Source organism: Klebsiella sp. RHBSTW-00484 (assembly GCF_013705725.1).
GTDB lineage: Bacteria > Pseudomonadota > Gammaproteobacteria > Enterobacterales > Enterobacteriaceae > Klebsiella.
On sequence record NZ_CP055481.1, the window covers coordinates 3,668,893 to 3,726,563 of the forward strand.

Annotated in this window: 55 protein-coding genes and 1 pseudogene (2 of these 56 only partly in view); 17 read left to right on the top strand and 39 right to left on the bottom strand. The window is 50.9% G+C overall.

Annotated features, from left to right (window positions below; translation table 11 throughout):
• The 3 genes in view from lpoB to hinT are tightly spaced (at most 21 nt apart) and all read right to left on the bottom strand, a layout consistent with a single transcriptional unit that may run on beyond the window.
• On the bottom strand, positions 1 to 505 hold the 5' portion of the coding sequence (gene lpoB, locus HV213_RS17500) for a penicillin-binding protein activator LpoB (protein ID WP_167492879.1). 122 nt of this gene lie to the left of the window's left edge; 505 of the gene's 627 nt are visible here — the first part of the coding sequence; it begins with the start codon at positions 503 to 505; its stop codon lies beyond the left edge, outside the window.
• A 21-nt stretch (positions 506 to 526) separates the two neighbouring features.
• Positions 527 to 901 (bottom strand): YcfL family putative periplasmic lipoprotein, encoded by a 375-nt coding sequence (locus tag HV213_RS17505; protein WP_181482679.1) that lies wholly within the window; start codon positions 899 to 901, stop codon positions 527 to 529.
• A gap of 5 nt (positions 902 to 906) precedes the next feature.
• Entirely contained in the window at positions 907 to 1,263 is a 357-nt protein-coding gene (gene hinT, locus HV213_RS17510; RefSeq protein WP_041144975.1) for a purine nucleoside phosphoramidase, read from the bottom strand.
• 353 nt (positions 1,264 to 1,616) lie between these two features.
• Between hinT and fhuE the strand changes: the two genes are divergently transcribed.
• Complete coding sequence (gene fhuE, locus HV213_RS17515) at positions 1,617 to 3,800, top strand: ferric-rhodotorulic acid/ferric-coprogen receptor FhuE (protein ID WP_442788170.1); 2,184 nt, start codon at positions 1,617 to 1,619, stop codon at positions 3,798 to 3,800.
• Positions 3,801 to 3,842: 42 nt separating this feature from the next.
• On the opposite strand, the gene HV213_RS17520 is transcribed toward fhuE, so the two are convergent.
• From HV213_RS17520 to yceD, 15 genes are all read right to left on the bottom strand, one after another.
• Positions 3,843 to 4,568 (bottom strand): hypothetical protein, encoded by a 726-nt coding sequence (locus HV213_RS17520; protein ID WP_181482681.1) that lies wholly within the window; start codon positions 4,566 to 4,568, stop codon positions 3,843 to 3,845.
• 186 nt (positions 4,569 to 4,754) lie between these two features.
• A complete protein-coding gene (gene ptsG, locus HV213_RS17525) occupies positions 4,755 to 6,188 on the bottom strand; it encodes a PTS glucose transporter subunit IIBC (protein ID WP_181482682.1) in 1,434 nt (477 codons plus the stop codon).
• 299 nt (positions 6,189 to 6,487) lie between these two features.
• Complete coding sequence (locus HV213_RS17530) at positions 6,488 to 7,282, bottom strand: metal-dependent hydrolase (protein WP_181482683.1); 795 nt, start codon at positions 7,280 to 7,282, stop codon at positions 6,488 to 6,490.
• A gap of 10 nt (positions 7,283 to 7,292) precedes the next feature.
• The gene (holB, locus tag HV213_RS17535) at positions 7,293 to 8,297 is read right to left on the bottom strand and encodes a DNA polymerase III subunit delta' (protein WP_181482684.1); all 1,005 of its coding nucleotides are present in this window, start codon (positions 8,295 to 8,297) and stop codon (positions 7,293 to 7,295) included.
• Positions 8,294 to 8,935, bottom strand: a complete 642-nt coding sequence (gene tmk / locus HV213_RS17540; RefSeq protein ID WP_181482685.1) for a dTMP kinase — start codon at positions 8,933 to 8,935, stop codon at positions 8,294 to 8,296. The genes holB and tmk overlap by 4 nt, the downstream gene beginning before the upstream one ends.
• Positions 8,925 to 9,947, bottom strand: a complete 1,023-nt coding sequence (yceG, locus tag HV213_RS17545; protein ID WP_181482686.1) for a cell division protein YceG — start codon at positions 9,945 to 9,947, stop codon at positions 8,925 to 8,927. Before yceG ends, tmk begins: the two co-directional genes overlap by 11 nt.
• A 2-nt stretch (positions 9,948 to 9,949) precedes the next feature.
• Positions 9,950 to 10,759, bottom strand: a complete 810-nt coding sequence (pabC, locus tag HV213_RS17550) for an aminodeoxychorismate lyase (protein ID WP_181482687.1) — start codon at positions 10,757 to 10,759, stop codon at positions 9,950 to 9,952.
• 143 nt (positions 10,760 to 10,902) lie between these two features.
• Complete coding sequence (gene fabF / locus HV213_RS17555) at positions 10,903 to 12,144, bottom strand: beta-ketoacyl-ACP synthase II (protein WP_110277122.1); 1,242 nt, start codon at positions 12,142 to 12,144, stop codon at positions 10,903 to 10,905.
• 89 nt (positions 12,145 to 12,233) lie between these two features.
• Entirely contained in the window at positions 12,234 to 12,470 is a 237-nt protein-coding gene (acpP, locus tag HV213_RS17560) for an acyl carrier protein (RefSeq protein WP_000103754.1), read from the bottom strand.
• Positions 12,471 to 12,680: 210 nt separating this feature from the next.
• Positions 12,681 to 13,415 (bottom strand): 3-oxoacyl-ACP reductase FabG, encoded by a 735-nt coding sequence (fabG, locus tag HV213_RS17565; RefSeq protein WP_004131399.1) that lies wholly within the window; start codon positions 13,413 to 13,415, stop codon positions 12,681 to 12,683.
• 12 nt (positions 13,416 to 13,427) lie between these two features.
• Positions 13,428 to 14,357 carry an ACP S-malonyltransferase gene (fabD, locus tag HV213_RS17570; protein ID WP_181482688.1) on the bottom strand — a complete coding sequence of 310 codons (930 nt, stop codon included), beginning with the start codon at positions 14,355 to 14,357 and terminating at the stop codon, positions 13,428 to 13,430.
• A 15-nt stretch (positions 14,358 to 14,372) separates the two neighbouring features.
• On the bottom strand, positions 14,373 to 15,326 hold the full coding sequence (locus HV213_RS17575) for a beta-ketoacyl-ACP synthase III (RefSeq protein ID WP_112216823.1): 954 nt from the start codon (positions 15,324 to 15,326) through the stop codon (positions 14,373 to 14,375).
• Between the two features lie 53 nt (positions 15,327 to 15,379).
• On the bottom strand, positions 15,380 to 16,477 hold the full coding sequence (gene plsX / locus HV213_RS17580; RefSeq protein ID WP_181486445.1) for a phosphate acyltransferase PlsX: 1,098 nt from the start codon (positions 16,475 to 16,477) through the stop codon (positions 15,380 to 15,382).
• Positions 16,478 to 16,679: 202 nt separating this feature from the next.
• Entirely contained in the window at positions 16,680 to 16,853 is a 174-nt protein-coding gene (rpmF, locus tag HV213_RS17585; RefSeq protein WP_000290724.1) for a 50S ribosomal protein L32, read from the bottom strand.
• A gap of 16 nt (positions 16,854 to 16,869) precedes the next feature.
• Positions 16,870 to 17,391, bottom strand: a complete 522-nt coding sequence (gene yceD / locus HV213_RS17590) for a 23S rRNA accumulation protein YceD (protein ID WP_181482689.1) — start codon at positions 17,389 to 17,391, stop codon at positions 16,870 to 16,872.
• Between the two features lie 141 nt (positions 17,392 to 17,532).
• Here yceD and HV213_RS17595 point away from each other — a divergent pair, with 141 nt between their 5' ends.
• Positions 17,533 to 18,117, top strand: coding sequence for a Maf family protein (locus HV213_RS17595; RefSeq protein WP_110277117.1), 585 nt, complete (start codon positions 17,533 to 17,535; stop codon positions 18,115 to 18,117).
• 60 nt (positions 18,118 to 18,177) lie between these two features.
• On the opposite strand, the gene HV213_RS17600 is transcribed toward HV213_RS17595, so the two are convergent.
• From HV213_RS17600 to HV213_RS17625, 6 genes are all read right to left on the bottom strand, one after another.
• Entirely contained in the window at positions 18,178 to 18,963 is a 786-nt protein-coding gene (locus HV213_RS17600) for a sulfite exporter TauE/SafE family protein (RefSeq protein WP_181482690.1), read from the bottom strand.
• A 295-nt stretch (positions 18,964 to 19,258) separates the two neighbouring features.
• Positions 19,259 to 21,739: a (2S)-3-sulfopropanediol dehydratase gene (gene hpfG, locus HV213_RS17605; protein WP_181482691.1), complete on the bottom strand. Its 2,481-nt coding sequence runs from the start codon at positions 21,737 to 21,739 to the stop codon at positions 19,259 to 19,261.
• A gap of 37 nt (positions 21,740 to 21,776) precedes the next feature.
• Positions 21,777 to 22,733, bottom strand: coding sequence for a (2S)-3-sulfopropanediol dehydratase activating enzyme (gene hpfH, locus HV213_RS17610; RefSeq protein WP_181482692.1), 957 nt, complete (start codon positions 22,731 to 22,733; stop codon positions 21,777 to 21,779).
• A 180-nt stretch (positions 22,734 to 22,913) separates the two neighbouring features.
• The gene (locus HV213_RS17615) at positions 22,914 to 24,017 is read right to left on the bottom strand and encodes a response regulator transcription factor (protein WP_181482693.1); all 1,104 of its coding nucleotides are present in this window, start codon (positions 24,015 to 24,017) and stop codon (positions 22,914 to 22,916) included.
• A 196-nt stretch (positions 24,018 to 24,213) separates the two neighbouring features.
• Positions 24,214 to 25,365, bottom strand: coding sequence for an iron-containing alcohol dehydrogenase (locus tag HV213_RS17620; protein WP_228288550.1), 1,152 nt, complete (start codon positions 25,363 to 25,365; stop codon positions 24,214 to 24,216).
• 84 nt (positions 25,366 to 25,449) lie between these two features.
• Positions 25,450 to 26,880: an SLC13 family permease gene (locus tag HV213_RS17625; RefSeq protein ID WP_181482694.1), complete on the bottom strand. Its 1,431-nt coding sequence runs from the start codon at positions 26,878 to 26,880 to the stop codon at positions 25,450 to 25,452.
• Positions 26,881 to 27,542: 662 nt separating this feature from the next.
• Here HV213_RS17625 and HV213_RS33605 point away from each other — a divergent pair.
• Positions 27,543 to 27,677: pseudogene (locus HV213_RS33605) on the top strand (hydrolase); the annotation flags it as partial.
• 36 nt (positions 27,678 to 27,713) lie between these two features.
• Here HV213_RS33605 and rluC read toward each other — a convergent pair.
• A complete protein-coding gene (gene rluC, locus HV213_RS17630; RefSeq protein WP_181482695.1) occupies positions 27,714 to 28,667 on the bottom strand; it encodes a 23S rRNA pseudouridine(955/2504/2580) synthase RluC in 954 nt (317 codons plus the stop codon).
• Between the two features lie 697 nt (positions 28,668 to 29,364).
• Between rluC and rne the strand changes: the two genes are divergently transcribed.
• Positions 29,365 to 32,631 (top strand): ribonuclease E, encoded by a 3,267-nt coding sequence (gene rne, locus HV213_RS17635; RefSeq protein ID WP_181482696.1) that lies wholly within the window; start codon positions 29,365 to 29,367, stop codon positions 32,629 to 32,631.
• Between the two features lie 41 nt (positions 32,632 to 32,672).
• On the opposite strand, the gene HV213_RS17640 is transcribed toward rne, so the two are convergent.
• Positions 32,673 to 33,608 carry a LysR family transcriptional regulator gene (locus tag HV213_RS17640; RefSeq protein WP_228288551.1) on the bottom strand — a complete coding sequence of 312 codons (936 nt, stop codon included), beginning with the start codon at positions 33,606 to 33,608 and terminating at the stop codon, positions 32,673 to 32,675.
• A gap of 109 nt (positions 33,609 to 33,717) precedes the next feature.
• On the opposite strand from HV213_RS17640, the gene HV213_RS17645 reads away from it, so the two are divergent.
• Positions 33,718 to 34,932, top strand: a complete 1,215-nt coding sequence (locus tag HV213_RS17645; protein WP_181482698.1) for an MFS transporter — start codon at positions 33,718 to 33,720, stop codon at positions 34,930 to 34,932.
• Positions 34,933 to 34,985: 53 nt separating this feature from the next.
• Here the strand turns inward: HV213_RS17645 and murJ are convergent, their stop codons facing one another.
• The 4 genes from murJ to rimJ all read right to left on the bottom strand — a co-directional run bounded on the left by murJ (position 34,986) and on the right by rimJ (position 38,801).
• The gene (murJ, locus tag HV213_RS17650; RefSeq protein ID WP_181482699.1) at positions 34,986 to 36,521 is read right to left on the bottom strand and encodes a murein biosynthesis integral membrane protein MurJ; all 1,536 of its coding nucleotides are present in this window, start codon (positions 36,519 to 36,521) and stop codon (positions 34,986 to 34,988) included.
• A 112-nt stretch (positions 36,522 to 36,633) separates the two neighbouring features.
• Positions 36,634 to 37,557 carry a Gfo/Idh/MocA family protein gene (locus HV213_RS17655; protein ID WP_181482700.1) on the bottom strand — a complete coding sequence of 308 codons (924 nt, stop codon included), beginning with the start codon at positions 37,555 to 37,557 and terminating at the stop codon, positions 36,634 to 36,636.
• Between the two features lie 2 nt (positions 37,558 to 37,559).
• Positions 37,560 to 38,207: a YceH family protein gene (locus HV213_RS17660; RefSeq protein ID WP_181482701.1), complete on the bottom strand. Its 648-nt coding sequence runs from the start codon at positions 38,205 to 38,207 to the stop codon at positions 37,560 to 37,562.
• A 9-nt stretch (positions 38,208 to 38,216) separates the two neighbouring features.
• Positions 38,217 to 38,801: a ribosomal protein S5-alanine N-acetyltransferase gene (gene rimJ / locus HV213_RS17665; RefSeq protein WP_181482702.1), complete on the bottom strand. Its 585-nt coding sequence runs from the start codon at positions 38,799 to 38,801 to the stop codon at positions 38,217 to 38,219.
• Between the two features lie 229 nt (positions 38,802 to 39,030).
• Here rimJ and mdtH point away from each other — a divergent pair, with 229 nt between their 5' ends.
• The 8 genes from mdtH to HV213_RS17705 all read left to right on the top strand — a co-directional run bounded on the left by mdtH (position 39,031) and on the right by HV213_RS17705 (position 45,109).
• The gene (gene mdtH, locus HV213_RS17670; protein WP_181482703.1) at positions 39,031 to 40,239 is read left to right on the top strand and encodes a multidrug efflux MFS transporter MdtH; all 1,209 of its coding nucleotides are present in this window, start codon (positions 39,031 to 39,033) and stop codon (positions 40,237 to 40,239) included.
• A 65-nt stretch (positions 40,240 to 40,304) separates the two neighbouring features.
• Complete coding sequence (gene grxB / locus HV213_RS17675) at positions 40,305 to 40,952, top strand: glutaredoxin 2 (protein WP_181482704.1); 648 nt, start codon at positions 40,305 to 40,307, stop codon at positions 40,950 to 40,952.
• Positions 40,953 to 41,088: 136 nt separating this feature from the next.
• Positions 41,089 to 41,649 carry a lipoprotein gene (locus tag HV213_RS17680; protein WP_112217206.1) on the top strand — a complete coding sequence of 187 codons (561 nt, stop codon included), beginning with the start codon at positions 41,089 to 41,091 and terminating at the stop codon, positions 41,647 to 41,649.
• A gap of 122 nt (positions 41,650 to 41,771) precedes the next feature.
• Positions 41,772 to 42,818, top strand: a complete 1,047-nt coding sequence (pyrC, locus tag HV213_RS17685) for a dihydroorotase (protein WP_181482705.1) — start codon at positions 41,772 to 41,774, stop codon at positions 42,816 to 42,818.
• 72 nt (positions 42,819 to 42,890) lie between these two features.
• Complete coding sequence (dinI, locus tag HV213_RS17690; RefSeq protein WP_181482706.1) at positions 42,891 to 43,136, top strand: DNA damage-inducible protein I; 246 nt, start codon at positions 42,891 to 42,893, stop codon at positions 43,134 to 43,136.
• A 285-nt stretch (positions 43,137 to 43,421) separates the two neighbouring features.
• Complete coding sequence (bssS, locus tag HV213_RS17695; RefSeq protein WP_110277097.1) at positions 43,422 to 43,676, top strand: biofilm formation regulator BssS; 255 nt, start codon at positions 43,422 to 43,424, stop codon at positions 43,674 to 43,676.
• A 125-nt stretch (positions 43,677 to 43,801) separates the two neighbouring features.
• The gene (gene solA / locus HV213_RS17700; protein ID WP_181482707.1) at positions 43,802 to 44,920 is read left to right on the top strand and encodes an N-methyl-L-tryptophan oxidase; all 1,119 of its coding nucleotides are present in this window, start codon (positions 43,802 to 43,804) and stop codon (positions 44,918 to 44,920) included.
• Positions 44,921 to 44,995: 75 nt separating this feature from the next.
• Complete coding sequence (locus HV213_RS17705) at positions 44,996 to 45,109, top strand: DUF2770 family protein (RefSeq protein ID WP_181482708.1); 114 nt, start codon at positions 44,996 to 44,998, stop codon at positions 45,107 to 45,109.
• Here HV213_RS17705 and trhO read toward each other — a convergent pair.
• Positions 45,095 to 46,159: an oxygen-dependent tRNA uridine(34) hydroxylase TrhO gene (gene trhO, locus HV213_RS17710; RefSeq protein ID WP_181482709.1), complete on the bottom strand. Its 1,065-nt coding sequence runs from the start codon at positions 46,157 to 46,159 to the stop codon at positions 45,095 to 45,097. The genes HV213_RS17705 and trhO overlap by 15 nt on opposite strands.
• Positions 46,160 to 46,367: 208 nt before the next feature.
• Between trhO and HV213_RS17715 the strand changes: the two genes are divergently transcribed.
• The 3 genes from HV213_RS17715 to HV213_RS17725 all read left to right on the top strand — a co-directional run bounded on the left by HV213_RS17715 (position 46,368) and on the right by HV213_RS17725 (position 49,193).
• On the top strand, positions 46,368 to 47,288 hold the full coding sequence (locus tag HV213_RS17715; protein ID WP_181482710.1) for a Kdo(2)-lipid IV(A) acyltransferase: 921 nt from the start codon (positions 46,368 to 46,370) through the stop codon (positions 47,286 to 47,288).
• A 175-nt stretch (positions 47,289 to 47,463) separates the two neighbouring features.
• Entirely contained in the window at positions 47,464 to 48,714 is a 1,251-nt protein-coding gene (gene mdtG, locus HV213_RS17720) for a multidrug efflux MFS transporter MdtG (RefSeq protein ID WP_110277092.1), read from the top strand.
• A 92-nt stretch (positions 48,715 to 48,806) separates the two neighbouring features.
• Positions 48,807 to 49,193 (top strand): MysB family protein, encoded by a 387-nt coding sequence (locus HV213_RS17725; RefSeq protein ID WP_181482711.1) that lies wholly within the window; start codon positions 48,807 to 48,809, stop codon positions 49,191 to 49,193.
• Here HV213_RS17725 and HV213_RS17730 read toward each other — a convergent pair whose 3' ends face one another.
• The 3 genes from HV213_RS17730 to mdoG form a co-directional block, all read right to left on the bottom strand.
• Entirely contained in the window at positions 49,194 to 49,421 is a 228-nt protein-coding gene (locus HV213_RS17730) for a YceK/YidQ family lipoprotein (protein WP_110277090.1), read from the bottom strand.
• 66 nt (positions 49,422 to 49,487) lie between these two features.
• On the bottom strand, positions 49,488 to 52,016 hold the full coding sequence (mdoH, locus tag HV213_RS17735; RefSeq protein WP_181482712.1) for a glucans biosynthesis glucosyltransferase MdoH: 2,529 nt from the start codon (positions 52,014 to 52,016) through the stop codon (positions 49,488 to 49,490).
• Positions 52,009 to 53,562, bottom strand: a complete 1,554-nt coding sequence (gene mdoG / locus HV213_RS17740; protein ID WP_112217198.1) for a glucans biosynthesis protein MdoG — start codon at positions 53,560 to 53,562, stop codon at positions 52,009 to 52,011. The genes mdoH and mdoG overlap by 8 nt, the downstream gene beginning before the upstream one ends.
• 252 nt (positions 53,563 to 53,814) lie before the next feature.
• On the opposite strand from mdoG, the gene mdoC reads away from it, so the two are divergent.
• On the top strand, positions 53,815 to 54,975 hold the full coding sequence (gene mdoC / locus HV213_RS17745) for a glucans biosynthesis protein MdoC (RefSeq protein WP_181482713.1): 1,161 nt from the start codon (positions 53,815 to 53,817) through the stop codon (positions 54,973 to 54,975).
• 39 nt (positions 54,976 to 55,014) lie between these two features.
• On the opposite strand, the gene HV213_RS17750 is transcribed toward mdoC, so the two are convergent.
• The 5 genes from HV213_RS17750 to HV213_RS17770 all read right to left on the bottom strand — a co-directional run.
• Complete coding sequence (locus HV213_RS17750) at positions 55,015 to 55,605, bottom strand: TetR/AcrR family transcriptional regulator (protein WP_181482714.1); 591 nt, start codon at positions 55,603 to 55,605, stop codon at positions 55,015 to 55,017.
• 82 nt (positions 55,606 to 55,687) lie between these two features.
• Positions 55,688 to 56,212: an O-acetyl-ADP-ribose deacetylase gene (gene ymdB / locus HV213_RS17755; protein ID WP_181482715.1), complete on the bottom strand. Its 525-nt coding sequence runs from the start codon at positions 56,210 to 56,212 to the stop codon at positions 55,688 to 55,690.
• 89 nt (positions 56,213 to 56,301) lie between these two features.
• Positions 56,302 to 56,607, bottom strand: a complete 306-nt coding sequence (locus HV213_RS17760) for a type 1 fimbrial protein (protein WP_181482716.1) — start codon at positions 56,605 to 56,607, stop codon at positions 56,302 to 56,304.
• A gap of 278 nt (positions 56,608 to 56,885) precedes the next feature.
• Complete coding sequence (locus HV213_RS17765) at positions 56,886 to 57,368, bottom strand: DUF1097 domain-containing protein (RefSeq protein ID WP_181482717.1); 483 nt, start codon at positions 57,366 to 57,368, stop codon at positions 56,886 to 56,888.
• Between the two features lie 103 nt (positions 57,369 to 57,471).
• Positions 57,472 to 57,671, bottom strand: partial view of a TorD/DmsD family molecular chaperone gene (locus HV213_RS17770; RefSeq protein ID WP_181482718.1) — the 3' portion only. It continues 355 nt past the right edge of the window; 200 of the gene's 555 nt are visible here — the last part of the coding sequence; its start codon lies beyond the right edge, outside the window; the stop codon is at positions 57,472 to 57,474.

Here is a 57,671-nt window from a genome sequence, read left to right on the forward strand (position 1 = left end):
GTGCGCCAACGGTACGGGCAATGCCCATCGCCTTACTGCGGCTGCCGAGGCTATCCTGTGGCGACAGGCCAAGCTGCTGTTTGGCGACGCCGAGCTGCTGCTGCGATACGAGGGTAAATTTACCGTTACCCGCCAGCGCGTTGTGTAATGCGGTTGTCGCCTCAGCGGCGTTCAACGTGCCGTTGGTGCGGTTGTTTACGCTATCAATCAGCAGAATACTACCTGCTGTCACGCCGCCCGCTTGCAGCATTTGTCCAACCATCGGCTGCACTGCGCTGCTCCAGTCATAATGACGCACGCGCGGGGCCGGCTGCGCTGGCTCCTCGCCATGTTCAATTGGGCCTGGCTGCGTAGGTATCACAGGAATACTTGGCACAGTCGGCTGCGGCTGAACAGGTTGCTGCGGTTTTGGCTGTGCTTCCTCAACGGGAGCCGGCTGCTGACCTGGCCCTACGCACCCGGCAAGGAATATCGCCAGTGCGGTAACAAGTGCATAGCGACACATTTTAATCATTACGATGACCTCTTACAGATAAAGATAAAGTCGGGCCTTGTGCGCCCCCAGAATATTGGCGCTGCCGTAAAGCGTGACCGAGGAGTGCGCGGGAACCGTTATGCTGCGCGCCGGTTCAAGTGGATGCATCTCCAACCCTCTGGCGTCATACCAGAAAAAGCGATAATGCACAGTCACCGGTACCTGGCGCTCGTTAAATAGTCGTGTGGTCGCCGTCGCTTGTATCTCTGAGGCGGTCACCGTCGGTACTTCAGCGCTAATCCCCGCCGCCAGTACGTTAGATTCCATCACCAGACTTTGCTGATCGCTGACCGGTATTTCCGGATGCGAACTGCATCCAGCCAGGAGCGTCGCGGCCAGAAGTGCGCCGAAATGGGCTGCGCGCATGGGTATTAACCTTTGTGGGCCAGCATTGGACCTAATGGACGCCCACCCAGCAGATGCATGTGGATATGGTAGACCTCCTGACCCCCGTGGCGATTGCAATTGACGATCAGGCGGTAGCCATCGTCGGCAAGCCCCTCGTCGCGGGCAATTTTCGCCGCAACGGTCATCATCCGGCCAAGAGCCAGTTCATGCTCCGTAGTCACATCGTTGACGGTTGGAATCAGGATATTAGGAATGATCAGAATATGGGTCGGCGCCTGCGGGGAGATATCGCGAAAAGCGGTGACCAGCTCGTCCTGATAAACAATATCCGACGGGATCTCCCGGCGAATGATTTTGCTGAAAATCGTTTCTTCTGCCATGACTGATTCCTTATTAATTTTTATACCGTGCTCTGGCCTGCCCCTGCAGATAAACGCGGATGCACAGGATTCGCTTAAGAGTATGAGCGAGTTACTCCCACTCTTTCAACCTGAAAGCGTTTTTTCTTACGCGACAAAGGACTTAGCTGCTGACTGATTAATCATTTCGCATGTTCGCCATTTTCACTAGCCCACCCAAAACCATTCACCACACATATTTTACCTCTGTTTACATATTAAATATTAATGCGTATATTTCTCATTTGTATTCACATTGAATGCAACGCGCTTTCGATCGACCGCGGTCACAGAGCCTCGGCGAATAATAATTATCATATGATCAAGGGTTTATGATGTCTCTCTCCACCAACACCCGGGATGGGCATATTGCGCCATCTCTGCTTGCCATGGGCATAGCGCTGGCGCTCTTTCCTGACCTCGGCCAGGCCGCCAGTAAGTCCGAAGAAACTCTCATTGTAGAAGGTTCCACAGATACCGCTTCCAGTGCTCAAGAGCAGGATTACAGCGTCAAAACCACCTCTGCCGGGACCAAGATGGAAATGGCCCAGCGCGATATCCCACAATCGGTCAGCATTATCACCGAGCAACGGATGCAGGATCAGCAGTTGCAAACCCTTGGCGACGTGATGGATCACACGACCGGGATCAGCAGCAGCCAGGCAGACTCCGATCGCACCAGCTACTACTCTCGCGGCTTTCAAATTGACAACTACATGGTCGATGGTATTCCGACCTGGTTTGAATCCCGCTGGAATCTGGGTGACGCCCTTACCGATATGGCGCTGTTCGAACGAGTGGAAGTCGTGCGTGGCGCCAATGGCCTGCTGACAGGTACGGGCAACCCGGCCGCGTCAATCAACATGATTCGTAAACACGCCACCAGCCGCGAGTTTAAAGGCAATGTCTCTGCGGAGTACGGTAGCTGGAACAAGCAGCGCTATGTTGCTGATATGCAGAGCCCGCTGACCGAAGACGGCAACGTGCGTGCGCGTATTATCGCGGGCTATCAAAATAACGACTCGTGGCTCGATCGTTATAACAGCGAAAAAACCTTCTTCTCCGGCATTCTTGATGCTGACCTCGGAACCTCAACCAGTTTATCCGCTGGCTACGAATATCAGCGTATCGACGTGAATAGCCCAACATGGGGTGGCCTGCCGCGCTGGAATACCGATGGCAGCAAAAACCACTACGACCGTTCTCATAGCACCGCCCCTGATTGGGCCTATAACGACAAAGAGATCAACAAAGTTTTCGTCACGCTGAAACAGCGCTTTGCCGATACCTGGCAGGCGACGATGAACGCGACCCACTCCGAGGTCAAGTTCGACAGCAAAATGATGTACGTCGATGCGTACGTCAATAAAGAGACCGGGATGCTGGTGGGGCCTTATGGCAATTACGGTCCGAGCTTTACCTACGTTGGCGGGACCGGCTGGAATAGCGGCAAGCGTAAAGTCGACGCCGTGGATTTGTTTGCAGATGGCGGCTACGACCTGTTTGGTCGCCAGCACAACCTGATGATTGGCGGCAGCTACAGCAAGCAAAATAACCGCTACTTCAGCTCCTGGGCAAACGTATTTCCGGATGAGATCGGTAATTTCTATGACTTTAATAGTGCCAGCTTCCCGGAAACCAACTGGGGACCGCAGAGCCTGGCGCAGGACGATACCACGCGAATGAAATCGGTATATGCGGCGACTCGTATCTCCCTGCTTGATCCGCTGCACCTGATCCTTGGCGTCCGCTATAACAACTGGAGTATCGAGACGCTGACCTACAATATGGAGAAAAACCATACTACGCCATACGCCGGTCTGGTTTACGACATCAACGATAACTGGTCGGCCTACACCAGCTACACCTCCGTTTTCCAGCCGCAGAATAAGCGTGATAGTTCCGGTAAATATCTGACCCCGGTTACCGGTAATAACTATGAAGTCGGCCTGAAGTCCGACTGGATGGACAGCCGCCTGACCACCACCCTCTCCATATTCCGCATCGAACAGGATAACCTCGGCCAGGCAACCGGCGGGCAAATCCCTGGCAGCAACGGCGAAGCGGCCTATAAAACCGTCAATGGTACCGTAAGCAAAGGGGTGGAGTTCGAAATCAACGGCGCACTTACCGATAACTGGCAGATGACCTTCGGCGCGACTCGCTTTGTTGCCGAGGATAATGAAGGCAACGCGGTGAACCCTAACCTGCCGCGTACCAGCGTCAAGCTGTTCACCAGCTATCGCCTGCCGGTGATGCCTGACCTGACCGTCGGCGGCGGCGTTAACTGGCAAAACCGTGTTTATAAAGATACCGCTACCCCTTACGGAACTTTCCGTGCGGAACAAGGCAGCTACGCGCTGGTGGATTTGTTTACCCGTTACCAGGTCAGCAAAAACTTTGCCTTGCAGGGCAACGTCAATAACCTGTTCGACAAAACCTACGATACCAACATCGACGGTTCCATTGTGTACGGCGAGCCGCGCAACTTCAGCATTACGGCCAGCTATCAATTTTAACTAAACTTACCGGGAGCCACATCGCTCCCGGTTAATTGGATACTAATACCCGTCATTCAACTCTTCCGGAATCAGATAGTTACCAGAGTCCTCACTGTACGAAATAAGGTACTTTTTATTTATTTTTGTTTTCTGCCGATAGCCGGATGAATGGATCGTTAGAGCATAAAAACCGGCAGTGCTTTGGCTCTCATCAACGGTTAATTGGTTCTTAATCTCTTCGGTTTCGCCATTCGCAAAGGCACCTTCATTGCTCATCCAGGAAGTCCAGTTAGCAACAGGTATAAATTTCCCCTCGCTAAAAACCTCAAGCAGATCGTGCGATTGCCCATAGCCTTGATTCATACTTGAAATTATTGAATGTACAGCCCACTTGTCTAGTCCAATATTGGCTACTCCATCAAAATGACCGCCAAAATTTTGGCGATCAAATAGCAACTTCAAGCCCTGTGAAGTTTGTTGAAGTACATAGTAGTCCGTAGGCGCAGGTTGATTATCATAAGATATCTGCTCCATATCCGGGCACATTACGACAAGATATAACCCAGCATTCTGATTAACGACTTTGTCATAACACACATAATAGTCAGCAATCCCCTGCTCATCCGCCGTTTTTTTATGCCAGGGGGATGCGGCGTTATTTCCGGGCTGATAATAGTGCCTGATGACATCATCACCGTTGTTATAAAAATCATTGGCAACGCTGGTGCCAGGCAAAAAGAGTGAAACCAATAATGAAGCGCTAAGCACCAGCTTGAAAAAAGACATATGCGTTCCGTTTGTAAAGAAATCCCTTCAGAAGCGGAACATTACTGCTTTTCTCCGATTTATTTAACCCACTATCGGGCATCCATTCTCTGTTTCAGATTTTAACCATGATAGCGACAAGCATTTCCTGCAAACAGACGTAAAAAAGGCAGCCATTTGGCTGCCTTAGTCTCCCCACATCACAACTTAGTTGCTGCGGATGTACTCATCCATTTCAGTTTTCAGGTTATCGGATTTGGTACCGAAGATTGCCTGAACACCTGAACCTGCAACAACCACGCCAGCAGCGCCCAGTTTTTTCAGGCCAGCCTGATCAACTTTCGCTACATCCGCCACGCTAACGCGCAGACGGGTGATACATGCGTCGAGGTTAGTAATGTTTTCTTTACCGCCGAAGGCTGCAATCAGGGCCGGAGCCATTTCGCTGGTCGCGCCAACTTTGCTGTCTTCAGTTGAATCTTCACGACCCGGCGTTTTCAGGTCCAGCGCTTTGATCAACACGCGGAATACCACGTAGTAAACAATCGCGTAGCAAATACCGACTATCGGGAACAGCCACAGTTTGCTGCTGTTACCGGACAGAACGATAAAGTCGATCAGACCGTGAGAGAACGAGGTACCGTCACGCATACCCAGCAGGATACAGATTGGGAATGCCAGGCCTGCCAGAATCGCGTGGATGATGTACAGGATCGGTGCAACGAACATGAAGGAGAACTCGATCGGCTCGGTGATACCGGTCAGGAACGAGGTCAACGCTGCGGAGATCATGATACCGCCCACTTTCGCGCGGTTTTCCGGTTTAGCAGAGTGCCAGATAGCGATGGCTGCAGCTGGCAGACCGTACATTTTGAACAGGAAGCCGCCGGACAGTTTGCCCGCAGTAGGGTCGCCCGCCATGTAACGAGGGATGTCACCGTGGAACACCTGACCTGCCGCATTGGTGTATTCACCAATTTGCATCTGGAAAGGAACGTTCCAGATGTGGTGCAGACCAAACGGCACCAGGCAGCGCTCGATGAAGCCGTAGATACCAAACGCGACAACCGGGTTCTGATAAGCAGCCCACTGAGAGAACGTCTGGATAGCAGTACCGATCGGCGGCCAAATGAAGGAGAGCACGATGCCCATAAAGATCGCGGTCAGACCAGAAATGATCGGCACGAAACGTTTACCGGCGAAGAAGCCCAGATACTCAGGCAGCTTAATACGGTAGAAGCGATTAAACATGTACGCCGCGATTGCGCCCGCAATAATACCGCCCAATACGCCGGTATCTGCAAGGTGTTTAGCCGCAATCTCTTCAGCAGGTAAATGCAGAACCAGAGGCGCTACCACCGCCATGGTTTTCACCATGATGCCGTAAGCGACAACCGATGCCAGCGCAGATACGCCATCGTTATTGGTGAAGCCTAACGCAACACCGATAGCGAAAATCAGCGGCATATTGGCGAAGACCGAACCGCCCGCTTCTGCCATAACATGTGAAACGACTTCTGGCAGCCAGCTGAAGTTTGCGGAACCGACGCCCAGCAGGATACCTGCGATAGGCAGTACGGATACCGGTAGCATCAGCGATTTACCGACCTTCTGCAGGTTAGCAAATGCATTCTTAAACATAATTGAGAGTGCTCCTGAGTATTTGGTGCTTTTTTACGTTTTCACGCATTGGCCCGGGGGGGGAGAACCGCGCCGTGGACAGGACGTCTAAGCGCCCTTTATTTATTACACAGAGTAAAATAATTAGCGGAATGATTGTTTGACGGCTATCACGTTTCAATCAGCCTTCAGGTAAAAACTTACACTGTTTTACATAACACGTGTCTGAATGTTGCCAAAAAAGCTTCACCGCCCCATTTGTGGCGGTGAACTTTACTCGCTTTGAGTATTAATTACGAGCCTTAAAATAATAAGGAAGATCAGGCAGGTTGTAGCCGGGCGGGGTCAATATGAAAAAGCGTTGCAAAGTTTTCCGTGGTACGTTGCGCCAGCGTATCCAGCGAGACACCTTTCAGAACGGCCATGTACTCAGCAACGTCACGAACCATCGCCGGTTGGTTCTCTTTACCACGGTGCGGTACCGGCGCCAGATACGGCGAATCAGTCTCCACCAGCAGGCGGTCGAGTGGCACATAACGCGCGGCATCGCGCAGCTGTTCTGCATTACGGAACGTTACAATACCGGAAAACGAGATATAGAACCCCATGTCCAGCAGCTTACCCGCAGTCTCCCTATCTTCAGTGAAACAGTGTAGTACGCCACCGCAATCCGTCACTTTTTCTTCGCGTAAAATTGCCAGCGTATCGGCGCGGGCATCACGAGTATGCACAATAACCGGCTTGTTAAGTTCCCGACCGATACGAATATGATCGCGGAACGACGTCTGTTGACGTATTTTGGTTTCTGGCGTGTAGAAATAATCCAGCCCGGTTTCACCCATCGCCACTACCCCCTCTTCCGCCGCAAGTTTGCGCAACTCCTCGACGTCGTACTCTTCATCCTGATTTAACGGATGCACGCCACAGGAGAAAGCAACGCTGCCACTCTGTCCCACCAGCTCGCGCATACTGCGATACCCTGGTAGCGTCGTGGCAACCGCAAGGCAAAACTTCACATCGCGCGCGGCGGCTTTTGCCAGCACATCGTCCACATTTTTATGCAGCGTTTGATAATCCAGGCCATCAAGGTGGCAATGGGAGTCGACTAAAAACATGATGTCTCTCTCAGAGATGGGATACGGGAAGTACCGCCCCGGGTTGCAGGTAATGTTCCCAGCGCAGAAGGCGCTCGGTTAGCAGTAGTTCGCGGTTAACACCAACAACGTTTAATAGCTGCTCGCGGCAGAAGCTCACGTCGCGCGCTATCGCTTGTAAACGTGCGGCAGGGAGCGTCTGGGCCAGTTGATTCACCAGCGTCCAGACGTCCGGGTTACTGACAAGCGTAATCCCCTGCTGTCTTTTTTGCGCATCAACCAGCAGCGATGCCAGCCAATGCAGGCGAACTGCGGCCTGTTCGTGATTTAAAATAGGTAGCAGCGTCAGCCAGTCACCCTGAGTTAAAACGTTTGCCAGCGTCTGACAAAGCTGTTGACGCGCAGTCCAGTGCACATCCTGGAGCAGCTCCAGAGCTGCCGCTGGCGCATTCGCGCTAAGACGCAGAGCAGCAAGTAATGCATCTTGTGACATTGTCACTTCACGCTCTAACCACGCCAGCGCGTACGATTCCGGAGGCGGTGTGAGGTGATGTAAACGGCATCGACTGCGCAACGTCGCCAGCAAACGCGCGGGTTCCTGGCAAGCGAGAAAGAACCAGGTATTCTCCGGCGGTTCCTCCAGCGTTTTCAGCAACGCGTTGGCCGCCGCGTCAGTTAGCATGGCGGCATCGCCGATCCATATCACCTTCGCGCCGCCCAGCCGGGCGTGTTCGTAGAGCTTTTCGTTGACGTCGCGCACGGCATCAATACCGAGCGAACTCTTCCCCTTTTCAGGAGACAACGCATAATAATCAGGATGAGTACCCGCCTGCATCAGCTGACAGCTGCGGCAATGGCCACAGCTTTTATGCCCTTCCGGTTGTCGGCACATCAGGAAGCGGCACAGCGCATAAATCAACGCATCGCTCCCCATGCCCGGCAATGCCTGGACCAGTAGCGCATGGTGACCCCGTCCTGCCTGGTAGCTGGAAACTAGCTGTTCGAAAGACGGGCGTAACCACGGATACCATTTCATGCACGCTGCTCCAATACCCACTGGCTCACTACCGCACGAATATCACGTTCCACAGCTTCCAGCGGCTGCGTGGCGTCCACGGTGCGAATGCTGGGGTCAAGTGCGGCCAGCTCAAGGTAGCGTGCGCGGGTGCGGTTGAAGAAATCCAGGGATTCCTGTTCGATACGATCAAGATCGCCGCGAGCGCGAGCGCGCTTGAGTCCCACCGCTGGCGTCACATCAAGATAAAGGGTCAAGTTGGGACGAAAATCGCCCAGCACCGCATCACGCAGGGTTGCCAACATGGTTTGATCGATACCACGACCACCGCCCTGATAGGCCTGGGTAGAGAGATCATGACGATCGCCAATTACCCACTGACCGCGGGCCAGCGCCGGTTTAATCACCGTCTCAACGAGCTGCACGCGGGCCGCATAAAACATCAGCACTTCAGCTTTGTCATTGATAACTTCATCGCCGGTTGACTGAATATCCAGAACCAGGCTGCGCAGCTTCTCGGCCAGAATGGTGCCGCCCGGCTCGCGGGTGAACACCATATCGCTAACGCCCAGCTGTTTTAGCGTCTCTACCACCAGATTACGTGCGGTGGTCTTCCCTGCGCCTTCCAGGCCCTCGATGACGATATAGTTACTGCGCATTTTTTTCCTTAAGTACTTTCAGATAATCCTGCACCGAACGGTTGTGGCTGGTCAGATTGGTATTGAACGTATGACCCCCTTTTCCGTCGGCGACAAAATAGAGATACGGCGTTTTTGCCGGATGGGCAGCGGCATTCAGAGAAGCCTCTCCCGGTGCGGCGATAGGCCCTGGAGGCATGCCGTTAATGACATAAGTATTGTAAGCCGTTGGGGTTTCCAGGTCTTTACGCGTTAACTTGCCATTATAACTCTCACCCATCCCATAAATCACGGTCGGATCGGTTTGCAGACGCATGCCAATACGCAAGCGATTGATAAAGACCGATGCCACGCGATCGCGCTCTTCAGACACCGCCGTCTCTTTTTCAATAATGGAGGCCATTGTCAGCAGTTGGTTCTGATCTTTATACGGCAGATTATCCATCCGCCCTTCCCAGGCTTTCTCAACCGCAGCAACCATTTTCTGATGCGCTCGCTTAAGGATCGCCACATCGCTGGTATTGGCGGTATACATCCAGGTATCCGGCCAGAACCAACCCTCTACCCAGTCCGCATGCTCCAGATCAAGGGCCTTCGCGACGGTTTCATAGCTGTCATCCGCCAGCGTATGTTTCACATAAGGCGCATCGCGAAGCTGTCGCAGATAGTCGTTTACCCGCATACCTTCGACAAAGCGCAACGGAAACTGGGCTTCTTTCCCACTGGCCAACAGTTGCAGCATCTCACGTACCGTCATGCCTGGCGTGAAACGATATGTCCCAGCTTTAAAGTGGGAGAGCTCAGGTTCAATACGCAGCAACCACTGGAACACCCGCGGCCGGTTAATGACTTTATCGCCGTAAAGCTGCTGGCCCAGCGCGATGCGCCCGGTGCCCGTTTCAAGAGTAAAGATGGTCTCTTCTTTAATGAGTAACTTGCTATCCGCCAGTTGGCGAACTTTCCACATGCCGACGCCCGCAGCAATGCCCAGCACCACTACCAGCAACAGGATGAAACGTAACATTTTCTTCATGACTAATCAGACAGCTCACACAATGGGGCTAAAAAATGGTAAAGCTCGCGCGCGGACAAACATGTGTCGTCCCAACGGCGAACCGGCACCAGCGGCATTAATGCGTTACAGATAAGCACTTCGTCGGCTTCGCGTAGCGCATCGGGACGCGTAGTCACTTCGACAACGCGAAACGGCGATGGTGCCAGCGTTGCGAGAATGTGCTGGCGCATAATACCGTTTACTCCCGCCTGATCGAGGCGCGGGGTAAAAACATCAAATCCTTTACGCCAGAATACGTTCGCGGCACAGCATTCCGTAAGCCACCCTTCACTGTCAAGAACCAGTGCTTCATCAGCGTCCGTCTGCTCAAGATGAGAGCGGATCAGTACCTGCTCCAGGCGGTTAAGGTGTTTTAGTCCGGCAAGAGAAGGATTACGTCCCAGCCGAATGGGACTTAGCGACACAGAAACCCCTTCTTCTCGCCAGCGGGCATAATGGGCAGGATATGGCGACACGCTAAGAATTCGGGTAGAGTTTGTACAGCCCACAGTGCTGTATCCACGGCCGCCGGCGCCACGAGTGATCATCACCTTCAGAACCCCCTCCTGACACGGCTGCGCCAGACGTTGCATCTCCTCGGCTAATACTTTCCAGTCGCTAAAGGTAATAAAGAGTCTTTCACAGGTGGTTTGCAGGCGCGCCAGATGAGCAGGCAGAAATTGTACACAGCCCCCAATTATTCGAGCTGTCGTGAAACAACCATCACCAAACTGCACGCCGCGATCGTTCACCGCAAGCGTTTCACTTTCAGTGCCATTTATCAAAAACATAAAGGACTCCTTATCGCTGGTCGGTCAGTGTCGCAGGAGGAAAGATACGGTTCAAGCGGAGAAAGCCGAATAAAAAAGGCCCGACAAGCGGGCCAATTTTTGATGGGCATTAACGGCATAACTAATGTTGCGCCAGGCGCGCATCAGACCTTTTTAAAGATCAGCGAACCATTTGTACCGCCGAAGCCGAAGGAGTTACACAAGGTATACTCCATACCGCTAACCTGGCGTGCTTCGTGCGGGACGAAGTCGAGGTCGCAACCATCATCCGGGTTATCCAGATTGATAGTCGGCGGAACAGCTTGATCGCGCAGCGCCAGGATAGAGTAGATAGACTCTACTGCACCCGCGGCACCGAGCAAGTGGCCGGTCATTGATTTAGTCGAGCTGACCATTACGCGGCCGGCGGCATCACCGAAGACGGACTTAACGGCCTGCGCTTCTGCTTTATCGCCAGCAGGCGTTGAGGTACCGTGCGCGTTGACGTAGCCAATCTGGCCTGCATCGATACCCGCATCACGGATAGCGTTAACCATCGCCAGTGCCGCTCCAGCGCCATCTTCCGGTGGCGAAGTCATATGGTAGGCATCGCTGCTCATACCAAAGCCGACAATTTCAGCGTAGATTTTCGCACCGCGTTTTTTGGCATGCTCGTACTCTTCCAGCACGACCATTCCCGCGCCATCACCCAGCACAAAACCATCACGCTCTTTGTCCCACGGACGGCTTGCCGCCTGAGGACTGTCATTGCGAGTGGAGAGCGCACGTGCTGCACCAAATCCACCAACGCCCAGTGGGGTACTGGCTTTTTCTGCACCACCGGCAACCATTGCGTCAGCATCACCGTAGGCGATAATGCGCGCGGCTTGACCAATATTGTGTACGCCCGAAGTGCAAGCGGTCGCAATGGAAATACTCGGTCCACGCAGACCAAACATGATGGTCAGATGCCCGGCCACCATGTTAACAATTGTGGAAGGAACAAAGAATGGGCTGATCTTACGCGGTCCGCCTTTTACCAGCGAACTGTGGTTTTCTTCGATCAAGCCGAGGCCGCCAATACCGGAACCAATAGCGGCACCGATGCGGGTAGCATTCTCTTCCGTCACTTCAAGGCCAGAATCCTGCATGGCCTGAATGCCAGCGACAATTCCATATTGAATGAATGCGTCCATCTTGCGCTGTTCTTTGCGCGAGATGAAATCATCACAGTTAAAATCCTTTACTAAGCCAGCAAATTTCGTTGCATAGGCGCTAGTATCGAAATGGTCGATCAGGCTGATGCCACTCTGACCGGCAAGGAGAGCTTTCCAGGTAGACTCTACGGTATTGCCGACAGGAGACAACATGCCCAGTCCGGTCACAACTACACGACGCTTAGACACGGTTGTCCTCCAGGGAGGGAAAATAGATTCTTGTGGGACAAAATGTAGATAAAACTCAGGCGGTCGAATGACCGCCTGGAGATGTTCACTTACGCCTGGTGACCGTTGATGTAATCAATGGCAGCCTGAACAGTAGTGATTTTCTCAGCTTCTTCGTCCGGAATCTCAGTATCAAACTCTTCTTCCAGAGCCATTACCAGCTCAACGGTGTCAAGAGAATCAGCGCCCAGGTCTTCAACGAAGGAAGCATTGTTGGTAACTTCTTCCTGCTTAACGCCCAGCTGTTCGCCGATAATTTTCTTAACGCGTTCTTCGATAGTGCTCATACTCTTAAATTTCCTATCAAAACTCGCTTTCGCGATGGTTTTCGTAGTGTATAAAATGTTGAAAAATTTGCAACTAAATCCCGGCAGGTCTTACCACGATTTTACGCTATTTTGCGGCTTTTTGCCCTCATAACGCAAATCATTTTGCACAAAACATTACTGTGAATCGCACGGACTGCGCGGTTCCTGAGCGTTTTGCACAAATCTCGGTCAGACCATATACATCCCGCCGTTGACGTGCAAAGTTTCACCGGTGATGTAACTCGCTTCGTCAGAAGCTAAAAATGCAACCGCACTGGCGATTTCATTTGGAGAGCCGAGGCGCCCCGCAGGAACTGCCGCCAGAGTACCCGCACGCTGCTCATCGGTCAGCGCACGTGTCATGTCCGTTTCAATAAAGCCCGGAGCAACAACGTTTACAGTAATACCGCGTGACGCAACTTCGCGAGCCAGTGATTTACTGAAGCCAATCAGACCCGCTTTCGCCGCAGCGTAGTTGGCCTGACCTGCATTTCCCATGGTACCAACCACAGAACCGATAGTGATAATACGTCCATGACGCTTTTTCATCATAGCGCGCATTACCGCTTTTGACAGACGGAAAACAGATGACAGGTTGGTTTCGATAATATCGTTCCACTCATCATCTTTCATGCGCATTAACAGGTTATCACGAGTAATCCCGGCATTGTTCACCAGGATATCAACTTCACCAAATTCTGCGCGAATATTTCCCAGAACAGATTCGATAGATGCCGGATCGGTCACATTCAACAGCAGACCTTTGCCATTGGCACCTAAATAATCGCTGATCGCCTGCGCACCGCTTTCGCTGGTTGCAGTACCGATAACTTTCGCGCCACGGGCAACGAGCGTTTCAGCAATTGCGCGGCCAATCCCGCGACTTGCACCGGTAACCAGCGCGATTTTTCCTTCAAAACTCATGGTTTTCCTCTTTTATTGCTCAAGCGCCGCAGACATGGCCGCCGGCTCGTTAAGCGCGGAGGCAGTCAGGGTGTCAACAATACGTTTAGTCAGGCCGGTGAGGACTTTACCCGGCCCCACTTCATACAGATGCTCAACGCCCTGTGACGCCATAAACTCAACGGTTTTGGTCCACTGAACCGGGCTATACAGCTGGCGGATCAATGCATCACGGATAGCATCAGGTGTAGTTTCACACTTCACGTCAACGTTGTTCACAACCTGAACAGTCGGCGTGTTAAAGGTGATTTTTTGTAATTCAACGGCCAATTTTTCAGCAGCAGGCTTCATCAATGCACAGTGGGACGGCACGCTGACCGGCAGCGGCAACGCACGTTTAGCGCCCGCAGCTTTACACGCTGCGCCAGCGCGCTCTACGGCTTCTTTGTTACCGGCAATAACAACCTGTCCCGGCGAATTAAAGTTTACCGGAGAAACCACCAGGCCTTCAGCAGACTCTTCACAGGCTTTCGCAATTGATGCATCGTCAAGACCAATGATAGCTGACATTGCGCCGGTACCTTCTGGTACGGCTTCCTGCATGAATTTGCCACGCATCTCAACCAGACGCACCGCATCGGCAAAATCGATAACGCCCGCACAGACCAGTGCAGAATACTCACCCAGGCTATGACCCGCCAACAGCGCCGGTGCTTGACCACCCTGCTGCTGCCAGACACGATACAACGCGACGGATGCTGTCAGCAGCGCCGGTTGTGTCTGCCAGGTTTTGTTCAGTTCTTCCGCTGGGCCTTGCTGTACAAGCGCCCACAGATCGTAACCCAACGCCGCAGAGGCTTCACGGAATGTCTCTTCGACTACCGGGTAAGCGGCTGCCATATCGGACAGCATCCCGACGGTCTGAGAGCCCTGTCCCGGGAACACAAAAGCAAATTGCGTCATGTTTAAATCCTTATACTAAAAACGAACCAGCGCGGAACCCCAGGTGAAACCACCACCAAAGGCTTCCAGCAGAATGAGCTGACCACGCTGGATACGGCCATCACGAACGGCCTCATCCAGCGCGCAAGGAACAGAGGCTGCTGAAGTATTACCATGTCTGTCGAGAGTAACCACCACGTTATCCATCGACATCCCCAGCTTTTTCGCCGTGGCGCTGATAATACGCAGGTTGGCCTGATGCGGCACCAGCCAATCCAGCGCAGAACGCTCGAGGTTATTCGCCGCCAGGGTCTCATCAACGATATGCGCCAGTTCGGTCACGGCAACTTTAAAGACTTCGTTGCCCGCCATCGTCAGATAAATTGAGTTGTCAGGATCAACGCGATCGGCGTTCGGCAGCGTCAGCAGTTCACCGTAGCTACCATCCGCATGCAGATGCGTAGAGATAATACCCGGCTCTTCAGAAGCGCCCAGCACAACCGCACCAGCGCCATCGCCAAAGATGATGATGGTTCCACGATCGGTCGGATCGCAGGTTCGCGCCAGCACATCAGCACCAATGACCAGCGCGTAATCAACCGCACCGTTTTTAACGTATTGATCGGCGACGCTCAGCGCGTAGGTGAAACCCGCACATGCAGCAGCAACGTCAAACGCCGGGCAACCCTTAATGCCCAGCATTGATTGAACCTGGCAAGCAGAACTTGGAAATGCATGGGTACCGGAGGTGGTCGCAACAATAATCAGACCAATTTGTTCCGGCTTAACGCCCGCCATGTCCAGTGCATTCTTAGCGGCTGCAAAGCCCATCGTAGCAACTGTTTCATTCGGTGCGGCAATACGACGCTCACGGATACCTGTGCGAGTGACAATCCACTCGTCAGACGTATCTACCATGTTTTCTAGTTCAGCGTTCGTACGCACGTGCTCAGGCAGATAACTGCCGGTACCAACAATCTTCGTATACATGTACGCTCAGTCACTCTTGGGTAATATACCTGGCTTACTCAAACTACCGGGCGTCAGTCGTTACCAGTTATCCCAGTCTGAGAACCGGAACTCCCGCTTCTGCCGCCCTCAGGCAGTTCGAAACCTGTAGGGTATAAAGATTCCAGGCGAGCGGCAATCCGCTGAGGGATCTGCCGCTGCACCGCCTGCACTGCCTGCTCTATCGCTACGCTAAAGGCGCGCTGATTGGCAGCACCGTGACTTTTAATCACGGAACCGCGCAATCCTAACAGACAGGCGCCATTATACTGGTCGGGGTTGAGGTGACTGAATCGCCTCGACAGGCTTTTTTGTAACCAACGCTTTAATAAAAGCAGCCACCACGACCTTTTTTTCCCCTCTCCCTGTGATTTCAACAGTGAAAGGAACATTCTGACCACACCTTCCATCGTTTTTAATGTGACGTTGCCCGTGAATCCATCACAAACCAAAACATCCGTCTTACCCGTCAACAACTCGTTGGCTTCCAGATAGCCAATATAGTTGAGGGTTGGCAAGGTTTTTAAAACCGCCGCCGCATCGCGAATACTGCTGAGACCTTTCATCTCTTCTTCGCCAATGTTCAGTAATGCAACCCGGGGATTTTGAATACCGATGACCTCTTCGGCTAAAACTGCCCCCATCACCGCAAACTGCACCAGCATAGTACTATCGCAATCTACGTTAGCGCCTAAATCCAGCACCACCGTTTTGCCCTTTTGCTGATGCGGTAGCATCGTTACCAGCGCAGGACGCTCAATACCTTCGATGGGTTTGAGCAATAGTTTAGCCAACCCCATCAGCGCCCCGGTATTACCGGCACTAACGCAGGCCTGTGCCCGTCCTTCTTTCACTAATTCCAGCGCCACGCGCATTGAGCTACCGCGACTGGCGCGGATCGCTTGTGCGGGTCGCGCATCACTGGCAATAACTGACTGCGCAGGAATCACCTGCAGACGTGAACGTTGTTCAAAATCAGCTTTGGCTAGTAATGGCGTGATAGTGTCGGGATCGCCGACTAAAAGAAGTGTGAGTTGATAATTAGAGTTCAGTGCCTGCAATGCTGCAGGCACTGTCACGGAGGGTCCGAAATCTCCCCCCATGACATCTAACGCCAGGGTTAGACGTGTCAAGATATCGTCGCTGCTCGGTTTAGTTATTCCCCAGTTACCCGGGGAAATCCTCACTAAGCTTCATCACGCTTTTACTCTTTGTCTTTCACGCTGCAAGTGCGTTGACTGCGCTCGTTCACACCAGTCACATAGTCATCTATGCTGCTGGCGCTTCTCTTGCTTGCGTCTTCTTGCAACGCGAAATCCATGGAGTAATGCGTGATTACTTAGCGATTACCTTGCGACCGCGGTAGAAACCGTCGGCAGTGATGTGGTGACGCAGGTGTTTCTCACCAGAAGTTTTGTCTACAGACAGGCTGGTGACTGCGGTCAGAGCGTCATGGGAACGACGCATGCCACGTTTGGAACGGGTTGGTTTATTCTGTTGTACGGCCATGGACCTTACTCCTCAATTACTTATGCTTTAAGCTGGCTAATACGGCAAATGGGTTTGGTTTTTGTGCCTCTTCAGGCAGTTCGCCAAAGACCATGTCCGCGTCGGACACTTCACAGTGTTCAGAATCATGCACCGGAACTACAGGCAAGAAGAGGATAATTTCATCTTCAACCAGCGCCTGCAGATCGATTTCACCGAATTCGTTAACCTCAATCGGCTCATACGCTTCCGGCAGTGCTTCCGCCTGTTCGTCATTTCTGACGGGGCTGAAACAATACGTTGTGTGGACATGATAAGGAAACGGTTTCCCGCAACGCTGGCATTCGAGGGTTACCGACACCGTTGCATCGCCGTTTATCACGGCAAGGCGCTGATTATCAATAGCGAACGATATGCTGCATTCCACATCGCTGTCCACGCTGACTACAGAATCGGCGACACGCACAACTTGATCACGGGTATAGATACCTTGGTAATCTAAGCGTTTTTGAGCCGTGCGAACCGGATCGAGAGTCAGGGGTAATTTTACCTTTTGCATAGGGCGCGCATATTAACTTTGTAATGTCATAGAGTCAAAGAAAAAGGCAGCCTCAGGTTGCCTTTTGCCAATTATTCGCACACATTGCGGCGCATAGTTTAAAATGATGCTCTGCGAAGCGCTACATGTGGATGAAAAAATATGTCTGAACTGATCCTGGCGTCAACCTCTCCATGGCGGCGAATGCTGCTGGAGAAGCTTTCAGTGCCTTTTGAATGCGCAGCACCGGACGTTGATGAAACGCCGCTGCCAGGTGAATCGGCACGCCAGCTGGTGATGCGTCTGGCACAAGCAAAGGCCCAAGCCCTCGCCGAACGCTTTCCACACCACCTTATTATAGGTTCCGATCAGGTTTGCGTCCTGGATGGTGAAATCACTGGCAAACCACATAGCGAAGAAAACGCCCATCGTCAGCTAAAGAAAGCCAGCGGCACCATCGTGACCTTCTACACCGGTCTGGCACTGTACAATTCAACTAATGGTCATTTACAGACCGAATGCGAACCCTTTGACGTTCATTTCCGCCGTTTAAGCGACCAGGAAATTGACAGCTATGTGCGCAAAGAAAACCCACTACAATGCGCTGGAAGTTTCAAAAGCGAAGGATTAGGCATCACGCTTTTTGAACGTCTTGAAGGCCGCGACCCAAATGCACTGGTCGGCCTACCGTTAATCGCCTTATGCCAAATGCTCCGCCGGGAAGGATTTAACCCCTTACTCACATAAGCAGGCGTTAAAATGGGATCGGAGGTTTTAATATCCTCCCGATCCCATAACGACCCCATTTTACGCAAGAGCCATCAGGCTGGTAAACAGCATGTTGCCGCCGACAAATAACAGCACGCAATACACGATGCGCAGGAACGTCTCTTTATTAATGCGCTGCAGGAAGGCCATTCCCAGGAAGAAGCCAATCGCCGCCATAGGGAAACCGACTGTCAGTGCGCCCCCAAGATGCTCCGTCCACGCGCCATTACGATACTGGTTAAATGCGTTCCAGGTGTTAAATACCACCCATACCATATTCATGGTATTACGGAATTTTTCTTTTTCCTTAACGGCTTCGATGGTGTAAACGGTAATCAGCGGACCACCAATAGTAAATGCACCGTGTACGACACCACCTAAAATAAGGCAGCCATAGCGAAAACATTTTTTCACTGTCGTATCTGGCACATTTACGGCTTCTACTTTTTTAAAGATCAACGGATTGACGATATGCTTGTAAATGTTCATTACTGCAATAATCGTGACCATTGCGCCAATACAGATTTTCGCTACATTGGGACTAATTGTATAAAATAAGTAGTTACCGACTAATATTCCCGGAACGCACAGGGCGACTATTTTCCCTAAATCTTTCCAGGAAACATCGCGCCAGGTTCTGACCGCCAGAAAATATAAAAAAGGTAAGGTAATCAACGTACCATAAGGTACCCCTACCGATGTTCCTAGTAAACCGTTGGTCACTGATGCCGCGATAACGGTACAGCCAAATCCGGTACATCCCTGAACAAAAAAACCGACAATTTGCATTAAACCGACAAGTATAAAATCAGTATTGAAACTCATGATATCCGCCCTGGATATACCCTAAATAATTCGAGTTGCAGGAAGGCGGCAAGTGAGCGAATCCCCAGGAACTTACTCATGTAAGTGACTGGGGTGAACGAACGCAGCCAACGCACGTGCAACTTGAAGTATGACGGGTATATAAAGATACTCGCATTATCTCTGGCTTTTTCCCACCAAACCAGAGAGGTCAGGATGTGGGTCGGCCTCTCTTTTTTGTCCCGGAGATGTAAACCCCATATCTCCGGGATAACAAAAAATTAATAGCCTTCCCACAACATGCTGCACGTTATTATCAGAAATGAAGTTCAGTGCGCTGAATCAAATCTTTCTGTAACGGTTTGCCGAGTTCGACAAAATAAGCGCTATAACCCGCAACGCGAACCAGCATATCTTTATAATCCTCCGGCTTTTTCTGCGCGGCGCGCATGGTAGCCGAGCTCATGATATTGAACTGAACATGCATCGCCTGCTTGGCAATATACTCATCAATAAAACTCAGCAGATTATCGCGCCCTTCGACCCCAGCCACCGCTTCTTGTGGGAATCGAAGATTCATCAGAGTACCGTTGGTTGCCAGGCTATGGTCAACTTTGGTTAATGAATTGACTAACGCTGTTGGCCCGCAGATGTCATGAGAGCCGCCGTCAGTGTGAACTGGCCCCATGTTATCGGAGATAGGCTCAAATTTTTTACGTCCATCAATAGAAGCATTTGTGTTCAGACCCATGCCGACGTTGGCATTCACGGAATAAACGCCTGGACTGAATTCTCCCCCACGCGGCGTCTTTCTACCGCTGATATGGCGGCAATAGCATTCAAACATGAATTTGAACAGATCATCCGCATAATCATCATCGTTGCCGTAGTGGCGCACCTTCGAGCTATTGACCAATGCGTACAGTTTTTCATGGCCGACCCAGTTGTCCTTAACTGCCTGCAGCATCTCGGCACCGCTATAACGCTTCTCGTCGAACACCAACTGTTTGATGGTTGCCAGGCTGTCAGCACAGGTCGCCATACCCGCTGCCTGCGGAGCGATACCGTTGTACTTCGCGCCGCCTTCAGTCAAATCCTTACCTGAAATCATACAGTCTTCATAGAAAGCGGAGACGTAGGGAACAGGCTTTAGCTCGCGGTGTGCGTTGTCGATAATATTCAGACTACTGCACATTTGATCGGTCCAGTATTCAAACTGTTGATCGACGCTTGCCAGAACTTCATCGAAACTCTTATAGGTATCCAGGCTGCCGGTATCAGGCCCCAACTGCTCACCGGTACTCAGGCTACGGCCACCGTTGACCACCATCTCCATCATTTTTGGCGTATTCACATAAGCCGCATCATGCCAGCCATATTCTTTACCCGCTAAATCCAGCTCGACGCAGCCAACAACGCAGTAATCTCTGGCCTCTTCGAGAGTCATTCCTTTACGCATCATGCCTTTAATAGAAGGCGCATCATTGAATAGCTTCGGATGTCCGTAACCCGCACGGATACACTCAACGGTCTTAATTTTTAGTTCATAAGGCGTATTTTCATGCATGCGAACACAAACCCACGGGTTCATCATTCGCGTATGGGCTGAACCTTCCAGCATCAGCATCGTCAGATCGTTAGTCGCATCATTCCCCTCGCGATCGACGCCGCCAAGAGTCAGGCTTTCACCGCCAAAACCACGACCGTTACGCACCGCAACGGTGCCTTTGTCTTTTAGCTTGGTGGGGTTATTCATCTTCACGTACTGAACTTCGATTAACTCAAGTGCGAACTCTTTAGTCATCGTGTTGTTCTTCATATCCGCCGCGAACCACGGATAAAGCCACTGATCCATGCGGCCATAGGAAATGGAGTGCCCATTACTTTCAATTTGGATTAGCGTTGTGGCGAAATTGAACAACTGCAGCGCTTGCCAGAATGTCTGCGGTACCCCACCGGCGATCTGCTGACAGTTTAACGCCATGGTTTCGAGCTCTTGCTTTCTCTGCGGGTTTTCTTCTTTTTCAGCAGACTCTTTAGCCAATTTTGCATATCGCGCAATATATTTTTTAGCCGCTTCAAGTTCGATAATCATCGCTGTATAGAAGTCACGCTTGTCGCCATATTCAGGATCACGCTTGCTTAACTTTTCCAATCCGGCTTGAGCATTGTCGATCAGACCGTTATAACCCACAGCCATTAAACGGGCGTAATCAATCGCCAGATGCCCTGCTCCGGCATAATGATAAAGATTGGTCTGGAATATCTTCTCGCCAACTTCAGACCCTTTAGTCTGATCTTTTTCAAGCCGACTGTTGATCAAATCATCAACGGTTTTACCTTCCCAATATTGGCAAAGTTCAACGATTTCCTTGCGTTCCTTATCATTGCGAATATAAAACTGATCGTTGGCACGTTCTTCAAAAGGAGAATGCAGGATCTCATTAATGATCCAGTTAACAGAGAACTCAGGATATATCGGTGATGCTTTGGCCGGGGCAGCTATTTCACCAAGAATAAGATCTTCATCATAAATATATAACTTGGTATTCAGCAGGATGTTTTCAAACGCCCTGGCACACTTCAGCTTACGCGGTGCATCTTCATGCTTCTGATATGCTTCAGTTACCAGTCTTAAGCGTTCAACATCAATATCATAAGGCCTGTCGAGAAACGCCTGCCGCAGGCGATTGACACGGGGATATGGAGACCAGTCTTCATGATGAACTTGATAGCCCAGGCTATAGGTCTTATCAAAAGGCTGGGTCCCACATGCAGTAGTATGATTCACTTTCATAGAAGTTATCCCATTTAAGATTGAAATAAAATATTGACTATTTTTCTTTTGTCCCCACCACGCAATGAATGCCGCGCTGGTTAAAATATTCGGCTAGCATCTGGATATGCTTTTGAAATGACCTGCGATTAACCTTCACGTTTTTCATTTTATAAGGAAGGCCCAGCGCAGTATATTTCTCTTCACCAAGACGCATAAAGCTTAAGAGCTGTAATGTGCGGATTTTCCCACCGAGTTCATTAAGAATAAAATCGGCTGTGGCTTCTATATTCGCCATATCATCATTCACATTTGGAATAACCGGAATACGCAAAATAATGTCACGTTTTTCTGCCGTCAACTTTATTAAATTCTTCAGAATTTTATCATTAGATACTTTAGTATATTTTTTATGAATTCCAGGATCCATATGTTTAATATCTGAAATAATAAGGTCGGTGTACGGCAGAACATTCTGAACTTTTTTCCATGGCACATATAACGATGACTCAAGACAAGTCTGAATTCCCTCATTCCTACATGCTTGAAACAGTTTAGCGACAAAATCACTTTGTAATAAGGGTTCGCCACCAGAAACCGTCACCCCACCACCAGAGCGTTCATAATAGCCTTTATCTTTACGAATCTCTTCCATGCACTCTTCTACCGACATGGATTTTCCCCATAGCTTAATCGCATCAGAAGGACAGGCATTATGACAAGCCAGGCAATTTGTGCAGTCGCGGCGATCTATTGAAGTTAGTTTTCCACGAGTAAACTGTAGTACATTTTTCTGCGGGCAAATGTCTTCACAAGCAGCGCACTTTTTATAAGAAATGCATTTTGTTTTATAGACTCCCACCTGCGGGTAGGGCATAAAACTTTCAGGATTGCTGCACCATTCACAACGTAACGGGCACCCTTTCAGGAATAACTCAGTGCGCAGACCTGGACCATCATGGATAGTGAAGCGCTGAATATTGAAAATAATCCCTGGTGGTGGTGATTGATTCATTCCGCACTTCCTCAGCGTTCATTTTAAATGAAAATGCACATAACATATCATTTACATGCATTAATATTTTTATTTTCAATACCCTATAAACTCAGGATATCTAAAATGAACGCTGTAGAAAATCGCCCGGACTTACTATTTCACATAGGGAATCCTCCCTATTTTAAATCTCCAGTTCGACTATTTATCTTCAAACCATTTATATAATTGAAAACGACTATTAACACCGCATTTAATGTATATATTTTGTATATGTTTTTTTACAGTATGGTAACTAATAACCAGTTCATCAGCAATTGCCTGATATGTTAACCCGTTATACATCAGCCCGGCAACTTTCTGCTCTGCCTGAGTTAGAGGTAATTTGACGCCAGAATAATCGTTAACTTTACGGTCTTCTTTCAGAGAAATGGTGATCCAATGGTAGGTATCAATAATTCCGTTGGAATAGTTCTGATCATAAGTATAGATCTTAAAAATATAGTCTTTTATCACCCGCGTCTGGACACGATTTGTGGTTGCCCCCTCACCTTCGTTACCCAATAAAAATGGCAGCCAGTTACAAGGTTTAGTACTGCTAATTTCTTCAGTAATTGATGGGCCAAGAATATCTTTCAAATACTCCTGTGCCATTTCATTCGAACTCATGATGTGCATAAAATCATCAGTGATTAAGTATGCTTTCTCACCGGAAGAGATGATCTCATTTTGAATGTTTGAGACAATTTTAGCCTGTTCGTGCTTCTTGAAGTTTTTGTATGAGTTGGCTACATAAACATATATTTTATTTAACGTAGCTATTTCATTATCAGTGAAGTCGCCCTCTTGCTGATTTTTAAAAAAAGCCACCTGAATATAGGCATTGATACCAAATGCCATTGTCACGCCATAATGCTGCTGGAAATTTTCCTCGAGAAATCGCACGTAACCAGAGTGTTCATAATCGATCGTGTTAATAATATCGGTTGATTTATATAGTCTAGGTGTGACATTAAAGTAAGTGAGTTGATCGGCCACCGCTTCCTGATGTATCACATGCCTGACAACATCATTCGCGATAAACTTACGGTATGGATGCTCTTTACCATCAAGATGAATACCATCCCAGTTGACCCATGAAAGAAACTTCCCCTGGGTATCGAAATATGAAATTAAGATTTTTTTGAAACCAAAGTTTCGCTCGAGAGAATCCAATAAGACGCTACTAAAAAATTCCCGCGCAGATATTTGTCGTTCTGACATTTCCGAAAAAAAATTTAACTGACCAACACTTTCGTAGTTCATGGTCACTCTCCATTACTTTTATAAATCCGGGGGTCGATACTCTGACCTATTACATCCGTTTTTAACAAAATATGGTTTTTCTCGCAATTCATTTCCATAAGAAAAAGCTGAACATTGAATTTAGATCACAATGGCTCAGCTTTTATCACAACCTGGAGAATTTAATTTAAAAAATCATTAAAGTTTTAGAACCCTGTCATAACGCCTTTTCGTAAAGTGCAATAATATCCTTTAATGTCGACTGCCGTGGATTCACCAGAATATTACCGCTTTTCATAGCATCTTTTGCCATGTCAGGGATCATCTCAGCCTTAACACCAACAGCAGACAGTGAGTCAGGGATTCCACAATCGACATTAAGTTTTTTGATTTCCTCAACAAGCATCTGCGGCTTAAACCCATTTAATACGCCATTACCTTCACGGATATAATTATAAATCACCTCATAGCGTCCACAATCGGCAAGCGCATTATACTCAATCACTGTTGGCAGAAGGATTGCGTTCGCGACACCATGGGGCACATGGAAAAAAGCGCTTACCGGATGGCTCATCGCATGCACATTACCCAATCTGGCCCACGCGAAGGCGATACCGGCAAAATTACTTCCCAGCATCATGTCACATGCTGCTGCCTCATCTTTTCTATTCGCAATAAACCGACGCAGGCTACCACCAATTAATTCCATCGCTTTTTCTGCCATGGCATCAGAAAACGGAGAGGCGCTGGTGGATAGATAGGCTTCTAAGGCATGAATCAGCGCATCAATACCGCATGCAGCAGCAATATGTGATGGTGCTGTCATTATCAATTCGGGGTCCAAAAGTGCATATTTGGGCAGAATCTCATAACTGATAACGGAGAGTTTATAGTTCCTGGCTTCATCCGTAATGACTGACGAAGCCGTGACCTCACTCCCCGTTCCCGCCGTGGTCGGGATCGCGATCATCGGAACAATCGGTCCAGGTACTTTATTGCTCCCTTCGTAGTCAGTGATACTTCCACCGTAATTAACTAATACTCCCACTGCTTTCGCAACATCTATCGAACTGCCTCCGCCGAGCGCCACGATACTCGTTGCTCCACATTTCTTGTATACCGCAGTTGCTTCATTTACGACGTCTACAGTCGGATTCGGAATCACTCCCAACCAGGTGGTATGATGAATTCCCGCTGAAGCAATAATATCTTCTATCTTTTTTACTACCCCAAGACCTTCGAGACCGGGGTCGGAAATCAAGAGCACATTTTCAGAATGATTTTCCTTTAAGATTTGCGGCAGTTTATTTAGGCAGCCGATACCAAACTCAATGTTTTGCGGTATTTTAAAGTTAAAGCCTTTCATCATCTTCCCTTCTATTTTCAGTAATTAAAAGACATGAATACCTCTTCTTCCCCTGCCCTAAAAATTATAAATTTGGCCTGGGCGTACTTATTTCATAAAATCTGAGAGTTGGCTGAACGTAGGCCAAAATTTCAAGCATGTATAACCGACAATCACCACGAATATGATATGGATGAGAGCCATCAGGCTTCCTCCTTTGAACATAGCCCGGGCATCCAGACCATAGGCTACAGGGATTGCCCGAACGCTGATGGGCAGCATAAATTCTGCGTTGAAGGCCATCACGGTAATAAACCAGTAGGGAATAGGATTCAAACCAAGCTTGGTGGTAAATCCAAGGACAATAGGCAGTACGACAGCGGCTGAGGCAGTTGAGTTTGTTGATTCAGAAATGATGCGGGCCAGAACCACAAATACAATAATGGTAAGCAGTCCACCATCGAGCGATAGTTGTGAGATAAGACTGGCGATTCCAACGCTTGCACCAGAGTCATTCACCAATTTTCCTAACGCTAAACCACCGCCAAAGAGAATAAGCATTCCCCACATAGTCTCTTGTTGCGCCATCTCCCAGGTCAGCATCGGTCCTTTTTTGACCGTAGTTATCACAAAGCACAGGCAACCAAGAATCAGATATAAATGAGCGGGAGACAGTGCCGGAAAAATAGGTGCATACAGGGGACGCGCAAAAGCGCCAATCAGGCCTAAAATGAACAGCGAAGCGCAGGCTTTCTCATCACGCGTCATCGGACCCAGTTCGCGGTAATTCTTTTCAAAGTACTCGCGCGTTCCATTTAGCATTTTAATTTTCATCGGCATCAGCAGCATACAGGCAAGGCTGACAATCGAAATAATGATGTAAAACGGTGCCATACGAATGAGCCAGTCAACGTACATAAACTCGTGACCAATACGCTCTTCAAGAATTGAGATAGCCGCAAGGTTCATCGCCCCCCCCAGAGGACTCCCTACACCACCAATACCAACCCCCCAGCCAATCGCCAACAGGATTGGAACCGCTGGTTTACATGAAGGTATATCGTCATAACCTGACGCTGCCAGCATGGCGATAGCAATAGGCGTAAACAATGCGCAAACCATCACATTCGGGAGAATGGTTGAAGCTACGATGCTGGCAAGCAACCAGACCGTAATCTGCGACTTCATTGATGGGCCGATAAGAGAAAGAACTTTTAAAGCAACCCGGCGATCTAAACCAATCGAAGCCCAGGGGATGCACAGCAGTCCCGAACCAAAAATAAGGATGATGCTATCGGACCAATACTGGGCTGTAATGCTCCCCATCGGCACAATATTAAAGAGCGCGTTGATAATAATTGGCAGGAGGCTGGTTACGGCAACGTGCACCGGGCGTGTAACCCACCAAAAGATCATCCACAGCAAGGTACCGACAGCCTGTGCGCCTGGGGTTGTCAGGCTATGTGAAAAAAGCAGGATAGCCACAATAAAAATGATAGGGCCGCTTAAGAGATATACCAAGCGTCGTGAGTTATTCATAGCATATCCCCAGCGTCAATTCTTTCAGTTGTAGGCCAATAGATGCACATGTGTTTAAAAAACGTAATTATATAGATACGAAAAATCGCAACCTCATATCAATAAAAGTAAATTTATTCTTTTCTACGAAGTGCATCACATTTAGCAAAAACGATTCAGTTATTTTTTTAAAAAAAAAGCCCAACCAATGTCACCACTGTATTTAAAATGTATCGACATTGTTGAGGAGTATATGACACACAGCTATATCGATTAACATAAAAAATTAATTAATCCTTATATATCAAAACCATACCAAACATTAATAATCAAAAAAAGCAGCTATCCTTACTATTTTCTATAGGGAGAACTCCCTATTTTATAAAGATCATGCGCTATGTCTCTTATTACTGAGTGAAATCCAAAATGAAGTAACGCCTTCTTTATCAGTAATACAAATAAATTGTGAGATATTTTGTTGTGTATTTTTTATATATAGAATAAATAATTGTTGCATGCATTGATTAAATGTCATGAGACAAGCTGCGAAAGGTCAGTTAATTCTCAGCAGTTAGCCCGATAAGCGTTTTACTGGTCAGTAGCTATTTAATCCTGGACGCTCGCTGGCAGGTGAAGTGGCTTATGGAGATTTGCGTACCGTCGATTTTCTCAGCAGCTTAAAAAGGGTCAACGACGCCTTCGCCAAAGTCCATAATGTATGGGCATCGCAAAATGCACTGGGCAAACTGGAAACGAAGACGTGACCAGAACTTGGCCACGTTTTTTATGAAGTGCAACAGGACGAAGTTTTCCCATAGCTTAATAAGTGGCTCAAACACTGAGCCAGATACGAATTACTTTGCGTTACGCAAAACCTGTAGGCAGCGCTTAAGCTGATTATCTAAAGGCGCTTCGACACGCATAACTTCCCCGGTTCCCGGATGCGTAAATTTCAGCGATGCGGCATGCAGGAACAGACGGTTAAGGCCGGTTCCTGCCAGTTGCTTGTCGAATTCACGGTCGCCGTAACGATCGTCAAAAGCTATCGGATGACCGGCATATTGTGTATGCACACGAATCTGATGGGTACGACCGGTTACCGGACTACAGCGCACTAGCGTCGCATGGGTATAACGTTCTTCCACCTTAAAACGGGTCTCTGAAGGTTTGCCCTCCTGATTGACCCGAACAATACGCTCGCCACTTTGCAGGATATTTTTCAGCAGAGGAGCCTGCACCACTTTAGTATGCGACTGCCACTGTCCGCGCACCAGGGCCAGATAATCTTTCTGCATTCCTTTATCGCGCAGTTGCTCATGCAGCGAACGCAGCGCTGAACGCTTTTTCGCAACCAGCAAAACGCCTGACGTATCTCGATCGAGACGATGAACCAGTTCCAGGAAGCGAGCCTCCGGGCGCAACGCACGCAGACCTTCGATCACGCCAAAGCTCAGACCGCTACCGCCATGCACCGCTGTACCTGAAGGCTTATTGAGCACCAGAATGTGATCGTCTTCATAGAGAATGACGTCCGCCAGCGCGGCCACTTTTTGCAGATGCGGAGATACTGCTTCTTCTTCCCTTTCCGCCACCCGCACCGGCGGGATACGTACTTCGTCACCGGCTTCCAGTTTGTATTCCGGCTTAACACGTTTTTTGTTCACCCGCACCTCGCCTTTACGCAAGATGCGATAAATCATGCTCTTCGGTACGCCTTTGAGTTGCGTACGCAAAAAGTTGTCGATACGTTGCCCTGCGTCATCATCCGCAATGGCAACCATTTTTACGCTTGGGGTCTCAGTTTTCATGGTGCGCGATTCTAAATAGCCCGACGCATTAGCGCCACTCATTTTTATATGCTTATATTTATCATTATCTGGATTGCATCGCATGCTTCATCGTCGTTTTGTTTGTTATTAGAACAATCTGTATACGCTGGTGAAGAAACTGTGAGTAACCGGATGATAAAAGGTAAAAGTCAACTTGCTATAACAAGCTTAGCAATGGAATAATGATGCAGTTTTCCGTGCTGAATCTTGTTAGAACAAGAAATTAGCGGAATGACCAATTTTGTCTGACCGATCATCCACGCAGCAATGGCGTAAGACGTATTGATCTTTCAGACAGTTAGCGGGCTGCGGGTTGCAGTCCTTACCGGTACAGGCTCTATGGATTTTACGTCGCAGGAAGGCGTCAACTCCGGGATTCCCGGGAGCTCATCTGAGTCAAATGATTGAGATGAGCAGGTTAAGCCAACACGCCTGCAACGTGAAAAACGATGGGTATAAATGGAATCTTCTCTGGTGATACATCCCAGGCAGTTCCCCTGATAATTGCACTGTGTTTCCGTTTGAAATACAGGCGACCGACACTCTGCGCCTCTTAAGCGCGCGACAACCGTGAGGTTGGCGACGTGAACCAGACTCGAGGCCATCGGTTTCCCCCGGTAAGGCGTTACTCTGCCCGTAGCTTAGTCGTCAATGTAAGAATAATGAGTAAGTTACGATGAAAAGAATGTTAATCAACGCAACTCAGCAGGAAGAGTTGCGCGTCGCCCTTGTTGATGGGCAGCGCCTGTACGACCTGGATATTGAAAGCCCCGGGCACGAACAGAAAAAAGCGAACATCTACAAAGGCAAAATCACTCGCATTGAACCTAGCCTCGAAGCCGCGTTTGTTGATTACGGTGCCGAGCGTCATGGTTTCCTCCCCCTCAAAGAAATCGCCCGCGAATACTTCCCTGCCAACTACAACTCTCATGGCCGCCCTAACATTAAGGACGTGCTGCGTGAAGGCCAGGAAGTGATCGTTCAGATTGATAAAGAAGAGCGTGGCAACAAAGGTGCCGCCCTCACCACCTTTATCAGCCTGGCGGGTAGCTATCTGGTACTGATGCCGAACAACCCACGCGCTGGCGGTATTTCACGCCGTATCGAGGGTGACGATCGTACCGAGTTAAAAGAAGCGCTGGCTAGCCTTGAGCTGCCAGAAGGCATGGGGCTTATCGTACGCACCGCAGGCGTCGGCAAATCCGCTGAAGCTCTGCAGTGGGACTTAAGTTTCCGCCTGAAGCACTGGGAAGCTATCAAGAAAGCCGCCGAAAGCCGCCCTGCGCCATTTCTGATCCACCAGGAAAGCAACGTTATCGTGCGCGCTTTCCGTGATTACCTGCGTCAGGATATTGGCGAAATCCTTATCGACAACCCGAAAGTGCTTGAGCTGGCTCGCCAGCATATCGCAGCGCTGGGTCGCCCGGATTTCAGCAGTAAAATCAAACTGTACACCGGTGAAATCCCGTTGTTCAGTCACTATCAGATTGAGTCGCAGATCGAATCCGCTTTCCAGCGTGAAGTTCGCCTGCCTTCCGGCGGTTCTATTGTTATCGATAGCACCGAAGCACTGACCGCAATTGATATCAACTCCGCACGCGCTACCCGCGGCGGCGACATCGAAGAAACCGCGTTCAACACTAACCTGGAAGCAGCGGATGAAATCGCTCGCCAACTGCGTCTGCGTGACCTCGGCGGCCTGATCGTTATCGACTTTATCGACATGACGCCTGTACGCCACCAGCGCGCGGTTGAAAACCGCCTGCGCGAAGCGGTGCGTCAGGACAGAGCGCGTATTCAGATCAGCCATATTTCCCGCTTTGGTCTGCTGGAGATGTCCCGTCAGCGCCTGAGTCCATCGCTTGGAGAGTCCAGCCATCACGTCTGCCCACGTTGTAGCGGTACAGGTACCGTTCGCGATAACGAATCTCTGTCGCTCTCCATTCTGCGTCTGATTGAAGAAGAAGCGCTGAAAGAGAACACCAAAGAAGTTCATGCCATCGTTCCAGTGCCGATCGCATCTTACTTGCTTAACGAGAAGCGTGCCGCGGTGAGCGCCATTGAAACCCGGCAGAGCGACATTCGCGTTATCATCGTTCCAAACGATGAGATGCAAACCCCGCACTACTCCGTACTGCGCGTGCGTAAAGGTGAAGAAACCTCGACTCTGAGCTATCTGCTGCCGAAACTGCACGAAGAAGAGATGGCGATGCCTTCAGATGAAGAGCCGCCAGAACGCAAACTTCCAGAACAACCTGCACTGGCTGCTTTTGTGATGCCAGATGCACCGCCTGCTCCTGCACAGGATGAACCAACCAGCTCACCGGCGGCCAGCACTCCGGCAACATCGGCTACGCCTAAAGCGGCTGCACCGGCTCAACCGGGTCTGGTATCACGCTTCTTTAGCGCGCTGAAAAATATGTTCTCCGGTGGGGAAGAAACCAAGCCAGCTGAAGTTGCGGTAGAAACGAAAGCCGAAGAGAAAACCGAACGTCAGCAAGAGCGCCGTAAACCGCGTTCCAACAACCGACGTGACCGTAACGATCGTCGCGATAACCGTGACAATCGAGATAATCGAGATAATCGAGATAATCGCGACAATCGTGATAGCCGGGACAATCGTGCTGATAACGGCGAAGGTCGGGAGTCTCGCGAAGAAAACCGTCGCAATCGCCGCGAGAAGCAGCAGAACGTCGAGGCGCGTGAGCCTCGCCAGACTACCGGTGAAGATGCGGAGAAAGGCAAAGTCCGTGACGAGCAGCAGCCACGTCGCGAGCGTAACCGTCGTCGTAATGATGATAAACGTCAGGCTCCGCAAGAAGCGAAAGCACAGGCTCTTGAAGAACCCGTCGTGCAGGAAAGCGAGCAGGAAGAACGCGTTCAGACAATGCCACGTCGCAAACCGCGCCAGTTGGCACAGAAGGTTCGTGTTGAATCTGCTGCTGCCGAGCAGGTTGTTGAAACGCCAGAAGCTGTACTGCCGGAAATCATCGCACCGCGTACTGAACTGGCAAAAGTCGATCTACCTGCGGTTGTTGTTGAAACTGTCGCTGAGCACGACGAAAGCATTGATACACGCGAAGCCGATGCTCGTGAGTCTAACGGTATGCCGCGCCGCTCACGTCGCTCCCCTCGCCATCTGCGCGTAAGCGGTCAGCGTCGTCGTCGCTATCGTGACGAACGTTACCCGACTCAATCCCCGATGCCGCTCACTGTAGCCTGTGCATCGCCGGAAATGGCCTCTGGTAAAGTGTGGATCCGTTACCCGGTAGTTCGCCCGCAGGACCAGCAGCAAGAAGAAGCTCAGGTTCAGGAGTTCACTACCGCAGTGGTAGAGCCGATTATTGTACCAGTTACTGTCGCAGAACCGGTTGTCGCTGAAGTGGTAGCACCCGCAGTGGTCGAAGAGAGTGTTGCGGAACAGGCTATTGCCGCTGAGCCGCAAGTCGTCATCAGCGAACCTGAAGTTCCGGTTGTAGAAACAACTCATCCGGAAGTTATCGCCGCGCCGGTCGATGAACAGCCGCAGCTGATCGCGTCAACAGATGAGGTCGTGGCTGAAGCTGTCGTCGCTGAAGCCGTAGAAGCGGCTACAGAACAAACTGTCGAACCAGAAGAGCTGGCGGTTGCGGAAGAACCTGCCGCAGTTGAAGACGTTGCTGTGGTAGAAGACATTCCTGTAACTGCGCAGCCAGCACCTGTAGCAGAGCCGGTTGTTGAAGCTGAGCCTGAAGCAGTTGTTGCCCCGGTTGTCGTTGTGGCTAATCGCAACGCCACTGCGCCGATGACGCGTGCACCTGCTCCAGCCTATCAGTCGGATGCGCCGCGCCACAGTGACTGGATTCGTCCAGACTTCGCCTTTGATGGTAAAGGTGCAGCAGGCGGACACAGTGCAACCCATCAGGCGTCAGCTGGGCCTACTCGTCCGCAACCTGTAGAGTAAGTTCCGCACCTAAAAAGACCGGCCTTTGTGCCGGTCTTTTTTTATTCCCCTTCCGGCTGCTGCATCCCTGCTACCTGCGGCATCACCTCTCGCATCAAATCAAGAAACTTACGCAGCCGTGTCGGATAATAACGCGCCCACGGATAAACCAGATGCACCGGTAGCGAAGAAGCTCTCCACTGCGGAAACAGTTCAACCAGCCGCCCGGCGGCAATATCTTCCGCAACTGCCCAGCTTGAGACTATCGCTACTCCCAGCCCAGCCAGCGCGGTATTGCGTGCCACATGTACGCTATCGGTACTCAGACAGGGGGCAATAGCAAAGGTAATTTGCCGACCGTCGGTCTCAGATTGCAGCATCACTTCATGCTGATAAAATGTACTGATTGCTACCCACGGCAGTGCCGACATCTCCTGTGGAGTCTTTAGGGTCGGAGAGTTCGCCAGTAATGACGGTGAGGCAACAACGCTACGTGGAACCACAGCCAGTTGTACCGACACCGTCGCTGGATCGACTTCAGCGCCTACACGAATCGCGCAGTCGATACCGTCACTGAGAAAGTCTACTGTCTTATCATTCAGCATCCACTCCACTGACAGCTGCGGGTAGCGCTGTAGAAATCCTACTAATGGTCCTAATAGTTGCTGCTGACCAAATGCGTGTGGTGCCCTTACCCGCAATACGCCGACCGGCCGATCGTCCGTAATGCGTAGATCGTCTTCCAGTGCCAGCCAGGCATCTACAACCTGTCGCGCATGCTGATAACAGCGCTCTCCGTCATCGGTTAACTTCATCGCATGGGTGGTACGTAGAATCAGCTTCGCGCCAAGCAGGCCTTCCAGAGACTGTAATCGTCGACTTACCGTTGCCTGAGTAGTATTCATCTGTACAGCTGCCGCTGAGAGAGAACCAGCCTCGACGATGCGAATAAACGTTCGCATCAGTTCTATGCGATCTATACGCTCCTGCTTCTTCATTTTTCTTTTGCCTATACGCTTTACGTATAACCGTTTTACCACTGGTCTATCTACCACGCCAACCCTATTCCGGGAAAAATAGCGCCATCGCTTCTACGAGGAATTCATCATGACACCAACTCCACTCACTTCCCGCGCCGCCGGATGGGTTATTTTTATGCTCGCCCTGGGCGCAGGCTTCAGCGTCGCCTCAATCTATTACGCTCAACCGCTACTGCCGCTGATGGGTGCTAACCTGCATCTGAGCATAGAAGGAATGGGGCTGGTTCCGACCCTAACGCAAGCGGGCTACGCGCTGGGTATTCTTTTTCTTCTCCCGCTTGGCGACCGCCACGATCGCCGGACGCTGATTCTGATGAAAAGCGTCGCACTGGCAGTACTTTTACTTTTATGTAGTCTGACTGGCCAACTGACTTCACTGCTGATTGTCAGCCTGCTTATCGGCATGGCGGCAACAATGGCGCAGGATATCGTACCAGCGGCGGCCATCCTGGCTCCGGCAGGCAAACAAGGGAAAATGGTGGGCACAGTAATGACCGGCCTGCTATTAGGGATTCTGCTCTCAAGAACCGTCAGCGGATTAGTCGGTGCCCTGTTCGGCTGGAGGGTGATGTATCAAGCCGCAGCAGTCAGCATCGCGCTGATTGGCCTGGTGATGTGGCGTGTTCTGCCACGCTTTAAAATTCACTCAACCCTAAGCTACCCGCAGTTGATGAAATCTATGGCGCATCTGTGGCAACGCTATCCGGCACTGCGTCGCGCCGCATTCGCTCAGGGCTTCCTTTCTATCGCCTTCAGCGCATTCTGGTCAACGCTGGCGGTCATGTTACTGGCTCATTATCAGATGGGGAGCGCGGTAGCCGGTGGCTTTGGTATCGCAGGTGCCGCCGGGGCGCTCGCCGCACCTCTGGCCGGTGGCCTCGCCGATAAATTTGGGGCAGAAAAAGTCACGCAATGGGGTGCCGCGCTGGTTACCGTCTCTTTTGCTCTGATGTTCCTGCTACCGATACTGCCGCCACACGGCCAGCTGATCCTGATAGCCATCTCGGCTATCGGCTTTGACCTCGGGCTGCAATCCAGCCTCGTGGCCCACCAGAATCTGGTTTATGGTCTGGAGCCTCAGGCACGTGGTCGCCTGAACGCGCTGCTGTTCACAGGGGTATTTATTGGGATGTCACTCGGTTCCGTCCTTGGCAGCAAACTGTATGTGATGGCGGGCTGGAGTGGCGTGGTGGTGCTGGCGGTCATTACCGGTGCGATTGCTCTTGGGATCCGCTTGCTGGAAAGCGCCCGGGTCGTCTCGGCACAGCGCATCGTTAGGTAAAAAAAGCCGCTCTGCATAGATTGCAGAGCGGCTTGGTATTCTGATCAAGCGACTCAGACCGTGCGCCGAGCGAACTCTTTCACGCGAAAGCCCAGCAACAGTAGCGTCGCGAAGTAGGCAATGACGCCAACCGCAACAACTGCCATCAAACGCAGCAGACGCAATGGCATCGTCCCCAGCGACCACTCAGGCATCACGTACATCATGCCGAGCAGCGCCGCAGCCATCACCACTACCGCAACAACCAAGCGCAACAGGAACAGGAACCAGCCAGGCTGAGGAGTGAAAATTTTCTGCTTGCGCAATTGCCAGTACAACAACGCGGCGTTAAGGCAGGCAGCCAGGCCAATCGATAATGACAGACCCGCGTGCTTCAGCGGGCCAATAAATGCCAGGTTCATTACCTGCGTCATAATAAGCGTGACTATCGCTATTTTCACCGGCGTTTTGATGTCCTGACGCGAATAGAAGCCAGGTGCCAGCACCTTCACGACAATCAGTCCCATCAGGCCAACGGAATATGCCACCAACGCGCGTTGCGTCATCGCCGCATCAAAGGCGGTAAATTTGCCATACTGGAACAACGCAACGGTAAGCGGCTTGGCAAGTATCCCTAACGCCACTGCGCTGGGCAGCGCGAGCAGGAAACACAGGCGCAATCCCCAATCCATCAACCGGCAGTACTCATCATGGTTGCCGCTGGCGAAACTCTTGGACAGCGAAGGCAGGAGGATGGTCCCTAGCGCCACACCCAGCACGCCGGACGGGAACTCCATCAGGCGATCGGCGTAATACATCCACGAAACGGACCCGGAGACCAAAAACGAGGCAAAAATAGTGTTAATGATCAGAGAAATCTGGCTGACGGATACGCCAAGAATTGCCGGACCCATCTGTTTTACTACTCGTACGGCTCCCGCATCTTTGAGATTAATTCGCGGTAGCACCAGCATGCCGATTTTTTTCAAGTGCGGCAGCTGATAGGCGAGCTGCAAAACACCGCCAACCGTCACCGCCCACGCCATAGCCAACATCGGCGGATTAAAGTACGGCGCAGCAAACAACGCAAAACCAATCATGCTCACGTTGAGGAAAGTTGGGGCAAAAGCAGGTACTGAAAAACGGTTCCAGGTGTTGAGAATCGCACCAACCAAAGAAGCCAGCGAAATCAACAGAATATAGGGGAAAGTGATGCGCAGCAGCTGAGTCGTTAGCAAGAACTTATCAGGCGTATCAGCAAACCCTGGCGCCGTCACGGTAATCACCCACGGTGCCGCAAGCATACCGGCAACGGTCACCAAAGCCAGTATCAGCGTCAGTAACCCAGAGACATAGGATACAAAAACGCGGGTCGCGTCTTCGCCCTGCTTGCTTTTATATTCGGCAAGAATTGGCACAAAAGCCTGAGAGAACGCGCCTTCAGCGAAAATACGCCGTAAAAGGTTTGGTAATTTGAACGCGACGAAGAAGGCATCGGTTGCCATTCCTGCACCAAAAATACGAGCGACAATCGCATCACGCGCAAAACCCAGCACGCGCGAAAACATGGTCATCGAACTGACTGCCGCCAGTGATTTTAAAAGATTCATTAACGTGTAATTCCACAACCCTGGAGTAAAACGCCCGCAAATGCGGGCGCTGGAAAGTGGCGATAGTCTACCGAGTTCATACTGAAATACTACTGCCAGATGTTACAACGGGTTATTCACTCATCGCCTCGCGCCAGAGTTTTTCCACGATGCGCTGGGCCAACAGCGCCTGCTCGCCGGATGTTTCGGGAACAGTCTGATTTTGCACACATTCAATGAAGTGACGAGCACAGCCGGTAAACCCACGCTGCTCAAGCGTCGTTTGCCAACCGGGAACCGGACGCTGTATTACGCCAAGCCCGCGCTCCTCTTGCCACTCTCGCATATCCCGCACTTCATAAAGCCCACCGTCGGTCACTGCCTGTACCCACTCCCGCTGGCTACCGCCGCGACGGTGCATACTGGTTGTGACCTGAATTTGTGCGGAGCTGAAATGATGTTCCGCGTAAAGCATTTCACCTTGCGCCGTCGTTTGCAGCGTTCCGCTGCTCAAACGCACCTTATCACCTGCCAGCCACAATGCTGTATCGACAACATGTAAATAGTCATCCAACAGAGTAAAGCGCAGATCGTGGCCCACGCTGTCGCTGCGGTGCTTATCCATTCGCAGCGAGGCCGCATTGCCCAATTGCGCTTTTAGTTCACGATACAGTGGCGCAAAACGACGGTTAAAACCCACCATCAGTGTAAGATTACGCCGGGCTGCCAGTTCTACCAGTGACTCCGCATCGCTGAGCTTATCCGCCAGCGGTTTATCAACGCAGACATGAACTCCAGCATTGAGCAGTTGGCTCACAATTTCATAATGTGAAGCCGTTGAAGTGTGCACGAATACAGCGTCACACTGTGCTGCCAGTTGCTCTAGTGAATCGGCATAGGGAATACGCCAGGTTTCGCAAACGGGCAACGCTTTCTCTTTTCCACGGGACCACGCCGCCTGTAGCGTCCAGCCGTCCGCGGCCCCCAGCACTGGCAGCCAGGCCTTTTGTGCGATACCCCCTAAACCAACAACACCTACGCGTAGTTTTGCCGACATGCTTAATCTCCCAGATGAGCCAGCAGTGAGTCCAGGCGCGCTTTTAGCTCTGCCACTTCCTCTTCCAGAACCTCAACACGGGCCTGAAGATCATCACCCGGCGGTGAAACGGCTTCCACTGCGGTGATAAGTGAATCCATATCATCGCAGAAGAGATGCATATAGCGACTTTCACGTTTTCCCGGCTCACGCGGCAAGCGCGCGACATACGGACCGTCTTCGCGTTTAGCCAGGTTTTCGAGAACGCTTTCAACTTCCGCCATATCGCTGAATTCATGCATCCGTTGTGCTCGTCCCCGGAGTTCACCAGGCGTCTGCGCGCCACGCAAAAGTAGCGTGGTGACGATAGCCACCTCCGCAGAGGTTAATTTCAGATCGCCAAACTCAGAGTTACAGAAACGTTGTTCATATTTGGTCACCCGGTTACCGAACCCACTCACCGTGCGCAAGTAGTGTCGTTTCACTAGCGTATCAAGGAGGTCCTGAACATCGCTCTCACTTAACGACATCACCGGCTCACGGTTCGTTTTCTGATTACACGCGGTCACGACCGCATTAACCGATAGAGGATATTGCTCCGGCGTGGTGACCTGCTTTTCCAACAGGCAGCCAATGACGCGCGCTTCATGCGCGGTTAACTGATATTTCATGATGTCTCCTTAGCGACCTGGGATCCAGTCCGGTGTCGTCAACGCCGTCAATACATGATCACGCCACTGCCCATCGATCAGCAGATAATCTTTGGCGTAACCCTCTTTTTCAAAGCCTAAACGCGCCAGTAAATCGCCGCTGCGCTGATTATGCGGCATATAGTTTGCCATTATGCGGTGGATATGTTGCGTGCGTTGCATATAGCGAATGGCCGAAGTTAATGCTTCGAACATCAGTCCCTGTCCCTGCCATTTCTCACCGATGGAATAACCGAGATAACAGGCGTGAAACGACCCGCGCACGACATTGGAAAAATTCGCCACGCCGACAATTTCTTTTTCTTCCGCATCAAGCAGAGCAAAATAAAATGCTGAACCTTGCTTATGAAACTCCGAGATCATCGACAAACGCGCCTGCCAACCGGAAGGGTAACAGTGGCTGTCATCGCGCACTGGCTCCCAGGGTTTTAAGAACCCTTTATTCTCCGCGTAATAATCGGCCAGACGCCAGGCGTCACGATCGTGAACCAGGCGTACCATCAGCCGGTCCGTCGTCAAACGCACCTTCGGTACGTTACTGCGATAGCCAAACATTCCCCTCTCCTGTTCCCCTGACGCAATACTTGCTCACTTTACTATACCTGTCCTGCGCGGCAGTGTGAAAACAGCAACATACCATTTTCTGCACCATCTCCGCTTTTCGATGAATAGCCTCTATCGTTCTTGCATTTTGATAAAAAAATATTGTCGCAAGTTAGCTGGGAAAATAACCTTCTACCCCGCAGAATGTCAGAGCTTATCCTTATTTTTCCCTGGAGGGGAAATGTCCCGCGTATCGCAGGCACGGAGCCTGGGTAAATATTTCCTGTTAGTCGATAACATGCTGGTGGTGCTCGGCTTTTTTGTCGTATTTCCGCTGATCTCTATTCGCTTTGTCGACCAAATGGGCTGGGCAGCACTCATGGTCGGGATCGCACTAGGTCTGCGCCAGCTGGTGCAGCAAGGATTAGGTATCTTTGGCGGCGCGGTTGCCGACCGTTTCGGCGCCAAACCCATGATTGTCACCGGCATGCTGATGCGAGCCGGTGGTTTTGCTGCCATGGCCATCGCCCATGAACCGTGGGTATTATGGCTATCCTGCATTCTCTCCGGTCTTGGCGGCACCCTATTCGACCCGCCGCGAGCAGCCCTGGTGGTCAAACTTGTACGCCCGCATCAACGTGGCCGCTTTTTCTCTATTCTGATGATGCAGGATAGCGCGGGAGCGGTAATCGGCGCGCTGTTAGGCAGTTGGCTGTTGCAATATGATTTTCGTCTGGTTTGTAGCGCCGGGGCTGCGTTGTTCATCGTCTGTGCGGCATTTAACGCCTGGTATCTTCCCGCCTGGAAACTCTCTACGGTGAAAACACCCGTGCGTGAAGGGCTGGGTCGGGTACTCCGTGACAAACGCTTTGTCACCTATGTTCTGACGCTGACGGGCTACTATATGCTGGCGGTTCAGGTCATGTTAATGCTGCCAATCATGGTCAACGACATTGCCGGTTCTCCATCAGCGGTAAAATGGATGTATGCCATTGAAGCAGATATTTCACTGACCCTGCTTTATCCGATTGCCCGCTGGAGTGAAAAACGCTTTCGCCTTGAACATCGTTTGATGGCCGGCCTGTTGGTCATGACGCTGGCCATGATGCCGATTGGCTTAAGCAGCAACCTACAGCAACTGTTTACGCTGATCTGCATCTTCTATATAGGTTCCATTATTGCTGAACCCGCGCGTGAAACGCTGGGGGCTTCGCTGGCAGACTCCAGAGCACGAGGTAGCTACATGGGCTTTAGCCGCTTAGGATTAGCCTTTGGCGGTGCCTTCGGTTACGCAGGCGGAGGCTGGCTTTTTGACGCAGGTAAAGCCGCCGGACAACCTGAGCTACCGTGGTTGATGTTAGGCATCATCGGCTTTGCAACATTTATCGCGCTGTGGTGGCAGTTCAGCCCTAAACGTTCGACCTCCGGAATGCTGGAACCGCGCACCTAAGTTGCCGGACCCTCGTTTCTCTTCCATAATGAATTCAGGACACTCAGTCACTATGGAGGAGAAACGTGAAGTTATATATCTACGATCACTGCCCATTCTGCCTTAAAGCCCGCATGATTTTCGGCCTGAAGAATATCCCCGTCGAACTGATCACGATTCTGGAGGATGATGAATCAACCCCAACCCGAATGATCGGTCAGAAGATGGTGCCTATTCTGCAAAAAGACGACAGTCGCTACATGCCGGAAAGCATGGATATCGTGCATTACATCGATAAACTGGATCGCCAACAGCTGCTCACCGGCCCACGTAATCCGGCGATTGAAACCTGGTTGCGTAAAGTCAACACCTATGCCAACCGCCTGCTGATGCCGCGTTTCGCAAAGTCTTCCTTTGATGAATTCTCTACGCCTGAAGCGCGCACTTATTTTGTGAATAAGAAAGAAGCGTCAATTGGCAGTTTTGCCGATCATCTCGCACATTCCCCCGGGCTGGTTAAGAACATCAGTGACGATCTGCGGGCGCTGGATAAACTGATAGTTCAGCCGAACGCCGTTAATGGGGAACTGTCTGAAGATGATATTCATCTCTTTCCGCTACTGCGCAGCCTGACGCTGGTCGCAGGTGTGAGCTGGCCAAGTCGCGTCGCCGCCTACCGCGATAATATGGCCAAACAGACGCAGATTAATTTACTGTCATCTATGGCCATTTAGACCTAAGGCAGCGAAAGGTTTGGTCGTTCGCTGCCGCCTCGCTTCTTTTTCAGTCTTTTCCGCTAGCACCTCCCGTGCTGGTAGGCCATGCTGCTTTGTGTCAGGATGAACCTATGGCATGACATTAAGGAACCCAATGAAAAAGATGTTTATCGCGGCCGCGCTTATTGTTAGCGGCCTTCTGAGCGGCTGTAACCAGCTTACGCAATATTCGGTTAGCGAGCAGGAAATCAACCAGGCGCTGCAGAAACGTAATCACTTCGCCAAGGATATTGGCCTGCCTGGCGTAGCGGATGCCCACATTGAGCTGAAAAACCTTACCAGCGCCATTGGTCGTGAAGAACCGAACAAAGTGACGCTAAGCGGAGTGGCGAATTTAGATCTGAATTCATTATTCGGTAACCAGAAAGCAACCATTGATCTGAAGCTCAAAGCGCTACCGGTATTTAATAAAGAAAAAGGGGCCATTTTCTTGCAGGAGATGGAAGTTGTTGATGCGAAAGTCCACCCTGAGAAGCTGCAGTCTGTCGTCCAAACGCTAATCCCCTATCTCAATCAATCACTACGTAGCTACTTCAATCAACAGCCCGCTTACGTGCTGCGCGAAGATGCCAGCACGGGTGAAGCATTGGCGAAAAAGTATGCTAAAGGTATCGAGGTGAAACCTGGGGAGATCATCATCCCCTTCACCAATTAATTCTTCGGGCGCTTCAGCGCCCGTTTTTTTACGGAAATTGATGCAAAGGAAAACGTTTACGCTTATCCTTAGTGCCCGGCAAAAACAGCCCTGATGACTGAACTTATTAGCCGGAGCCTTCCATGACAGCACAATCCCAGGTATTGAAAATCCGCCGCCCTGACGACTGGCATATTCATCTGCGCGATGACGATATGTTAAAAACCGTCGTGCCTTATACCAGTGAATTTTATGGCCGGGCAATCGTGATGCCGAATCTGGTCCCTCCTGTCACCACAGTAGAAGCCGCCATCGCCTACCGCCAGCGTATTCTTGATGCCGTCCCTGCGGATCATGATTTTACACCGCTAATGACCTGCTATCTGACCGATACACTCGACCCGGCAGAACTGGAACGCGGATTTAACGAGGGCGTGTTTACTGCCGCCAAACTCTATCCGGCCAATGCCACGACCAACTCCAGCCATGGCGTTACCAGCACCGATGCCATCATGCCAGTGCTTGAACGTATGGAAAAACTGGGCATGCCGCTGCTGGTTCACGGTGAAGTCACCCACCCTGATATTGATATTTTCGACAGAGAAGCACGCTTTATTGACACGGTCATGGAGCCTTTGCGCCAGCGTCTGCCCGGCCTGAAGGTTGTCTTCGAACATATCACCACGAAAGACGCCGCTGAGTATGTACGCGATGGTAACGACCTGCTGGCGGCCACCATTACCCCTCAGCATCTGATGTTTAACCGCAACCATATGCTGGTTGGCGGCGTGCGCCCTCACCTTTACTGTCTACCGATTTTGAAACGCAATATCCACCAGCAGGCACTGCGTGAACTGGTCGCCAGCGGTTTCGAGCGAGCCTTCCTTGGCACCGACTCCGCCCCGCATGCCCGTCACCGCAAGGAGGCCAGTTGCGGCTGCGCAGGTTGTTTCAACGCGCCAACCGCGTTGGGAAGTTACGCGACGGTGTTTGAAGAGATGAACGCCCTACAGCACTTTGAAGCTTTTTGTTCACTTAATGGCCCACGTTTCTATGGTCTGCCGGTCAATGAAACCTACGTTGAACTGGTGCGTGAAGAAAGCACAGTGGTAGAGAGTATCTCACTGCCAGGCGATTCACTGGTGCCGTTCCTCGCCGGAGAAACCGTGCGCTGGACGATGAAAAAATAAATCCCGCGCTCCCTGTTGTAAACGTGCAAATGATACTGTATAAATAAACAGTATATTACACAGGGGGCAATTATGCGCATTGAAGTGTCTATCGCCAAATCTACAGCCTTACCCAGCGGCGCCTTAGAAGCGCTGAACAGTGAACTCTCGCGGCGTATCGATCAACAGTTCCCTTCGATGTCAAGTCAGGTGACGGTCCGATATGCGGCCAATAACAATTTGTCGGTCATCGGCGGTTTGAAAGAAGATAAAGACCGGATTAGCGAAATCCTGCAAGAAACCTGGGAAAGCGCCGACGATTGGTTTGTCCGCGACTAGTCAATTAAATTTGCTCCCTCATTGTGCAACTTTTTGCCGGGTCGCCCCGGCTTTTTTATTCTTTTCATACTCAGACATTCCCTATTGCCCCCGCTTACGCCCTTATAAAATAACGAAGAATGAAACCTCGCGAGCACAAAAAATCAGCAATCAGTGGCGTATGTATCTCTATTTCGTTTAATTTCTCGAGTTTATTCTTGACTACTGATATAATTAATTTGCTTCAGAAAATATGCATTGAACCTCGAGAACTGTTGTCTTTTAACATATGAAGAAGGGGTTATGATGGAAAAGAATAATGAAGTCATCCAGACCCATCCCCTCGTTGGATGGGACATCAGCACCGTGGATAGCTACGATGCACTGATGTTGCGCCTGCACTACCAAAACCCCACTCAAGAAAGCAGTAGAGACGCAGAAATTGGCCAGACGCTATGGCTAACAACGGACGTCGCACGTCAGTTTATTTCTATTCTGGAAGCAGGTATTGCGAAGATTGAATCCGGCGAATACCAGGAAAATGAGTATCGCAGACATTAGCAATAACGCACTAATGTCTAAATATTCACTGAACAGGCACCTATGGGTGCCTGAACTATTTTCGGACTTGTATAACTGCGGGTTGTTAATTACCCTGCTAATAAAGCAATAACCCGGAACTCACCATGCAATATGACCTCATCATTATCGGTAGCGGCTCCGTTGGCTCCGCCGCAGGCTATTATGCGCGACAGGCAGGGCTTAACGTTCTGATGATCGATTCACATCAGCCTCCACATCAGGAAGGCAGCCATCACGGTAACACGCGCCTCATTCGTCACGCCTATGGCGAAGGTGAAAGGTATGTCCCTCTGGTGCTACGAGCACAAAAAATGTGGGATGAATTTGCCGCCGCCAGCGGTGAAGCCGTTTTTGAACGCACGGGGGTCATTAATCTTGGGCCCGCAAACTCCGAATTTCTGCGCAACGTTGCCAATAGCGCGCGCCAATTCCAGCTCAATATCGAAGAAATGGATGGCCAGGCCGTGATGGCTCGCTGGCCGGAAATCCGTGTACCACATGATTATCAGGCAATATTTGAACCGGCATCCGGTATATTGCGCAGCGAATTGGCTATTGAGACCTGGATCCGCCTCGCCCGCGAAGCAGGCGCGGCCCAGCTATTCAATTGCCCGGTCTCCGCCATTCATCATCAGCCGAACGGTATAACAGTAGAAACAGTAGATGGTGAATACAGCGGTAAAAAACTGCTGGTCAGCGCCGGAACCTGGGCCACTCGCCTGCTGCCAAATCTGCCTGTTCAACCGGTCCGTAAGATTTTTGCCTGGTTTCAGGCCGATGGCCGCTACAGTACCAAAAATAACTTCCCGGCGTTTACGGGCGAATTACCCAATGGCGATCAATATTACGGTTTCCCGGCCGAAGACAATGAGTTGAAAATAGGCAAACATAACGGGGGGCAGCTCATTTCAGCCCCCGAAGAGCGCGCACCATTCGGCGCAGTTGCTACTGATGGCTCCGAATCTTTCAACTTCCTGCGCAACGTATTGCCCGGTATCGGCGGCTGTCTCCATGGCGCATCCTGTACCTACGATAATACGGCTGATGAAGACTTCATTATTGATACTCTTCCCGAACAGCCCAATACGCTCTTGATTACCGGGTTAAGCGGACACGGCTTTAAATTCGCTCCAGTACTGGGAGAGCTTGCCGTACAGTTCGCACTTGGTGAACCTTCTGAGTTTGATCTGACACCCTTTTCGCTGGCTCGCTTTCAGCAATAATAGCCAACTCTGCGGTTCTGCAACCGTGCAAAAAACAACGGCCTCGATTGAGGCCGTTAATCACTGAGAGATTTTATGCGTCGCCTGCTTGAATTACTGGTCAACAACGTCCGCGAGCATTTTATGATTTATCTGGCGCTGTGGCTTCTACTGGCGATTATCGATCTCATCTGGTTATGGTTTTTCTGAAGACTCAGGATCCGGGATCCCTAACCTGGTGTTTAGACGACCGCGAGATTTATTGAAGATTTTATTGCCATTTTCGCGCCCGGCACGCAGTTTCCGCTGCTCCTCTTCCGGCAGCTTATGCTCTTCCATACAGGCTTCGCTACAGCACCCGGCAAATTTTTCCGCGCAGTCTGGGCACTGAATAAACAGCAGGTGACAGCCATCGTTCAGACAGTTGGTATGGCTATCGCAGGATGTACCGCACTGATGACAATGAGCGATCACATCGTCTGAGATCCGCTCTCCCATACGCTCATCAAAAACAAAATTCTTACCGACAAAGCGTACCGGTAGCCCCTGCTCGCGGGCACGGCGGGCGTACTCGATAATACCGCCTTCAATATGCCAGACTTTACTGAAGCCGTTATGCTTCATCCAGGCGCTGGCTTTTTCACAGCGAATCCCGCCGGTGCAGTACATAACGATCTTTTTATCTTTATGTTCCTGCATCATTTCGACGGCTTTCGGCAACTGATCGCGGAAAGTATCCGCTGGAATTTCCAGCGCATTATCAAAATGACCAACTTCGAATTCGTAATGGTTACGCATATCGATAAAGACCGCGTCTGGATCATCAAGCATAGCATTCACTTCCGCGGCCTTCAGATAATCTCCCACGTCTGAAGCATCAAACGTTGGATCATCAATACCGTCAGCGACAATGCGGTCACGAACTTTGAGTCGCAGAACCCAGAAGGATTTACCATCGTCGTCCAGGGCGATATTGAGGCGCAGACCTTTCAGTGCCGGATCAAAGCCATACAAAAATTCACGTAATGCATCGACTCGGCTCTGCGGAACGCTGATCTGTGCGTTAATACCCTCATGGGCCAGGTAAATACGTCCAAAAACGTTCAATTTGGTCAGCGCTAGCCACAGCGCATCACGGGTCGCTTTCGGATCGATAATAGTGAAATACTTATAAAATGAGATCGTCGTGCGCGGCTCGGTTTCAGCCAACATTTGCGCTTTTAACGTCTCATTTGAAATGCGGTTATGTAACACTGGCATGGTGTACCTGCTCGGCATAATCAATGGGTCAATAAACGGCGGGCATCATATAGCAAACACCAACAATTTACATCCCCACATTTTTAGCTACATTTCTCTCATCCACATTGATGACTATTAACAATAAATGCCTTCAGAGACTGTCATTTTGGCTGATGTATAAAAAAATGCGATAATGGAACGCGTTGCTTAATAGAACAGGTATGAGATGACCCATTTACCTAAATTTTCTGCAGCGTTGCTGCATCCACGTTATTGGTTACTTTGGTTTGGCGTTGGCCTGCTTTGGTTGGTCGTACAACTTCCTTATCCGGTGATTTACCGCCTTGGTACCGGGCTGGGCCACCTGGCCAGACTCCTGATGCGTCGCCGGGCTAAAATAGCCTCTCGCAATCTGGAACTCTGTTTTCCCGAAATGAGCGAGCAAGAACGCCGCCGGATGGTGGTTGCCAACTTTGAATCTGTCGGTATGGGTTTAATGGAGACCGGCATGGCCTGGTTCTGGCCAGCTCAGCGTATCGCGCGCTGGACCGATTCCATTGGCGTTGAACATATTCGGGCCGTACAGGCACAGAACCGCGGTATTCTGCTTATTGGCATCCACTTCCTGACGCTGGAGATGGGTGCACGCATGTTCGGTATGAATGAACCTGGTATCGGCGTCTACCGCCCAAACGACAATCCGCTTATCGACTGGCTGCAGACGTGGGGGCGATTACGTTCCAACAAAGATATGATTGACCGCAAGGATCTAAAAGGCATGATCCGCGCGCTGAAGAGAGGTGATGTGATCTGGTACGCACCAGATCACGATTACGGCCCGGTAGCCAGCGTGTTTGCTCCTTTTTTCGCGGTCGATCAGGCTGCCACAACCTCAGGAACCTGGATGCTGGCAAAAATGTCGAAAGCCTGCATCGTCCCGTTCGTGCCTCGTCGCAAACCTGACGGTAAAGGTTATGAGCTGATTATGCTGCCGCCGGAATGCGATCCGCCCCTGGATGATGCCGAGACAACCGCTATCTGGATGAACAAAATCATCGAGAAATGCATTCTGATGGCCCCAGAGCAGTACATGTGGATGCACCGTCGCTTCAAGACTCGTCCACCTGGCGTCCCTTCTCGTTATTGATCCGGCAAATGCCCCGATCCCGCATCTGAGCGCAGATGTAGGGATTGGCGAGCAGACTCTGGACCTGTTTTAGCTTTAAAAGCTGTCGTCCATTGCGACGATCATTTCTCAGGCGCATAATTAGCAAGCTCATATTTTCAATTATTTGACCTGCATCGCAGGCCAGTGGAATCCTATGCCCTCTGCTGATACCCCGATTAACTGGAAACGCAATCTCACCGTGACCTGGCTCGGCTGCTTTTTAACCGGCGCCGCGTTTAGCCTGGTGATGCCTTTTCTTCCTCTCTACGTTGAACAGCTCGGCGTAACCGGTCATAGCGCCCTCAACATGTGGTCGGGGATAGTCTTCAGTATCACCTTTTTATTCTCTGCAATTGCCTCACCGTTCTGGGGCGGCCTTGCTGATCGTAAAGGGCGTAAAATTATGCTGCTGCGTTCTGCGCTCGGTATGGCTATTGTCATGTTGCTGATGGGACTGGCGCAGAATATCTGGCAATTTCTGATCTTGCGCGCGCTTTTGGGCCTGTTGGGTGGATTCATTCCCAATGCCAATGCCCTGATAGCGACCCAAATCCCCCGGCATAAAAGCGGCTGGGCGCTGGGCACTCTGTCGACGGGTGCGGTCAGCGGCGCGCTGCTTGGGCCACTGGCTGGTGGTTTCCTGGCCGATCACTGGGGATTGCGTACCGTCTTTTTTATGACTGCGGCTGTTCTGTTTATCTGCTTCTTGTTTACCCTGTCTCTCATTCGCGAGAATTTCGTCGCAGTCAGCAAAAAAGAGATGCTCAGTGCGAAAGATGTTTTCTCTTCGCTGAAAAATCCCAAACTGGTCCTAAGCCTGTTTGTGACCTCATTAATCATCCAGGTTGCCACTGGCTCAATTGCGCCAATTCTGACGCTATACGTGCGCGATCTGGCCGGTAACGTCAGCAATATTGCGTTCATCAGCGGCATGATTGCCTCGGTACCCGGTATTGCCGCACTGCTCAGCGCCCCCAGACTAGGAAAGCTGGGCGACCGAATTGGTCCGGAAAAAATCCTGATTGTCGCCCTGGTGATTTCGGTTCTACTGCTGATACCGATGTCGTTCGTCCAGACGCCGTTGCAGCTTGGGATTCTGCGTTTCCTGTTGGGTGCCGCTGACGGTGCGCTACTGCCCGCCGTACAGACGCTGCTGGTATATAACTCCACCAGCCAAATTGCCGGACGAATCTTCAGCTATAACCAGTCGTTCCGCGATATTGGCAACGTGACGGGTCCATTGATTGGCGCATCGGTTTCCGCCAATTACGGTTTTCGCGCGGTCTTTTTAGTCACCGCCTGCGTGGTTCTGTTCAACGCGGTTTACTCTACCCTCACTCTGCGTCGTCCGCGCCGCGTTCCACCCACGGACGACGCGAGTTCCGGCAATCATTCAGTAAATTAATAACGCAATGGGGGTTACCTCCCTTGACGCTTTGCCAACTGCCTTCTATAGATTGAATCGTGTTCATTTCTATTCTTCTTAGGGGGTTAGCCATGCCAAAGGATTCGATGTTCTATGCCACGCTCGAAGAAGCTATCGATGCGGCCCGCGAAGAGTTTCTTGTTAATAATCCGGATAGCAACGAAGAGAGCGCCAACGTCGAGCAATTAAATATTCAAAAATACGTGCTGCAGGATGGGGATATCGCCTGGCAAGCAGAATTTTTTGCCGATGAAGATGAGCAAGGCGAATGTCTGCCAATACTTAGCGGCCAGGCAGCACAAAGCGTTTTTGATGGTGACTATGATGAGATTGAGCTTCGTCAGGAGTGGCTGGAAGAAAATACGCTGCACGAGTGGGACGAAGGTGAATTTCAGCTCGAACCCTCTCTTGACACCGAAGAGGGCCAGGCCGCTGCCGATGAATGGGATGAACGCTAATTAATTGTAGGGGCCATGGCTGGCGTCCAGCGGCAGCAATAGCGTATCAAACACCAGCGAAAAGGGCAGATCGAGAATCGTGATATAGCGCCATGAGGAATCACGCACATCCCACTGTACGCCGGGATAATACTGGTTTCCATGTCCCTGCCCCGGCACCGTGCGACTGATAATGCTACCGCAGCCGCTGAGAACCAGCGTCATGGCGATAACCAGTAAAACTCTCATCTATAACCTCTATTTTCAGGTAAAAAAATACCGGCATTTTTGCCGGTATTTTCCTTTACGTACGGCTTACTTCACTTTCAACGCCAGCGGATTCAACGTCAATTGCTGGTAGGTATCCACCCACGAAGAGTATTTCTCCGGCGCGGCCCACACGCGATAGTGCAAACGCGACATTGTAACCGGGTCGCTCAGCAACACCAGACGACGATCGCGGTTGAGTTTATCCGGCGTCTCGTTCAATGCCTGCTCAACATGACGTTCACGGGCGATATCCAGAATATGGCCATGGCGGTGACGCGCAGTTGCCATTGCCGTTGCCAATGCGTTGAATGATGGATTAAACACGGCATGCATAAAACCATCGTCCAGAGAACGCTGACGATTCAGCGTCAAGTACGCATCGGTATCTTTCAGCACCTGCGGTGGCGAATACTCTTCCGGGATCAGGAATAGCTTACAGCGCTTACTGCGCAGACCTAGCGTGGCACGGCTGGAGAGGGCCGACACGAACGGCGACAGAATCAGCGAAACCACAATCGGCGCCAGCCAGAACAGGAAACGCAGATCCAACCACGCCATACCGACCGCCCAGACCAGGCCCAGCAGCATCTGTGAACCATGGCGCATAAACGCCTCGCCCCACGGAGTCGAGTCATCATCACGCTGCGGTGAGTTCCAGACCACTTCCCAACCGAGAAACGCACTGACCACAAACACGGTGTGGAACAGCATACGCACCGGCGCCAGCAGTACTGAGAAGAGCACTTCCAACAACAGCGAAAGAGTGACGCGGAGGAATCCACCGTACTCCTTCGAGCCTTTACACCATACCAGAATGATACTCAGCAGCTTCGGCAGGAACAACAGCACCATCGTTGACGCAAAAAGCGCGATAGCCAGCTCCGGACGCCACTGCGGCCAGACCGGGAACAGCTGTCGCGGCTGCAGGAAGTATTGCGGTTCGGTCAATGCATGCACCACCTGTAAGGCGGTTGAGAGCGCAAGGAACATAAACCACAGCGGTGCCGACAGATAGGACATGACGCCAGTCAGGAATACCGCGCGGTGAACCGGGTGCATCCCCTTAACCAGGAACAGGCGGAAGTTCATCAGGTTTCCCTGACACCAGCGACGATCGCGCTTCAGTTCGTCCAGCAGGTTTGGCGGCAGCTCTTCATAAGAGCCTGGGAGATCATAGGCAATCCATACCCCCCACCCGGCACGACGCATCAATGCAGCTTCAACGAAGTCATGCGACAGAATCGAACCTGCGAAGTTACCCTCACCAGGCAACGGTGCCAGGGCACAGTGCTCGATAAACGGTTTTACGCGAATAATAGCGTTATGGCCCCAGTAATGCGATTCACCTAACTGCCAGAAGTGTAGGCCTGCGGTGAACAACGGGCCGTAAACGCGGGTGGCAAACTGCTGGCAGCGAGCATAGAGCGTATCCATTCCGGATGCGCGCGGCGATGACTGGATAATACCGGCATTCGGATTAGCTTCCATCAAGCGCACCAGACCGCTCAGACATTCACCGCTCATCACGGAGTCGGCATCCAGCACGACCATATAGCTATACTGACTACCCCAGCGGCGGCAGAAGTCATCGATGTTACCGCTTTTACGTTTCACGCGGCGGCGGCGGCGGCGATAGAATATCTGCCCTTCGCCCTGCACTTCAGCAATCAGCTCCATCCACGCTTTTTGCTCAGCCACGCAAATATCCGGGTTGTAGCTATCGCTGAGGATATAGACGTCAAAGTGCTCAGCATTCCCGGAAGCTTTTACCGATTCCCAGGTTGCACGCAGACCAGCGAAAACACGGTCAACGTCTTCGTTGCAGATAGGCATAATGAGCGCCGTGCGGTGCTCCGGATTCAGCGCCTCATCCCCCACCGTCGAAGCAGAGATACTGTATTTATCACGCCCAATTAGCAGTTGCAGGAAGCCCATCAGCGCCGTCCAGAACCCAGCGGAAACCCAGCAGAAAAGCACGGCGAACAGAATCAGAATCCCCGACTGCAGCACATATGGCAGCAGTTGCATAAAGGAGATCCACAGGTTCTGCCCCACCATATCTGCCGGGTTGATCAGCGCCCAGCCCTGATAAGGCAGAATAGTTTTCATATACCAGGTCGCCACGACGGTCTGCGCCAGCGTCAACAACAGCAGGATGTAGCGACGAATTGAGCCGACGGTACGCCATTTCTGCTCGCTCTCCTGCTCTTCTTTCGTCAGACGAGAAAGATAGCGTGGGGTGACGTCACGCCCACGCAGTCGGTCCCAGAAGCGCCCGACCGGGTTAGTACGCCAGGGGTCCGGGAACATAGAGGAACGTTTTGCCTTCGGCATCGCATTCAACTGAGTACGCCCTTCGTCATCCTTCATCAACTGGTCACCGGCCAGTGAATCCGGCCAGCTGTGTTCCAGTCGTGATTTTACTGACCCCAGCGGCGAGTCATCTTCACGCTTATAGACATGATGTTCAGCGTCCAGTGCTTCATGTACGGCCTGCAGGCTGGCGTCAGGCAACGCGGCTTTTTCTGCATCCGACAGCGGCAATGCGTCGATGTACTTCGTTATCTTATTCATTAGCAGGCAGCTGATAGCTCCAGGTTTCACTCAGCGTCTGATCGGCATTGACCAGCGCAGCGCGCATTTCCGTCGTTTTCTTCGGATCTTTTACTTTCACGCGCAGGATCATACGCCAGCCTTTAGTTACCGGGTTATAGCGCACCGTATTTTCAACGATTTCAGCGTTATCGCCGATGCTTGCCTGAGCGGTTATCGCGGTGTCAGCGGGCAGTTTTTTCATCTCAGTGCCGGTAAAATCGACGATAAAGGCGATGGTACCATCCGGCTGGCGAATCAGATTCGATTGCTTCACGTCACCAGTGGAACGACGAGTCTGCATCACATACGCGTTATCTGGCGCATGCAGTTTGTCTTCATCGCGACTGAAGGTGATGGTGTATTTGAAGTTCATCTCTTTGCCTGGCTCCGGCAATTGGTCCGGCGTCCAGTAGGTGACGATATTATCGTTGGTCTCGTCATTGGTCGGAATTTCAACCAGTTCGATTTTACCTTTACCCCAGTCGCCTTTTGGCGTGATCCACGCGCTTGGACGCAGGTCGTAGCGATCGTCAAGATCCTCGAAACGAGAGAACTGGCGGCCACGCTGCAGCAGGCCAAAACCTTGCGGGTTTTCCATCGCGTAGCTGCTGACGGCCAGATGTTTTGGATTATTCAGCGGACGCCAGATCCATTCACCATTTCCGGCGAGGATAGAGAGACCGTTGGAATCATGCAGCGCCGGGCGATAGTTGGTCGTCGGAGACGGCTGGTGTGGCCCAAACAGGAACATGCTGGTCAGCGGAGCAACGCCCAGCTTGCCCACTTTGTCGCGCAGGTAGACCTTCGATTGTACGTCAACAACGGTGTCGCGGCCCGGCATCACCACAAAGCGATAGGCTCCGGTTGCTCGCGGAGAGTCCAGCAACGCATAAATCGTCAGGCGTTTATCCGTGGCTTTCGGACGTTCAATCCAGAACTCACGAAAACGCGGGAATTCTTCGCCAGAAGGCAGTGCAGTATCGATAGCAAGTCCACGGGCAGAAAGCCCATAAACCTGGCCCTGACCCAATACGCGGAAGTAGCTTGCTCCGAGCATGCTGACAATTTCGTCGTTCTTATCTTTGCTATTGATCGGATACAGCACTTTAAAGCCAGCAAAGCCCAGGTCTTTAACCGTGTCTTTGTCGTGCTGAACATTACCAAAATTGAAATAATCCGGGTTATATTTAATTTTACGCACGCTGGTGGCAGTCACTTCATTAATGGTGACCGGCGTGTCGAAATACATCCCCTGGTGGTAAAACTCAAGCTTGAATGGGCTTTTAAGATTATTCCAATAGGCTTTATCGTGATTAAACTGAATTTGCTGATAATCCGCATACTTCATATCGCGGAAAGCAGAGGGCAGGTTACTTTTCGGCGCTTCATAGCCTTTGCCAGCTAACGTTTGAGCCTCTTTTGCGACGTCATCAATGCTGAATGCCCATGCAGATGAAGTACACAGGGACAACATTACGGCTGCGCTTAACCAACGCATTTTCATCATCTGTGGTTTATGTTTCATATAAGTAAGCACTTCCCCCTTTGTGTGCTTAAATCGATCCGATCTATTTTAATGGAAACTCGGGCAATCCGACAACATAATCCCTGCATTGTTCAGCCTGGCGGCACAGGGAATAAACAGTTCACTGTCCCACTTGCACTTTGCGTGCTTATCCTGGAGACAGATACCCAGAGTTCATGTAGGGTTGCAAAGAATTTAAAGGTTATCACGTTGAGTGATAAGACGAATTGTCTGAGAATGTAGCGAAATTGTATGAATAATACTCCAGTACAGCGTGAATATTTTTTCGATAGCATCCGCGCCTGGCTGATGCTGCTGGGAATTCCTTTTCACATCTCGCTCATCTACTCCAGCCACAGCTGGCATGTTAATAGCGTAGAACCTTCATGGTGGTTGACGTTGTTCAACGACTTCATCCATGCCTTTCGGATGCAGGTCTTCTTTGTGATTTCCGGTTATTTTTCCTACATGCTTTTTCTGCGCTATCCGCTTAAGAAATGGTGGAAAGTGCGCGTTGAGCGCGTAGGCATTCCCATGCTAACCGCCATTCCGCTACTGACCTTGCCGCAGTTTATTATGCTGCAGTACGTCAACGGCAAGGCTGGAAACTGGCATACCCTCTCAGGATATGACAAGTTTAACACCCTGGCCTGGGAATTAATTTCACATCTGTGGTTTTTACTGGTGCTGGTTGTGCTGACGACGCTAGGCATTGTGCTGTTTAAATGGCTGACAAGTCGACGTTCTGATACCGCCCCTACCTTCAGTGACACCGTCACAATGGGCCAGCTATCGATGATTTTTCTGGCGCTCGGCGTACTTTATGCGGTGATTCGTCGCACCCTGTTTATGGTTTACCCGCCTGTTCTCAGTAATGGTCTGTTCAACTTTATTGTCATGCAGACGCTTTTCTATCTGCCTTTCTTTATTCTTGGCGCCCAGACGTTTATTAACTCACGCCTGAAAGCGATGTTTACCACCTCATCACCCTGGTGCTTTGTTGGAGCGCTGCTGGGCTTTATCGCCTACCGCCTGAATCAGCAGTATGGGTCTGGCGATGGCTGGATGTATGAAACGGAATACGTCATCACCATGGTCCTTGGCCTGTGGATGGTCAACGTCGTCTTTTCCCTAGGCCACCGGTTGCTGAACTTCCAGTCCGCGCGAGTCACCTATTTCGTCAACGCGTCACTCTTTATCTATTTGGTTCACCATCCGCTGACCTTACTCTATGGCGCATGGATAACCCCGGTGATTAAATCGAATACCTTAGGGTTTATTACCGGGCTGGTCTTTGTTGTTGGGATTGCGCTGATTCTGTACGAAATCCATCTGCGGATACCGCTCCTGCGCTTCCTTTTCTCCGGGAAGTTGCAACAAAAAACAGCTAAACCACAGATTTCAGCGGGTTGATAAAGTCAAAAGCTGCCGTGTATTTTGCGTCCGGCAGCTCTACTCTTTCATGAACAACAGATGAAATACGTTGCGGTAAAGCGCCTCCATCGCCGTCTTATCAACTGTCGAGGTCGTGGCCAGTTCACACCGATAGGCTGCGCCTTCAGTTAAGATCGCGATAAATTCACAGGCAACATTAATTTGTTCTGCGCTCATTTCCGGATGATAGTGTCGGGTCAGTCGCCCGCCCTCTTCTTTCAGACGACGATCGGCTTGACGCATAATTTTGCGCAGGCGGGGATTTCTGGATGCTTCCGCGTTAATTTCCATCAACAGATAATTATCGGTCTTTGTGTCATCGGTCGCAGGGATCACGCCGGCTAAAACTGAGGCCATCCGGACCAAATCATGGTTTCCGGCCACCATCTCGCCAACCCTGGCATTGACGATTTCACTGACGATCGCTTCAACGATCTCTTCTTTACTGGCAAAGATACGATACAACTGCCCTACGCTCAGACCAGCCTGACGCGCAATGTCCGCAACGGAGGCACCATGCAGTCCCTTTTCCGCCAAACATTTCTGTGCTGCAGCCACAATTTCCACACGGCGAATCTGTTGTTTATGCAGTACTTTCCCTTCAACCACGCGTAAATCTCCAGTGATGATAATTTCCTGCGAATGCGGGAAACTATCATATCTTATTCCTGCAAGGGATCTGTATAACGAACTACTGCGTCTGAAGCAATCGGGTATAAATGCCAGCCGTTTCAGCATCGAAACAGACAAAAATGACGCGTTCCAGAGGGTTGTAGCGAGTGAGAAATGCATTTACCGTGCGTACGGCAATTTCTGCCGCAGCGTCTTTAGGATACCCATAAACGCCAGTGCTGATAGCGGGAAATGCAATTGAGCGATAGTTATTTGCTGAAGCCAGTAGCAGGCTATTTTTATAAGCATCTGCCAGCAACTCTGCCTCCTGCCGGTCGCCGCCGTGCCAAATTGGCCCTACGGTGTGAATGACCGCGCTGGCAGGTAGATTTCCCGCGACGGTAATGACTGCATGACCTGGTGGGCATTCTCCCTGCTGTTGAAGCACGATTTTACAGGCAGCCAGCAGTTCAGGGCCGGCAGCGCGATGAATCGCGCCGTCTACCCCACCGCCGCCAAGCAATGAAGAGTTTGCGGCGTTGACGATAACATCGACCGCGAGCGTTGTAATGTCGCCGAGAATAACCTCAGGTTGAACAGCCATTTCTCCTCCTGTCGGCATACGTCTAAGGATAAATACTTGAGGATAATATGGCATGATAGCCCCCGGGACGAAAGCCTGGGGGCAGGTTGTTACCGATAATCGACGTCCAGAATAGCGAGGGTACGTTGCGGGTTAATGTATCTTAACTGCGCCGAGCGGATGTTTTCGTTGTGAATATTTCCTTTTTCAAGCTGCTGAGCCGAGATCCGTACCGTCTTCGCCCGTGGGCAATCCATAACAACCTGGTTATCTGTCGCATTGAGTTGGCAAGGTGCTTCTACAACCCGCCCGTAAAAATGGATAACGCCAGCCTGCACCTGCTCCGCCATGGCCGGGCTAAAGAACGTGGGTAAAACACATAAAGCGGCAACTAACGCACATTTATATTTTTTCATGATTAAACTCCTCTGCATATCTGCATAGCTATCAAAAGCACAAGCCATCCATGAGTGCATCGAGTCACATCCACTTACAACAACACATTTATATTAACAAAATAAAAACAAATAAACTCAATTTATACCAATTGTGTTAACAAAATCGATTCACTGACTGACGGTACAGTGACTCATGAACGTGTAGACGGGAGGGAGGTTTAATGAAAGGAATTCCGGACACAAAAAAACAGGACCTGAAGCCCTGTTTTAAGGTAAAACGTGTGGTTTATAGGTGATTAGCTGTTTTCGTTAGCCAGTGATTTATTTTTCGCGGCTCGCGCCGCTAACCATAACCCGCTATTTTTCATCGCGTAGCCAAAGACCAGGCCCAATGCCAGCGAAGGTACCGCCAAACACCAGTCGCCATTGGTCGCAAACGTCGCGCACGCACCAATAAACGTACCGGGTACAAAGGAGAGCAGCAGCTGACGCGCCTGTATGCACATCAGAAACGCCACGATACCTGTCATAACATAGCTCAGGATTTCCAACTGTGGCGCCAGCGCGCTGCCATAAATAATCACCAGCGCCCATATCACGCCGCTCATGACCGTACAGGTTGAAATGAGCAGCCCTTTCAACCCACCTTGCGGACAGGCAAAGTAAGCGGTGCAGCCGAGGAAACCCGCCCAGCTCAGCAGGCCAAGCGCGACAGCCACCCATCCCCAAATTCCGGAGAGAATGCCAGTCGTTAATGCGATTGCGAAGAGTATGTTCATAGTGCGCATCATAGCAGATACGCACCTGGCAAATGCGACATAGAACACATTATGTGAGATGTGTAATTTTGCGTTGCATTAAATTTGTGATTTACATCACAAATTATTGTTCATTTTCTTCCTGCAGTTCATCCCACATTGCAGAGAGAGCTTCGCGGGTCAGCGGCGCCATAGTACGCCAGAATGGCGTAGTCGCATGCGCTTCAACTTTACCAAGGAAGGCCCCACACCATGGTAGAATGTAATCGGCAAACAGCGTTTCCAGAGTCTCGCTTTCATCCTCAGTGGCATGATCTTCCAGCC

Excerpts from the sequence above, each read along its gene's own strand:
- HV213_RS17505 (WP_181482679.1), bottom strand. The coding sequence starts at position 901 with ATGCGCGCAGCCCATTTCGGCGCACTTCTGGCCGCGACGCTCCTGGCT.
- hinT (WP_041144975.1), bottom strand. The coding sequence starts at position 1,263 with ATGGCAGAAGAAACGATTTTCAGCAAAATCATTCGCCGGGAGATCCCG.
- fhuE (WP_442788170.1), top strand. The coding sequence starts at position 1,617 with ATGTCTCTCTCCACCAACACCCGGGATGGGCATATTGCGCCATCTCTG.
- HV213_RS17520 (WP_181482681.1), bottom strand. The coding sequence starts at position 4,568 with ATGTCTTTTTTCAAGCTGGTGCTTAGCGCTTCATTATTGGTTTCACTC.
- ptsG (WP_181482682.1), bottom strand. The coding sequence starts at position 6,188 with ATGTTTAAGAATGCATTTGCTAACCTGCAGAAGGTCGGTAAATCGCTG.
- HV213_RS17530 (WP_181482683.1), bottom strand. The coding sequence starts at position 7,282 with ATGTTTTTAGTCGACTCCCATTGCCACCTTGATGGCCTGGATTATCAA.
- holB (WP_181482684.1), bottom strand. The coding sequence starts at position 8,297 with ATGAAATGGTATCCGTGGTTACGCCCGTCTTTCGAACAGCTAGTTTCC.
- tmk (WP_181482685.1), bottom strand. The coding sequence starts at position 8,935 with ATGCGCAGTAACTATATCGTCATCGAGGGCCTGGAAGGCGCAGGGAAG.
- yceG (WP_181482686.1), bottom strand. The coding sequence starts at position 9,947 with ATGAAGAAAATGTTACGTTTCATCCTGTTGCTGGTAGTGGTGCTGGGC.
- pabC (WP_181482687.1), bottom strand. The coding sequence starts at position 10,759 with ATGTTTTTGATAAATGGCACTGAAAGTGAAACGCTTGCGGTGAACGAT.
- acpP (WP_000103754.1), bottom strand. The coding sequence starts at position 12,470 with ATGAGCACTATCGAAGAACGCGTTAAGAAAATTATCGGCGAACAGCTG.
- fabG (WP_004131399.1), bottom strand. The coding sequence starts at position 13,415 with ATGAGTTTTGAAGGAAAAATCGCGCTGGTTACCGGTGCAAGTCGCGGG.
- fabD (WP_181482688.1), bottom strand. The coding sequence starts at position 14,357 with ATGACGCAATTTGCTTTTGTGTTCCCGGGACAGGGCTCTCAGACCGTC.
- HV213_RS17575 (WP_112216823.1), bottom strand. The coding sequence starts at position 15,326 with ATGTATACGAAGATTGTTGGTACCGGCAGTTATCTGCCTGAGCACGTG.
- rpmF (WP_000290724.1), bottom strand. The coding sequence starts at position 16,853 with ATGGCCGTACAACAGAATAAACCAACCCGTTCCAAACGTGGCATGCGT.
- yceD (WP_181482689.1), bottom strand. The coding sequence starts at position 17,391 with ATGCAAAAGGTAAAATTACCCCTGACTCTCGATCCGGTTCGCACGGCT.
- HV213_RS17595 (WP_110277117.1), top strand. The coding sequence starts at position 17,533 with ATGTCTGAACTGATCCTGGCGTCAACCTCTCCATGGCGGCGAATGCTG.
- HV213_RS17600 (WP_181482690.1), bottom strand. The coding sequence starts at position 18,963 with ATGAGTTTCAATACTGATTTTATACTTGTCGGTTTAATGCAAATTGTC.
- hpfG (WP_181482691.1), bottom strand. The coding sequence starts at position 21,739 with ATGAAAGTGAATCATACTACTGCATGTGGGACCCAGCCTTTTGATAAG.
- hpfH (WP_181482692.1), bottom strand. The coding sequence starts at position 22,733 with ATGAATCAATCACCACCACCAGGGATTATTTTCAATATTCAGCGCTTC.
- HV213_RS17615 (WP_181482693.1), bottom strand. The coding sequence starts at position 24,017 with ATGAACTACGAAAGTGTTGGTCAGTTAAATTTTTTTTCGGAAATGTCA.
- HV213_RS17620 (WP_228288550.1), bottom strand. The coding sequence starts at position 25,365 with ATGATGAAAGGCTTTAACTTTAAAATACCGCAAAACATTGAGTTTGGT.
- HV213_RS17625 (WP_181482694.1), bottom strand. The coding sequence starts at position 26,880 with ATGAATAACTCACGACGCTTGGTATATCTCTTAAGCGGCCCTATCATT.
- rluC (WP_181482695.1), bottom strand. The coding sequence starts at position 28,667 with ATGAAAACTGAGACCCCAAGCGTAAAAATGGTTGCCATTGCGGATGAT.
- rne (WP_181482696.1), top strand. The coding sequence starts at position 29,365 with ATGAAAAGAATGTTAATCAACGCAACTCAGCAGGAAGAGTTGCGCGTC.
- HV213_RS17640 (WP_228288551.1), bottom strand. The coding sequence starts at position 33,608 with ATGAAGAAGCAGGAGCGTATAGATCGCATAGAACTGATGCGAACGTTT.
- HV213_RS17645 (WP_181482698.1), top strand. The coding sequence starts at position 33,718 with ATGACACCAACTCCACTCACTTCCCGCGCCGCCGGATGGGTTATTTTT.
- murJ (WP_181482699.1), bottom strand. The coding sequence starts at position 36,521 with ATGAATCTTTTAAAATCACTGGCGGCAGTCAGTTCGATGACCATGTTT.
- HV213_RS17655 (WP_181482700.1), bottom strand. The coding sequence starts at position 37,557 with ATGTCGGCAAAACTACGCGTAGGTGTTGTTGGTTTAGGGGGTATCGCA.
- HV213_RS17660 (WP_181482701.1), bottom strand. The coding sequence starts at position 38,207 with ATGAAATATCAGTTAACCGCGCATGAAGCGCGCGTCATTGGCTGCCTG.
- rimJ (WP_181482702.1), bottom strand. The coding sequence starts at position 38,801 with ATGTTTGGCTATCGCAGTAACGTACCGAAGGTGCGTTTGACGACGGAC.
- mdtH (WP_181482703.1), top strand. The coding sequence starts at position 39,031 with ATGTCCCGCGTATCGCAGGCACGGAGCCTGGGTAAATATTTCCTGTTA.
- HV213_RS17680 (WP_112217206.1), top strand. The coding sequence starts at position 41,089 with ATGAAAAAGATGTTTATCGCGGCCGCGCTTATTGTTAGCGGCCTTCTG.
- pyrC (WP_181482705.1), top strand. The coding sequence starts at position 41,772 with ATGACAGCACAATCCCAGGTATTGAAAATCCGCCGCCCTGACGACTGG.
- dinI (WP_181482706.1), top strand. The coding sequence starts at position 42,891 with ATGCGCATTGAAGTGTCTATCGCCAAATCTACAGCCTTACCCAGCGGC.
- bssS (WP_110277097.1), top strand. The coding sequence starts at position 43,422 with ATGGAAAAGAATAATGAAGTCATCCAGACCCATCCCCTCGTTGGATGG.
- solA (WP_181482707.1), top strand. The coding sequence starts at position 43,802 with ATGCAATATGACCTCATCATTATCGGTAGCGGCTCCGTTGGCTCCGCC.
- HV213_RS17705 (WP_181482708.1), top strand. The coding sequence starts at position 44,996 with ATGCGTCGCCTGCTTGAATTACTGGTCAACAACGTCCGCGAGCATTTT.
- trhO (WP_181482709.1), bottom strand. The coding sequence starts at position 46,159 with ATGCCAGTGTTACATAACCGCATTTCAAATGAGACGTTAAAAGCGCAA.
- HV213_RS17715 (WP_181482710.1), top strand. The coding sequence starts at position 46,368 with ATGACCCATTTACCTAAATTTTCTGCAGCGTTGCTGCATCCACGTTAT.
- mdtG (WP_110277092.1), top strand. The coding sequence starts at position 47,464 with ATGCCCTCTGCTGATACCCCGATTAACTGGAAACGCAATCTCACCGTG.
- HV213_RS17725 (WP_181482711.1), top strand. The coding sequence starts at position 48,807 with ATGCCAAAGGATTCGATGTTCTATGCCACGCTCGAAGAAGCTATCGAT.
- HV213_RS17730 (WP_110277090.1), bottom strand. The coding sequence starts at position 49,421 with ATGAGAGTTTTACTGGTTATCGCCATGACGCTGGTTCTCAGCGGCTGC.
- mdoH (WP_181482712.1), bottom strand. The coding sequence starts at position 52,016 with ATGAATAAGATAACGAAGTACATCGACGCATTGCCGCTGTCGGATGCA.
- mdoG (WP_112217198.1), bottom strand. The coding sequence starts at position 53,562 with ATGAAACATAAACCACAGATGATGAAAATGCGTTGGTTAAGCGCAGCC.
- mdoC (WP_181482713.1), top strand. The coding sequence starts at position 53,815 with ATGAATAATACTCCAGTACAGCGTGAATATTTTTTCGATAGCATCCGC.
- ymdB (WP_181482715.1), bottom strand. The coding sequence starts at position 56,212 with ATGGCTGTTCAACCTGAGGTTATTCTCGGCGACATTACAACGCTCGCG.
- HV213_RS17760 (WP_181482716.1), bottom strand. The coding sequence starts at position 56,607 with ATGAAAAAATATAAATGTGCGTTAGTTGCCGCTTTATGTGTTTTACCC.
- HV213_RS17765 (WP_181482717.1), bottom strand. The coding sequence starts at position 57,368 with ATGAACATACTCTTCGCAATCGCATTAACGACTGGCATTCTCTCCGGA.